This is a genomic window from Achromobacter sp. JUb104 (assembly GCF_024806975.1).
Taxonomy (GTDB): domain Bacteria; phylum Pseudomonadota; class Gammaproteobacteria; order Burkholderiales; family Burkholderiaceae_B; genus Achromobacter; species Achromobacter spanius.
On record NZ_JANUEY010000002.1, the window covers coordinates 225308 to 282038 of the forward strand.

Here is a 56731-nt window from a genome sequence, read left to right on the forward strand (position 1 = left end):
GCGCCAGATACATCCGGCGCATTTCGTTGGCCGCCGAAATGGTGAATTCCGCGATCTGTTCCGCCGTGGGTTCGTCATTGACGTGCGTGTCCACCAACACCACCGTGCGCTCGTTGAGCAGCAGGATGTTCATGGCGGCATACACGTTGTGGCCCGGGCGGCGGCCGATCACTTCATCCACGAAACGCAGATGATCGTGATACGCCCCCACCGACCCGCACACCATGCCGTCGGCATCACCCAGGTGCACCATCATCGCGCCGATCAAGGTCATGCGGCGGCGCATTTCCACGCGCGCCATTTCCTTGGTGATGCCGCGACGGCACATGCGTTCCCAGTACGTCGTCCAGTACTGATGGAAACGTTCATCGTATTCCGGGTTGGTGACTTCAACGTCTTCACCCAGACGCAAGCGCAGGCCCAGCTTTTCGATGCGGGTCAGCAGCACCGACGGGCGGCCCACCAGGATGGGGCGAGCCAGGCCTTCGTCAACCACCACCTGCACCGCGCGCAGCACGCGCTCGTCTTCGCCTTCCGCAAACACGATGCGGGCGGGGCCGCCTTCACGCACGATACGCTTGGCGGCCGAGAACAGCGGCTTCATGAACGCGCCCGAGTGGTACACGAATTGCTGCAACTGCGCTTCGTAGGCTTCCAGGTCGGCCAGCGGGCGCGTGGCCACGCCGCCGTCCATGGCGGCCTTGGCCACGGCCGGCGCAATACGCACGATCAGGCGCGGGTCAAACGGCTTGGGGATCAGGTACTCGGGGCCGAACGAGATGTCGAACGTGCCGTAGGCGGCGGCCACGACTTCGTTCTGCTCCTCCTGCGCCAGCTGGGCAATGGCATAGACCGCCGCCATTTCCATTTCGCGCGTGATGGTGGTGGCGCCCACGTCCAGCGCGCCACGGAAGATGTACGGGAAGCACAGAACGTTGTTGACCTGGTTCGGGTAGTCGGACCGGCCCGTGGCCATGACGACATCGTCACGTACCGAATGCGCCAGTTCCGGCAGGATTTCCGGCGTGGGGTTGGCCAGCGCCAGGATCAGCGGGCGCGGTCCCATCGTGGCAACCATTTCCGGCTTGAGCACGCCGCCCGCCGACAGGCCCAGGAACACGTCCGCGTCCTGGATCACTTCCGCCAGCTTGCGGGCTTCCGTCTTTTGCGCAAAACGCGCCTTGTCCGGGTCCATGAGCTCGACACGGCCTTCGTAGACCACGCCTTCGATGTCGGTCACCCAGATGTTTTCCAGCGGCAGGCCCAGGTCCACCATCAGGTCCAGGCACGCCAGGGCGGCTGCACCGGCGCCGGACGTCACTACCTTGACCGTCTTGATGTCCTTGCCCACGACCTTCAGGCCGTTGATGAACGCGGCCGACACGGTGATGGCGGTGCCATGCTGGTCGTCGTGGAAAACCGGGATCTTCATCCGTTCACGCAGCTTGCGTTCCACGGTGAAGCATTCCGGCGCCTTGATGTCTTCCAGGTTGATGCCGCCGAAGGTGGCTTCCAGACCCGCGATGATCTCGACCAGCTTGTCCGGGTCGGTCTCGTTGATTTCGATGTCGAACACATCCAGGCCGGCAAACTTCTTGAACAGCACCGCCTTGCCTTCCATGACCGGCTTGGAAGCCAGCGCGCCGATATTGCCCAGACCCAGCACCGCCGTGCCGTTGGTGATCACGCCTACCAAGTTGCCGCGCGCGGTGTAGCGAAACACATTGGCCGGGTCGGCCACGATTTCCTCACAGGCTGCCGCCACGCCCGGCGAATAGGCCAGCGCCAGGTCGCGCTGATTCGTCAGTTGCTTGGTCGGCGTGACCGAGATTTTGCCGGGACGGCCGGCCTCGTGATATTCAAGGGCGGCTTTACGAAGGTTGTCATCCATATGGGCGGCTACAGGCTGGTAAGTGAAACAGAGGGAGGAATTCTATTCCCATGACGGCCGTCGCGGTATCTCTGCGCGGCCTCTCCCCTTTGCGCAGGACAAGCGGCCGAATCTTACATTAAGCTGAATAGCTGTCAGGTTTCGTTAGGCAGGAATAAGGGAAAACGACCATGCGGGTCGAACAGCGTCTTGACCCGCGCGTCGAGCCGGAACGTGGCGAGCCCGGGCGTTTGTGGTTCGGATGGGGGAAAGGAAGGCGCTTCAGGCTCCCGGCCCGCATCCAGACCCGAATCCCGGCCCGAGCCCACAACCGGCACGAAACCCGGCTCCATGGCTGCCGGCGCATCGGTCAACGTCACGCTTTGCACCCACGCCAGGGTCCCGCCGTGGCCCAACAGCAGATGGGCCAGATTGACGGTGGCCGGCGCCACGGGTTTAAGCGCGTCCAACCGGTAACGCCCCAGCCAGTGATCGCCGTCCCGCGTGGCAAAGGCGTCGCCGCCCGAAGCCAACTGGAACAGCGAGGGCACCAGGCTTTGCACGGTGGCTGAGCGCAGCGGCTGGACATCGGCCTCGCCAAAAGGTCCCAGGGTTTCCTCGACGCCGTCGGCCAACATGACATCCACCGTCAGCACGCCCGAGGCGGCACAGCGGCCGGCGGGCCAGGGCGCCGGCGCGGCCAGCCATTCGGCCAGGGTCATGGCATCCGGAAAACCCACGAACTGCCGCAAGCCGGCCTGGACCAGCGCCGCCATGGGCACGCCGGGCTGTGCGCGCCAACGGGCGGGGTTGCCCGCCGGGTCACTGGCCGGGTCACCACCCAAGCGGGCCAGGCCGGCCAGGCGCGACGGATCAATCCGCAAACGCGGGCTAGCTGATGGCGCATAAGGCCCCGTCGCCCCCTCCAGCGCCATCACCACGCGGTACTCGGCGCACAGCGTGCGCGCATGCGCCACGTCGGCATCGCGCGTGGGCGTCAGGATGGCCTGCGCACCGCCCGGACCGTTCTCGCCCAAATCATTGACTTGCCCCTGGCACAGCAGCTTCAAGCGCTGCATAAATGCGGCCCACGGCGTTTGCGCGGGACGCCTACCTAGCAGGAAAGCGCGCCGGGATGGCTGCATGACTACAATTCCTTTTTGCTTCAAAGACGCTTTTCGAGAATCCAATGCCCCGCCTTGCTGCTCGCACTCATGACTTTCTGACCTTCCAGGTAGTGGAACTTTTCAAGCAGGCGCAAGCGCTACAGGCGGCGGGCAAGGACATTATCAGCCTGGGCATCGGCGAACCGGACTTTACCGCGCCGCCCCAGGTGGTGGAAGCGCTGGAGCGCGCCGCGCGCGCCGGCCTGAGCGGCTACGGCCCGCCCGCCGGCCTGATGCCGCTGCGCGAGGCCATTGCGCAGTTCTACCACGACAAGTTCGGCGCCAAGATCAATCCGGCGCGCGTGATTGTCACGGCGGGCGCATCGGGCGCGCTCACGCTGGCCTGCGCGGCGCTGGTCAACCACGGCGGCGAAGTGCTGATGCCTGACCCGTCCTACCCCGCCAACAGCAACTTCGTGCTGGCAGCAGGCGGCGTGCCGCGCTTGATTCCGAGTTCGGCCGAAAAACGGTTCCAGCTTTCGGCGGCGGACGTGGCCCAGCACTGGACGCCCGCCACCCAGGGCGTGCTGGTGGCCTCCCCCAGCAACCCCACCGGCACCTCCATCGCCCCTGCCGAACTGGCGGAACTGTTGGCGCAGGTTCGCGCGCGCGACGGTTTTGCCATCGTCGACGAAATCTACCTGGGTCTGTCTTATGAAGGCCAGCCGAAATCGGCGTTGACCCTGGACGATGACATCATCGTCATCAACAGCTTTTCGAAGTACTTCCATATGACGGGCTGGCGGCTGGGCTGGATGATCGTGCCCGAAGACATGGTGGCGCCCGTTGAAAAGATCGCCGCCAGCCTCGCGATCTGCGCGCCCACCCTGGCCCAGCACGCCGCGCTGGCCTGCTTCACCGAGCAGGCGATGAAAACCTTTGAGCATCGCCGCGAAGCGTTCAAGCAGCGCCGCGACTACCTCTTGCCGGAATTCGACCGCCTGGGCATCCATGTACCGGTCAAGCCGGACGGCGCGTTCTATATCTACGCCGACATCAGCAACCTGGGCATGGACAGCGCCGCGTTCTCGCAACGCCTGCTGCTGGAAGCGGGCGTTGCCGCCGTGCCGGGCCTGGACTTCGGACCCACCCATGGCAGCCACACCATGCGTTTTTCCTACGCCACCGGGCTGGACCGGCTGGAAGAAGCCGTGGCCCGCATCGGCAAACTGCTGCAACGCTGAACAAAAAAAAGCGCGCTTCGGAAAGAAGCGCGCTTGGTATTTCGAGCGGCCGGCGGCGTCAGTCGCGCGCCAGCGCAATGCCCGAGGCCAGGGCCAGGCGTCGGCGTTCCGCCTGCACTTTGGCGCCGTAGCCGTTGTCGTTCGGTCCGGTGGCGCCCACGTAGCAGGCCAAACCGGCGTCGACCGACCCGCGACGGCTGATGCAATCGCGCAAGATCGTGGCGCCCACGCCGATGTTGGCGGCGGGGTCCAGCGGGTTCTTGCCCACGGCGTCGAACTTCTCCTGGTGCACGCTGGTCATGACCTGCATCAGGCCCTGCGCGCCCACGTGGCTTTCAGCCAAGGGGTTGTAGCGGGACTCGATGGCGATGACGGCCAGCACCAGCAGCGGGTCAAGCTGCTTTTCGCGGCTGACCTTGTACACGGTGTTCAACAGCGGACCGGTGGCGTCATAGGCCACCTTGTATTTGCGCGATATATAGTTGCGCAAGGCCTCCGCCTGGGGGCCCGTTGCCGACAAGGCAGGCTTTTTCGGCGCCGGCGGTGCGACGCGGGCCGGCCCCAGCATGCCGGTGGCATTGCTGGCGGGAGCGGTTGGTACGGCCATGGCAATTGCCGACGCAGTGTCGGAACCCAATTCGGAGCCGGCATCGGAATCGGTGCCGGATTGCATGGATGAAGGCGCTAGGGCGGTCAACAAGGCTTTGTGCACTTGCAATGCCTGGTCGCGCAAACCGGGCAGGGCAAATCCCATGCTTACCGTCACAATCACTGCGATGCCCAGATAGACTGAGCAAATTCGCAAGCATTCGGCAAGATACTGGTGCACTCCTTGGGCCATATTCCTGAACAGGCTGGCCACTGACGCATCGGGCATGAAAACCTCCTGCGTGGAAAAAGAGGGAGTCAATGTTAACCTCTCTTTCGACCTCAAATGTAACCAAATCGCTGGGATCTGTAGTGAAATACCGCGACCTTAGAGACTTCCTCGCCCAACTCGAACGCATGGGCGATCTCAAACGCATTGCCGCGCCCGTGTCCACGCGCCTGGAAATGACCGAAATTTCCGACCGCGTGCTGCGCGCCGAAGGCCCCGCCCTGCTGTTTGAAAAGGCCCTGCACGACGGCCAACCGGCGCAGATGCCGGTGCTGACCAACCTGTTCGGCACCCCGTCCCGCGTGGCACGCGGCATGGGCGCCGACAGCGTCAGCGCCCTGCGCGATATCGGCGAACTGCTGGCGTCGCTGCGCGAACCCGAAGCACCCAAGGGGCTGCGCGATGCGCTGGCCAAGGTGTCGATGCTGAAGGCCGCGCTGTGGGACATGAGCCCCAAGAACGTGAAGAGCCCGGCTTGCCAGGAAGTGGTCTGGGAAGGCAAGGATGTGGACCTGACCCGCCTGCCGATCCAGACCTGCTGGCCCGGCGACGTGGCGCCCTTGCTGACCTGGGGCCTGGTGATCACTCGCGGCCCGAATGCCAAGCGACAAAACCTGGGCATCTACCGCCAGCAGCTGCTGGGGCCGAACAAACTGATCATGCGCTGGCTGTCGCATCGCGGCGGCGCGCTGGATTTTCGCGACCACGCCCTGGCCAACCCTGGCACGCCCTTCCCCATTGCCGTGGCGCTGGGCGCCGACCCGGCCACCACGTTGGGCGCCGTCACCCCCGTGCCCGACAGCCTGTCCGAATACCAGTTTGCCGGCCTGCTGCGCGGTTCGCGTACCGAAGTCGCGCAGGCACTCGGCAGCAACCTGTCGGTGCCGGCCTGGGCCGAGATCGTGCTGGAAGGGCATTTGCTGCCGTCCTCCGACCCGCGCGCCGTCAAGCCCGTGGTGCCCGAAGGCGTCAACCCGCCGCCCAACAGCGACTATGAAATGGCGCTGGAAGGCCCCTACGGCGACCACACCGGTTACTACAACGAGCAGGACTGGTTTCCCGTCTTCACGGTCGAACGGATCACGATGCGGCGCAACCCCATCTATCACTCGACCTACACCGGCAAACCGCCCGACGAGCCCGCCGTGCTGGGCGTTGCGCTGAACGAAGTCTTCGTGCCGCTCTTGCGCCGCCAATTGCCGGAGATCGTCGACTTCTATCTTCCCCCGGAAGGCTGCAGCTACCGGCTGGCCGTGGTGTCGATCCGCAAGCAATACGCGGGCCACGCCAAGCGCGTCATGTTCGGGCTGTGGAGCATTCTGCGCCAGTTCATGTACACCAAGTTCATCGTGGTGGTGGACGAAGACATCAACCCGCGCGACTGGAAAGAAGTGGTGTGGGCCATGACGACCCGCATGGACCCCGTGCGCGACACGCTGCTGGTGGAAAACACGCCTATCGACTACCTGGACTTCGCCTCGCCCGTGTCCGGGCTGGGCGGCAAGATGGGGCTAGACGCCACCAACAAATGGCCTGGCGAAACCCAGCGCGAATGGGGCACGCCCATCACGATGGACGCCGACGTCAAAAAGCGCGTGGACGATATCTGGGGCCAGTTGGGCTTGTAGCCGCTGCCGACCATATCCACACCCGTAAAAAAACCCCGCCGTTGTACCCAACGCGGGGTTTTTGCTTGGTGCAACGCAGAACCCTACTGATCGTCCTCGCGGGAACTGCGCCATAGCTTGAACAACTGCCAGCCGACAAGCGCACCACCCGCAATCTTCAGCAGCTTGGAACGTTTGCCGCCCCGCATCAGCAGCGTCGACACGGACGAACTGACCAGCGGATAGCGCCGTGCCAAGGTAATGGCCTGCATGGCCCAGCGCGATGCTCCGCCCGAGGCCAGCCGGGGCAAGAGCCCCCGGATGATCGAGGCGGGCTCCAGCTTGTGGCCGGTCGTCACGATGTCATGCACCAAGGATTCGCGTTCGATCGCGGCGCGGGCGCGCAGCAGCTCGATACGCACGGCGCGATCCACGACGGGAGACCTTTTCGACATGTTCAGTCCTCCTCGCGCCGACGCGCCGGGGGATCGTCGTCTTGCGCATCACGCACCCGTTCGAGCAGTTCCGCATCGCGGCTCAGCTCATCCAGGGTGGCCGCGAAAGGCGGCGCGCCATAAACCAGCCCATGGCGCACAACCAGCAGCAACGCAATGCCGACAATGCCGTAGAACGCCGCCAACAGGCCCAAGGCCATGTAGCGGTCTTCGGTGGGCCAGAACAGCACCGCCACCGTCACCGTGAACACCAGCACCGCAAGCGTCAAGAAGAGCAACGCCGCAAATGCCATGCCCAGCAGTTTGAGCAGGCGCGCCTTTTCATCGGCGGCTTCCAGTGCCAGAAGCTCCAAGCGCGTTCGCAACAGCCCGACCAGGCTGGACGCAACGCCGAAAACAGATTTTCGTAGACCCATGGCGTCTGGAACGTCAAAGGCGGGCAGTGCCCGCCTTTGACGCTCAAGCCCTTAGCGGCGGCTGATCAGCAAGCCGAGCAGCAGGCCGGTCACGCCTGCGATACCGATGGCTTGCCAGGGATTGTCGTGCACGTAGTCGTCGGTGGCACGTGCGGCTTTGCGGCCACGCTCCAACACGGCGTCTTGTGCTTCGTAGAGGGCTTCGCGCGTGCGCTTGAGCGAGGTCATGGCGCGTTCACGCAGTTCGTTGGCCTTGTCGCCGGTGGTGCCGGCTGCTTCGCGCAGCAGGTTTTCGGCGTCGTTAAGGCTGGTCTTGACACTGTCGATGAGTTTTTCTTTTGCGACTTCTTCGGATTTTCTCGTGGCCATTTTATTGAGCTCCTGTTGTGTGTCTATGACGAAAACATCATACCAGCCGCCTTGCCCGCGGCAAGGCGTGCTTGATACCGTGTGCTACTTGATCTGCGTAATTTCAACGGCCGATTTAACGCCGCCTTGATCGATGTCTTGCTTCATCACCAGATTCACCGCCGGGCAATACCAATCGGTGACTGTCGTGTTCATGCCGGGGATGGGAATGGTCAGGCCTTGGAACGTGGCCATGGTGGGGTCCGAGTTGCGCGTGTACTTGACGGGGTGGCACGACTGGTTGCCCAAGGCCGTGCTCAACGATGTCTTTTGGCCCACGCTTTTTTCGCCGATGCGAACCGTGGTGCTGGGCTGGCCACCCACCGGCGCTTCCTTGCCGATCTTCAAACGAAACGACGAACCCGGCAGCTTCTGGCCGGCGTTCAGATTGCCGTCGTAAGCGAACAGGCCCAGCATGCGCAGGTCGAACTGGCCTTCGGACGGCTTCGGCGCTTCGCCGGCGGTGGCATAGCGCACGAAGGTGGCTTGGCCGCCCTTCACCGTCATCAGGTAATCAAGCTTGGACTTGCCCGGTGGCAGGCCGGCGTAGCCGAAGGTGGCCACGCCTTGCACGCGCGCCCGGCAGTTGTCGCCATTGCTTTTTGTAACTTCGGTGAAGCTCAGGTCCGCGCCCAGGGCCAGGTTGCCCGAGCCGGTCAACTGCACCGCACCGCCGTCATGCATGAACTGGGCGTCGCACACGCCCGCCTGCACCGACGCGGCCGCGCCCAACGCGCCCACGCACAACATCAAGGATGCGATTTTTTGCATCGTCACTAGCCACTCCAGTATTCAGGACAGGCCGCCCACGGCTGGCGGCGGCTGGCTTGATACTACACCGGTTGCCGTGCCTGACATATGTCCACTCGTGTCGGGGCGCGGGCGATCAACGCGCGCACTTCCGGTACGCAAGAGCCGCAGCCGGTGCCGCACCCCAAGGTGGATTTCAGCCCATCCAGATCGCATCCGCGCGCGATGCCCGCAAGGATCGCGGCCTCGCTCACGCCGATGCATGCGCACACCGTGCGCGAACGCGCCGGCCCGCTGATGCGTCCTGCCAGCAAGGCGGACACGCTGGCGGGAGCCTGGCCGCCGGCGGCCCAGGACAGCAAGGCGTCTTGCGCCCGCAGGTCCCCCGCCAGCAGGAAGGCGCGCACAGCGCCCTGCGCCACCGCCACCCGGCGCAGCTTGCCTTGCGCCAGGTCATCGAACACCACGTCGGCCTGACTAAGCGCCAACGATTGCGCCAGTTCAGCTAGCACGCCGTTGTCCGGCGCCTGGGCCGCAGCCACGCGAATCCGCACGCCGCCCGCGCTGGACGGCAACACCACCGCGTAATCAAAGCGGCGCAGCCAGGGCGCCAGGCGCGCGCGCAAGGCCACCGAGTCGCCTTGCAGCCAGCCAGCCGCCTGCCACGGCAGCGCGGCGGGTTCAACGGCAACGGCGCTGAACTTCAATTCGGGCTGCCGCGAAAAGGGATCCGTGGCCGGACTGGCCAGCGCGTTCACGCCCAGGCCGGCCATGTAGGCGCTGCCCCAATGCATGGGCAGGAAGGCATGCCCGCGTTGCAGCCCCTCGTCCGCCTGCACGGGTAGCACCACACTGCCCCGCCGCGAACGCAGCCGCGCCAGGGCGCCCGGCGCCAGACCCAGCCGCTGCAAGGTTTCCGGATGCAGGGACAGCCACGGCTCTTCAACATGCTGTGTCAACACGCGCGCTAACGACGTACGCGCCATCGTGTGCCAGTGGTCGCGCAAGCGGCCGGTCGTCAGCGACATGGGGAAGTCGGGCGTCAACGCATCGGCGGGTGGCTGATAGCGCACATCGCAAAATCGCGCGCGGCCGTTGGCAGTGGGAAACCCGCCATCCGCGTACAGCCGCGCCGTGCCCTGCCCCGCCCGGTAGGGCCACTGCTGCGGTCCATCCCGATCCAGAATGCCGTAATCCAGCGCGCTGTAATCCAGGTCGCGCCCCGCCGTCATGCGGACGTGTTCCGCGAACACCTCGCTTTCGTCGCGGTACGCAAACCTGGCTGCCTTGTCCGGCGCGATGCGGGCCGCCAGGCGCAGCGCCACCGCTTGCGCCAGCCGCCAATCCGGCTGGGCATCACCGGGCGGCGCCACGGCGGCATGCACGCGGCTGATGCGGCGTTCGGAATTGGTGACCGTGCCCGATTTCTCGGGCCAGGTGGCGGCGGGCAGTACCAGGTCGGCGTAGGCCAGCGTCTCGGTGCCGGAGTAGGCCTCTTGCACGATCACGAACTCGGCTTGCTCCAGGGCCGCGCGCACGCGGGCCTGATCAGGCAGCGACTGCGCGGGGTTCGTCGCTGCAATCCACAGCACTTTCACCCGCCCCTCCAGCACGGCATCAAAAAGCTCCAGCGCGGTGGCGCCCGGCGTGTCGGGCAGGCGGTCCACGCCCCACAACGCCGCGACCTCGGCGCGGTCTTGGGCGACGGCCGGGTCGCGATGGCCCGGCAGCAAGGTCGCCATGCCGCCCGCTTCGCGCCCGCCCATGGCGTTGGGCTGGCCGGTCAGCGAGAACGGCCCCGCGCCCGGCTTGCCGATCTGCCCGGTGGCCAGATGCAGATGGATCAGCGCGGCGTTCTTGTCGGTGCCCTGAGTGGATTGGTTCAGGCCCATCGTGTAGAGCGACAGCGCCGCGCCGCCGCTTCCGAACCAGCGCGCGGCCTGGATGATGTCGGCGGCCGGCACGCGGCAAATTTCCTGCGCCACGGCCGGAGAATACGCATCCACGGTATTCATCAACGCGTCAAAGCCGTCGGTGTGGCGGTCGATGTAGGCCTGGTCGATCCGCCCTTCGCGCGCCATGACGTGCAACATGGCATGAAAGAGCGCCACGTCCGTGCCCGGCGCGATGGGCAGGTGCAAGTCGGCGAACGCGGCGGTATCCGTGCGGCGGGGGTCCACCACAATCACCTTCATGCCGGGCCGGCGCGCGCGGGCCGCTTCCAGGCGGCGAAACAGCACGGGGTGGGCGTACGCCATGTTGGAACCGGCGATCAGCACGGTGTCGGCCAGGTCCAGGTCGTCGTAACAGGCGGGCGGCGCATCCGCGCCCAGCGTGCGCTTGTAGCCCGACACCGCGCTGGACATGCACAGCCTGGAATTGGTGTCGATATTGTTGGTGCCGACCAGCGCGCGCGCCAGCTTGTTGAAGACGGCGTAGTCTTCGGTCAGCAACTGGCCCGACAAGTAAAACCCTACCGAGTCCGGCCCGTGCGCAAGAATTGTGTCGGCGAGTTTTTGCGCCGCGATGTCCAGCGCCTGATCCAGGGCAATATTCTGGTGCGCCGCGCCGCGTGACTCGCGCCATTGCGCCGACAGCACGCGCGCGCCGTCTCGCCGCACCGTGTCGGCCAGGGCCAGGCCCTTGCTGCACAGCTTGCCGTGGTTGGCGGGATGATCTTCATCGCCACGCACCCGCAGCACCGCGCCGTCGCGCACCTGCACGCGCACGCCGCATCCCGTGCCGCAATAGCAGCAGACCGAACGCAGCTCGCGCTCGCCCCTACCCGCGCCGTCCTCATTTGCCGACGGCGCAATCCTACGCAACGGCATGTCCATGGATTATTCGCCCGCCATCAGTTGGTCGCGCAGCGCGCCGATGCCCTGCCCGTCTCGGATCAGCCGCAGATACCAACTGCTGTCGGCCGTGTCGCCATACAGGCATGCGCCCACCAGCGTGTCATCGCGGATCACCAGCTTCTTGTAGACGCCGTCCAACGCGTCGGCCAGCACAATCGTTTCGGTCTGCGCGCCGCCCGTGAAGTCCCCGGCGGAAAACAGGTCGATGCCCGTCACCTTCAATTTCGTGGACGTGATGCTGCCTTCGTATCGGCCGATGCCATGCATGGCCAGATGATTGGCCGCCACCTTCGCTTGCTCGAACAAGGGCGCGACCAGGCCATACGCCGTGCCACGGTGGCTGACGCATTCACCCACCGCGTAGATGCGCGGGTCATAGGTCTGCAAGGTATCGGTCACCACGATGCCGCGATCCACCCGCAAGCCGCAGCTTTCCGCCAACGTCGTGTTCGGCCGCACGCCCACCGCCATCACCACCAGGTCCGCCGGTATCTCTGCGCCATCCGTAAACCGCAGCGCGCGCACGCGCCCATCGTCGCCCGCGACAATCTCGCGCGTCTGGCGTTGCAGCAGAAAAGTCAGGCCCCGCGCTTCCAGGCTGCGCCGCAACAGGGCCGCCGCTTCACGATCCAATTGGCGGTCCAGCAACGCCGCGCCCAAATGCACGACCGATACCTTCATGCCTCGGGCGGCCAGGCCATTGGCCGCTTCCAGCCCCAACAGGCCGCCGCCGATCACCACCGCGTTGCGGTAGCGCGACGACGCCTCGATCATCCGGTTCACGTCGTCGATATCCCGGAAGGCGACCACGCCGTCCAGGTCGTGGCCCGGCACCGGCAGGATGGTCGGGTTCGACCCCGTGGCCAGCAGCAGGCGGTCATACGCGGCTTCGGTGCCATCGTCGCAATGCACGCGGCGGCGCGCCCGGTCCACCCGCGTGACCTTGCGGTTGCACAGCAGCCGGATGCCGTGCCGCGCATACCAGGCTTCATCGTTCAGCACGATGTCCTGCAAGGTCTGTTCCCCGGTCAGCACCGGAGACAGCAGGATGCGGTTGTAGTTGGTGTAGGGCTCGGCGCCGATCACCGTGATGTCGTAGAGCTCGGGCGCCTGCGCCAGCAGTTCTTCCACCGTGCGGATACCGGCCATGCCGTTGCCCACCACCACCAGCTTGGGCTTGGCGCCCGTGTTGCGTGTCGTCGCGCCCATGTGCTCTCCTGTGCCGCCGTTCAGGCGGCGGCCCGGACGGCGTGGTCGGGGGATTCCAAGGCCTCGGCTTCGCGGTCCAGCTCGGCGTTGATGTCAGCGGCGGCTTGCGACCGTTCCGGGTTGCCATGGCGACGATGCAGAAAGTCCACCACCGACGCGCGGCAGGCCAGATACGTGGCGTCGTTGGCCAGCCGCACGCGGTCACGCGGGCGCGGCAAAGGCACGGACAGGATGTCGCCTATGGTTGCGGCCGGGCCATTGGTCAGCATGACGATGCGGTCGGACAGCAGCACGGCCTCGTCCACGTCGTGCGTGACCATGATGGTGGTGGTGCGCGTCTTGGCCACGATCTTCAGCAGCTCGTCTTGCAGATGCGCGCGCGTCAACGCATCCAGCGCGCCGAAGGGTTCGTCCATGAGCAGCACGCCCGGCTCGATGGCCAAGGCGCGCGCGATGCCCACGCGCTGCTTCATGCCGCCCGAAATTTCACGCGGCAGTTTGTTTTGCGCCGGCAGCAGCCCCACCAATTCAAGCGCCGCCCGCGTGCGCTGCTCCAGTTGCGGGCGCTTTTCCTTGGCGCCGAACACGCGCTCCACCGCCAGGTAAACGTTCTGGAAGCACGTAAGCCAAGGCAGTAAAGAATGGTTCTGGAACACCACCGCGCGGTCCGGGCCGGGCCCGGTGATCTCGCGCTCGGCGCACAGCAGCACGCCACGGCTAGGCCGGGTCAGGCCCGCGATCAAATTCAACAAGGTCGATTTGCCGCAACCGGAATGGCCGATCAAGGTAATGAATTCCCCCTGCTCAACCGTCAGGTCGATATCGCGCAGCGCCACGAAGTCGCCCTTGCGGGTGTGGAAGGTCTGGCCCACGTTTTCGATGCGAACGAATTTCTTCATGGCGCTATTCCTCGGTGTAGGTGAAGCGGCGGGCCAGGGCCACCAACAGGGTTTCCAACAGCAAGCCCACAATGCCGATCACAAAAATGGCGATGACGATGTGCTCGACCTTCAGGTTGTTCCATTCATCCCACAGCCAGAAGCCGATACCCGTGCCCCCGGTCAGCATTTCGGCTGCCACGATCACCAGCCAGGCGGTGCCGATGGACAGGCGCACGCCGGTCAACACATAGGGCAGCACGGCGGGCAGCAGCACTTTCGTGGTCAGCTTCCATTCGGACAGGTTCAGCACCCGCGCCACGTTCAGGTAGTCCTGCGGCACGCGCGATACGCCCACGGCGGTGTTGATGATCATCGGCCAGATCGAACAGATGAAAATCGCCCAGATGGCGGCGGGGTTCGCGGCCTTGAACAGCAGCAGCCCCAACGGCAACCACGCCAGCGGCGACACCGGCCGCAACAGGCTGACGATGGGTGAAAACATGGCGTTGATGGCGGCGTAGCGCCCGATGGCGAAGCCGGCAGGAATGCCGATCACCGCCGCCAGGCCAAAGCCGATGGCCACGCGCTCCAGCGAGGCCACCAGGTTCCAGCCGATTCCCTTGTCGTTGGGCCCGTTGTCATAGAACGGATCTGAAAACAGCGTCACGGCGGCATGCCAGGTCACCCCCGGCGTGGGGATTTCCGGGATCTGCATCGCGATCACCTGCCACATCAGCACAAACAACGCGAAGCCGGCCACCGGTCCCGCCACGGTTTTCAGCGCCGATTCCAGTTTCTCGCGGCCAGCGGCGACAAACGCTTCGCCCCGACCCACAGTCGTTACGGTAGAAGTCATAGCAAGCCCTCTTGTGGTTTTCCGGTCAGACCTTGACCTTGAATCCGTCGGCATAGGCCGCCGGGTTGCTGCCGTCCCACTTCACCCCGTCGATCAACGTCGAGGTGCGCGTTTCGCTGGTGGGCAAGGCCACGCCCGCGGCTTGCGCCGCCTGCTTGTAGAGATCGATGCGGTTGATCTGCTTGGCCACCGCGAGGTAGTCGGGGTGCTCTTTCAAGAGGCCCCACCGCTTGTGCTGCGTCAGGAACCACATGCCGTCGCTCAGGTACGGAAAGTTGGCCGACCCGTCGGCGTAGAAGCGCATGGCGTGCTCGTCCGTCCAGGTCTTGCCCAAGCCGTCCTGGTACTTCCCCAGCATGCGGTCCACGATGCCGCTGGCGTCCGTGTTCACATAGGATTTGGCGGCGATGGTTTCAGCCGTCTTCTGGCGGTTGGCAGGCGAGGCGTCGATCCACTTGCCGGCTTCAAGGATGGCGGCGGTAACGGCCCGCGCCGTGTTCGGATTGCGCGACACGAAATCCGCGCTGGTGCCCAGCACCTTCTCGGGATGGTCCTGCCAGATGCCTTGCGAGGTCACCGCGGTGAAACCGATCTTGTCCATGATGGTGCGCGCCCCCCAGGGCTCGCCCACGCAGAAGCCGTCCATATTGCCCACGCGCATGTTCGCCACCATCTGGGGCGGCGGCACGGTGATGACCTTGGCGTCTTTCATCGGGTTGATGCCATAGGCGGCCAGCCAGTAATACAGCCACATGGCGTGCGTGCCAGTCGGAAAGGTCTGCGCGAAGGTGTATTCGCGCTTGTCCGACGCCATCAGCTTGGCCAGCGATTCGCCGTCGCGCGCGCCCTTCTCCAGCACCTTGTTCGATAGCGAGATTGCCTGCCCGTTCTGATTCAGGCTCATCAAGACCGCCATGTCCTTCTTGGGGCCGCCGATGCCCAGGTGCACGCCGTACACCAGCCCATACAGCACGTGCGCCATATCGAGCTCGCCGTTCAGCAGCTTGTCGCGCACGGCGGCCCACGACGCTTCCTTGGACGGCGTGATGGTCACGCCATATTTCTTGTCGATGCCCAGCACCGACGCCATCACCACCGATGCGCAATCGGTCAGCGGAATAAAGCCGATCTTCACCTCGGTCTTTTCCGGCGCGTCCGTGCCGGCCGCCCAGGCGCCGGCGCGCACCAGCGGGTCGACCAAGGACAGCAGGCCGGCGCCCGCCACCGCGCGCGCCGTGCCGCTCAACCACTTGCGGCGGCTGGCATTCGCGCCCGCGTCGGCATGGGGGGCAAGGTCCGATGAGGGGCTACGTGTTACTGGCGTCATGCATGGCTCCTGGCAAAAAAAAACGTCCCGCGCGCCATGGAACCCAGTCCATTGGCGCAGCGGAACGTCGTTGTCCCTTGCCGCGTAGTGCGGCGCGTTGCGTCGGCGACCGCCGTTGGCCGCCCGATATCACTCAAGCAAACGCTGTGCCAGACGCGCAAGAAAATGCCGTGGCCGGGCGGTATGCCGCGCCAGCATTGGCGTTGCGATGAATCATGCGTAGGCGCGCGATGACCGTTGTATTTGCCACGGAACCAAGTTGGTGCGCAATGCGATGCGGCGGCGCACCATCCCTGTGCCGTCCACGCCCTACCCGTGTGCGCGGAAATCCGGCCGCGCGCGCAATCCGGGATGGCATGGAACTTGCATGCACCACGGCATCGGGGGAAACACATGCTGAAGGTCATGCTGCTGAATGATGGCGAGGGACGCGCGGCGTCGCTGCGGCAAACGCTTGCCGCGGCGGGCGTACACGTGGTCTCGGAAGTAGCCCCCGGCACCGACCTGGCCACCGCCATTGCCCAGGCGGCCCCCGATGTGGTGCTGATCGACAGCGACGCCCCCGGGCGCGACACCTTGGAAAACGTCTGTGTGGCCAGTGCGCACAGCGACCGGCCGGTGGTCATGTTCACCGACGACGGCAACCGCGACACCATCCGCACCGCGTTGCGCGCGGGCGTGGCGGCTTATGTGGTGGGCGACGTGCCGGCAACCCGCATCGAACCACTGTTGACGGTGGCGATTGAACGCTTCGCCATGGAAAAGTCGCGGCGCGAGGAACTGCGCGACGCGCAACTGCGGCTGGCCGAGCGCCAGTGGGTGGAAAAGGCCAAGGGCATCCTGATGAAGACGCGCTCGATTCCGGAAGAGGAAGCCCACCGGCTGTTGCGTGATCGCGCCATGCAAAGCCAGAAGCGGCTGGGCGAGGTGGCGCGCGAGGTGGTCGAGATGAGCCAATGGCTGGGCAGCGCCTGACCAAATAAATTCTGGATATAAGTTCTAGATATAAGGATTCAAGAAATCAAAAGTTGTGGGGATGTAAGCCCGTCCCTATCATCGGCTGATATTTTGCCGGGTACGCCCGAGGCGGGCACAAGATGAAGCTTTTCCCGATTTTTGCTGACCTGAAGGGTCGGCGAGTGCTGGTGGTGGGCGGTGGCGCGGTGGCCGAGCGCAAGACGCTCGCGCTATTGGAAGCCATGGCCGATGTGGTCGTGGGCGCGCCGGAACTGACCCCGGCATTGACCGAGCTGGCGGCCCAGGGCCGCGTCCGCCATCTGGCCGGCCGGTTCAACCCCGACTGGCTGAACGAGGTGTGGCTGGTGGTGGCCGCCACGGACGACCGCGACGCCAATGCCGAGGTGTCCGACGCCGCCAGCGCGCGCCGCATATTTGCCAATGTGGTGGACGACCCGGAACTGTCGTCGTTCCAGGTGCCTTCCATTGTTGACCGCTCGCCCGTCATCGTGGCGATCTCGTCGTCGGGCGTGGCGCCCGTGCTGGCGCGCCGCGTGCGCGAGCGCATCGAATCCCTGTTCGACCATACGCTGGGCCAACTGGCCGCGCTGGCCGCGACCTACCGCAAGCGCATCCGCGCCAGCCATCCCGACCTGGGTGCGCGCCGCCGCTTCTACGACTGGCTGCTGGACGGCCCGGTGGCGGGCCTGCTGCGCCAGCAGCAACCCGCGCAGGCCGAAGCCGCACTGACCCAGGCACTGGACGCGCCGCTGGCCCCGGCTGACGGCAGCGTTGTGCTGGTGGGCGCGGGGCCGGGCGACCCCGGCCTGCTGACCCTGAAGGCGCTGCGCGCCTTGAACGAAGCCGACGTCATCCTGTACGACCGCCTGGTGAGCGACGACGTGATGTCGCTGGCGCGCCGCGACGCCGAACGCATTGCCGTGGGCAAGCTGCCCGGTGAAAACCACCACGCTACCCAGGCCCGCATCCATGCCCTGTTGGTGGAACATGCACAAGCCGGCCGCAGGGTGGTGCGCTTGAAAGGTGGCGACGCCTTTATCTTTGGCCGGGGCGGCGAAGAACTGGAGTATCTGCGTGCGCACAAGGTGCGCTTCGAGGTGGTGCCAGGCATCACGGCCGCGCTGGCCTGTGCCGCCTATGCCGGCATTCCGCTGACGCACCGCGAGCATGCGCAGTCGGTGCGGCTGATCACGGCGCACTGCCGTGAAGACGAAGACAACCTGGATTGGCCGGCGCTGGCGCGTGAAAAGCAGACGCTGGCGTTCTATATGGGCGTGGGTCAGCTAGACCTGTTGACCCGCCGCCTGCTGGCACATGGCCGTGCGGCCGACACGCCGTTCGCGCTGATCGAAAACGGCAGCCGGCCGGAACAGCGCGTGCTGTCGGGCACGCTGGAAGCCCTGCCCCGCCTGGCGGCAAAGCACGCCATCCGCTCCCCCGCCCTGTTGATCGTGGGCGAAGTGGCCGGGCTGGCGCCGCGCTTGCAATGGTTCGGCCAGCATATCGAGGGTGATGCCGGCGCGTAGCCGCTTGCCTTAAACCGCCTTCTGCGTCGTGCCGAAAATGCGGTCGCCCGCATCGCCCAGGCCCGGCATGATGTAGCCGTGCTCGTTCAGGCCATCATCGATGGACGCCGTGTAGATATGCACGTCGGGGTGCTTGGCCAGCACGGTGTCGATGCCGACGGGCGCGGCCACCAGCACCAGCGCGCGGATTTCCTTGCAGCCGGCACGCTTGAGCAGATCAATCGCGGCCACCATCGAGCCGCCGGTTGCCAGCATGGGGTCGACGATCAGCGCCAGGCGCTGGTCCAGTTCACCGACCAGGCGTTCCAGGTACGTATGGGCTTCCAGCGTTTCTTCGTTGCGGGCCACGCCCACCACGCTGACCTTGGCTCCGGGAATCAAGCTGAGCACGCCATCCAGCATGCCGATGCCGGCGCGCAAGATGGGCACTACCGTGACTTTCTTGCCGGCGATTTTCTCAACCTGGACTTCGCCACACCAGCCCTGGACGGTGGCGGGCGCCAGCGGCAGGTCCTTGGACGCTTCGTACGTGAGCAACGCGCCCACTTCCTGCGACAACTCCCGGAAGCTCTTGGTGCTGAGGTCGGCGCGACGCATGATCCCGAGCTTATGGCGGATCAGCGGATGGCGGATTTCGTGCACGGGCATGTGCGTAATTCTCCAGAATATTGAAATACAGGGGTTGTCGCCTCAGGCCATTTTCGAGCCATAGCTGAGGATCGTAATCGGTTTGGAAAGAAAAGCCCTATTGTTCTGCTAGCCAGGCGATAAGGGCGTCGTCGAACGCGCGGACGGCACCCGCCTGCTCGTGGTTCACGATGCTGACCACCACGTAGCGCTTGCCGCTGGCGCCCAGCACGTAACCGGCGATCGCGCGCACGTCGCGCAGCGATCCGGTCTTCAGGTGGGCCATGCCCAGCGTGCCATCGCCCTTCAGGCGGCGGCGGACCGTGCCGTCCACCCCGGCGATAGCAAACGATGAAATGTATTCCGGCATGACCGGCGAATTCCACGCCACGGTCAGCATCGACGCCAGGCTGTCGGCCGAGACCCGGGCCTCGCGCGACAGGCCCGCGCCGTTGTCGATGACCAGTTCAGGCATGTCCAGCCCCTGCTTGACCAGCGCGCCCTTGGCCACGGCCTCGCTGCTGGTCACGGTGGCCGGCCGGCGGCCGCGCTCGGCGCCCAAGGTCAGCAGCAGCGTGCGCGCCATGACGTTGTTGCTGCGCTTGTTGATCTGGCGGATCACTTCGGCCAGCGTGGGCGAATCGTGCGAAGCCAGCACCACCGCGTCGGCCGGCACCATGCCGGACTTGACCTGGCCCTTGAAGGTGCCGCCCAGTTCTTTCCACAGCAGGCGGAAGATTTCGGTGGCGTATTCGGGCTGCGACAAGGCCAGGCGATACAGGCTGAATTCCCCGCACGAACCCGCCACCTTGCCGCCCAAGCGGATCGTGACGCCCTGCTGGGTGATCAGCGGTTCCGTCGTCACAACCGGGGGGCCAGGGCAACGGATGTCGCTCCATTCCACGCTGCCCTCAAGCTTCAAGCCCGGCAGGGGCGGGTCGATCAGCGGCACCCATTTGTGCGCGGCCGGGTCTGGCGTGAACAACAGACGCTGCGCGCCAAAGCCCACCATCAGCGCATCGGGGCTGGCGTTGTAGGCACGGTCGGGCGCGCCGTCGAAGGCGCCGGGGTCGATGGCGACCTGGCCGAAGATGCTGCGGTCGATGATCAAGTCATTGATCTGCTTGACCCCGCGCAGGCGCAATTCGCGCAACAGGGCCCACAGGTCTTGCATCAAAAATTGGGGGTCACCGCCCGCCCGCAGATACAGGGGGCCGGCCAGCACGCCACGCGCGTCGGGCCGGGCGCCCGGCGCGGTCATGAACTCAGTGCGCCAGACGTAATTAGGGCCAAGTTCGGACAGCGCGGCCCAGGTCGTGACCAGCTTCATCACCGACGCGGGGTTGCGGGGTTCCTTGGCGTTCAGGGCCACCATGCGCGGCCCGCCCAGTTCCTGCACCACTAGCGACAGCGAACTGTCGGGCAATTTGGTGGCCTTCCACGCCTTGATGACGTCGGGCGGCAAGCCCTGGACCTGCGCAAAGGCGGCGCCCGCCGACAAGGCCAGCAGCCCGCCGGCCAGCCATTGCCAGAGCCCGCCCACCCGCTTCTTCGCTTGTCCCGTCATGCGCTGTCCACCTTGTTGCCCGTCCTGCAAAACCGAGAGCATACAAAACCTGCGACGGTTACGGGCGCCCCTGTGTTCCGGCCCTGATAACCTTCGCCTTTACAATAGCCGGTTGCCCCGAGCCCGCCCGGCTGGCCCAGCCCTCGTTTTCCGGGCCGCCCTCACTGACAGACAGATATCCGCGTGACCCAGTCCCTGACCGTTTCCGATTTCAATTACGAGCTGCCGCCCGAGCTTATCGCGCAAACGCCCGCCGCCCAGCGCACGGGCAGCCGCCTGCTGCACCTGGACGCCGCCGGCCAATTGCACGACCGCCAGTTCGCCGACCTGATCGGCCTGCTGCGCCCCAACGACCTGCTGGTGTTCAACGACACCCGCGTCATCAAGGCGCGCCTGGCAGGCCACAAGATTACCGGCGGCAAGGTCGAGGTACTGGTGGAACGCATCACCGAATCCGACCGCGTCCTGGCCCACGTGCGCGCCAGCAAATCGCCCGGACCGGGCATGGTGCTGCGCCTGGCCGAGGCCTTCGAGGCCACGGTGCTGGGCCGCGAAGGCGAACTCTTCGACATCCGCTTCCCCGGCCCCGTGCTGGACTTGCTGGACGCCCATGGCGCCACCCCGCTGCCGCCCTACATCACGCACGCGGCCGACGCGGGCGACGACGATCGCTATCAAACCGTCTATGCCCGCGAACCCGGCGCGGTCGCCGCCCCCACGGCCGGCCTGCACTTTGACCAGCCCACGCTGGACCGCCTGGCCGACCTGGGTATCGAGCGCGCTTTTGTCACGCTGCACGTCGGCGCGGGCACGTTCCAGCCGGTGCGGGTCGACAACCTGGCCGACCACATCATGCACGCCGAATGGTTCACGGTGCCCCAGGCCACGGTGGACGCCATTGCCGCTACCCGCGCCAAGGGCGGCCGCGTCATTGCCGTGGGCACCACCAGCGTGCGCGCGCTGGAATCCGCCGCCGCGCAGACCGAAGGCCGCACGGCGCCCGGCCTGCCCCTGGCCGCCGCCCAGGGCGACACCCGCCTGTTCATCACGCCTGGCTACCAGTACCGCGTCGTGGACGCCCTGGTCACCAACTTCCACCTTCCCCAGTCGACCCTGCTGATGCTGGTGTCGGCGCTGGCCGGCGTTGAGCCGATCCGCCGCGCCTACGCCCACGCGGTAGCCCAGCGCTACCGCTTCTTCAGCTATGGCGACGCCATGTTTATCGAGTCTTCCGCCCCATGACCGGTCTGAATTTTGAACTGCTCGCCACTGACGGCGGCGCCCGCCGCGGCCGCATCACGCTGAACCACGGCGTGGTCGAGACGCCCATCTTCATGCCCGTGGGCACCTATGGCAGCGTCAAGGCCATGATGCCGCACGAGCTGAAAGAGATCGGCTCGCAGATCGTGCTGGGCAACACGTTCCACCTGTGGCTGCGCCCGGGCACGGACATCATGGAAAAGCACGGTGGCCTGCATGGCTTCATGCAGTGGGACAAGCCCATCCTGACCGACTCGGGCGGCTTCCAGGTGTTCAGCCTGCAGGGCATGCGCAAGATCACAGAGGAAGGCGTGAAGTTTGCGTCGCCCATCGACGGCGCGCGCCTGTTCCTGACGCCCGAAGAATCCATGCGCATCCAGCGTTCGCTGAATTCCGATATCGTCATGGTGTTCGACGAGTGCACGCCGTATGAAATCGACGGCCGCCCCGCCACCGTTGAAGAAGCCGCGCGCTCGATGCGCATGTCCTTGCGCTGGGCGCGCCGCTCGCGCGACGAATTCGACCGCCTGGGCAACCCGAACGCGCTGTTCGGCATCGTCCAGGGCGGCATGTATGAATCGCTGCGCGACGAATCCCTGGCGGGCCTGCAGGACATCGGCTTCCATGGTTACGCCATCGGCGGGCTGTCGGTAGGCGAGCCCAAGGAAGACATGATGCGCATCCTGGCGCACGTCACCCCCAAGCTGCCGGCCCAGGCGCCGCGCTACCTGATGGGCGTGGGCACGCCGGAAGACCTGGTCGAGGGCGTGAGCCGTGGCGTGGACATGTTCGACTGCGTCATGCCGACCCGCAACGCGCGCAACGGCTGGCTGTTCACCCGCTTTGGCGACGTCAAGATCCGCAACGCCAAGTACCGCGACGACACCCGCCCGCTGGACCCCAGTTGCACCTGCCACACCTGCGGCAACTTCTCGCGCGCCTACCTGCACCACCTGCAACGGGCCAACGAGATCACCGGCGCGCGCCTGAACACGCTGCACAATCTGCATTTCTATCTGACTATCATGAAGGAAATGCGCGAAGCCATCGCCGAAGGCCGTTTCGACGCCTGGCGCGCGCAGTTCGCCGCGGACCGCGCCCGCGGCATTGAATAGCGGGCCTTTTTTTGCCCGGGGGACTTTTCTATTGGGGTTTTGCCCCCATAGATTGGGATCCCCCCCTAGTGAAAGGCCGGCAATAAGATGGATACAATAGCCGGCTTGCCCTATCCATGGCTCGCGCGGGGATGGGCGCATAACAAGACAGCTAGTGGGTATGGCGATGTTTCGTAGTTACATAGAGAACTCGGGCATGGCCGTCCGTAGCAACAAACAACCCAAACAGACTTAAACGCAGGAGAATTCAATGTCCGTTATCGATACCGCAAGCCTCGTCGTGGCCCAAGCCGCCGCCCCTGAAGGTAATGCGCTGATGGGCATGTTGCCCATCGTCCTGATGTTCGTGATCCTCTACTTCCTGATGATCCGCCCGCAGATGAAGCGTCAGAAGGAACACCGCAACCTGATCGCCGCCCTGGCCAAGGGTGACGAAGTAGTCACCGCCGGCGGCATGCTGGGCAAGGTCACCAAGGTCAATGACAGCTACGTGACTGTTGAAGTGTCCGAACTGGCCGACAAGCCCGTCGAAGTGATCATGCAGAAGTCGTCGGTTTCGACCGTGCTTCCTAAAGGAACCATCAAGGCCCTTTAAGCGTCTAATAGGAGCCCCATCGGGCTCTTCTTACGTTTGATGGGACCCACCGCCGCCCGCAGCGTTTATCGCCCGGGCGGCCCTTTTATCACCCTGACATGAAGTAGCCGGCAATGAACCGCTATCCCCTCTGGAAGTACATTACGGTCCTGATCGCGGTCATCATTGGCCTGCTGTACACGCTTCCCAATTTCTACGGCGAGTCCCCCGCGGTCCAGGTTTCCAGCGCCAAGGCCACCATCAAGGTGGATCCGGCCATGCTGAACCGGGTCGAACAAATCCTGACTGACGCCAAGATCCCGAACGAAGGCGTCTTCTACGAACAAAACGGCACGCTCGGCACCGTGCGCGCCCGCTTCACGTCAACCGACCTGCAACTGCAGGCCCGTGACCTGATCGAAAAATCCCTGAACACCGTCGCCGACGACCCGCAATACACCGTGGCGCTGAACCTGTTGCCTGCGTCGCCTCCCTGGATGCGCGCCATGGGCTGGTTTGCCCCCAAGCCCATGTACCTGGGCCTGGACTTGCGCGGCGGCGTGCACTTCCTGCTGCAAGTCGACATGCAGGGCGCGCTGACTGCCCGCTACGACTCGCTGGCCGCCGACGTGCGTTCCGTGCTGCGTGACCAGAAGGTCAACGTGGCCGGCGTTGAACGCTCGGGCATGGGCGTTGCCGCCACGTTCGCCAATAACGACGACCGCGACCGCGCCATCGCAACCCTGCGTACCCGCCTGCCCGACCTGGAATTCGCGGAACGCGAAGAAGGCGGCAAGCCCCTGCTGATCGGCGCGCTGAATCCGGCCGCCGTCCAGCGCGTGCAAGACTCCGCGCTGAAGCAGAACATCAACACCCTGCACAACCGCATCAACGAACTGGGCGTGGCCGAACCGGTCATCCAGCAACAGGGTGCGGACCGCATCGTGGTGCAACTGCCCGGCGTGCAAGACGTGGCCAAGGCCAAGGAACTGCTGGGCCGCACCGCCACGCTGGAAATCCGCATGGTCGACGACTCCCCCACCGCGCAAGGCGCGCTGCTGGGCGGCACCGTGCCTTTCGGCCTGGAACGCTACAACGACCGCGACGGCCGCCCGATCCTGGTTCGCCGCCAAGTGGTGCTGACGGGTGAAAACCTGCAAGACGCCCAACCCGGCCGCGACTCGCAAACCCAGCAAGCCGCCGTCCACCTGACGCTGGATTCCAAGGGCGCGCGTATTTTCCGCGACGTCACCCGCGACAACATCGGCAAGCGCATGGCCATCCTGCTGTTTGAAAACGGCAAGGGCGAAGTGGTCACGGCGCCGGTCATCCGCAGCGAAATCGCGGGCGGCCAGGTGCAGATCTCGGGCAGCATGAGCTCCGAAGAAGCCGCCGACACCGCGCTGCTGCTGCGCGCGGGCGCGCTGGCCGCGCCGATGTCCATCATTGAAGAACGCACCATCGGCCCGAGCCTGGGCGCCGACAACATCTCGAAGGGTTTCCATTCGACGCTGTACGGCTTCCTGGCCATTGCCGCCTTCATCATCGTGTACTACCGCCTGTTCGGCGTGTTCTCCACGGTGGGCCTGACGTTGAACGTGCTGCTGCTGCTGGCGCTCTTGTCCATGCTGCAAGCCACGCTGACCTTGCCCGGTATCGCCGCTATCGCGCTGACCCTGGGCATGGCCATTGACTCGAACGTGCTGATCAACGAGCGGATACGCGAAGAACTGCGCGCCGGGGCTTCCCCGCAGCAGGCCATCCACCAAGGTTTCGAACGCGCCTGGGGCACGATTCTTGACTCGAACCTCACGACGCTCATCGTCGGCCTGGCGCTGCTGGCCTTCGGCTCGGGCCCGATCCGGGGCTTCGCGGTGGTGCACTGCCTGGGCATCCTGACGTCCATGTTCTCGTCGGTGGTGGGCGTGCGCGCCCTGGCCAACCTGTACTACGGCCGCAAGAAGAAGCTCACCACGATCTCCATCGGCGAAGTCTGGAAACCGAAGGCAAACTGACAATAAGGCGGGTGGCGCATAGCCATCCGCCGTAGAAAAGAACCGAAGGCGAAAAATGGAATTCTTCCGTATTCACCGCACCATCCCGTTCATGCGCCACGCATTGGTGCTGAACATCATCAGTCTCGTCACGTTCGTCCTGGCGGTCTTCTTCATCGTCACGCGCGGCTTTCACCTGTCGATCGAATTCACCGGCGGCACGGTCATGGAAGTCAACTACGCCCAGACGGCGCAGCTTGAAAACGTGCGCGGCGTGGTGTCCAAGCTGGGCTACACCGACTTCCAGGTGCAGAACTTCGGCACCTCGCACGACGTCATGATCCGCCTGCCGCTGCAGGAAGGCCAAACGTCCGCCACCCAAAGCGAAAGCGTGCTGGCCGCCTTGAAGGCAGCAGACTCCGGCGTGGAACTGCGCCGCGTGGAATTCGTCGGGCCGCAGATCGGCCAGGAGCTTCTGCACAACGGCTTGATGGCCTTGCTGGTGGTGGTCATCGGCATCATGGTGTACCTGGGCTTTCGCTTCGAATGGAAGTTCGCCGTCGCCGGCGTGATCGCCAACCTGCACGACGTGGTGATCATCCTGGGCTTCTTCGCGTTCTTCCAGTGGGAATTCTCGCTGGCGGTGCTGGCGGGCGTGCTGGCGGTGCTGGGCTACTCCGTGAACGAATCGGTCGTCATCATGGACCGGATCCGCGAGAACTTCCGCAAGTACCGCAAGGCCGACGTCACCGAAGTCATCAACAGCGCCATCACCCAGACCATCTCGCGAACCATCATTACCCACGGTTCCACGCAGATGATGGTGCTGGCCATGCTGTTCTTCGGCGGCCCCACCCTGCACTACTTCGCCATGGCGCTCACCATCGGCATCTGGTTCGGCATCTATTCGTCGGTGTTCGTCGCCGCCGCGCTGGCCATGTGGATGGGCGTCAAGCGCGAAGACCTGATCAAGCCGGTCAAGAAGGAAGGCGAGGAAGGCGAAGTCGCCTGATCCTCCAAGGCTCCAGACAAAAACCCGTCGCTCGCGCGACGGGTTTTTTGCTTTCTGCATCCAAGGTTTCCGACCGAAGCGCTTCGGTCCCTACGAATAGCCGTCTTGGTCCGATGCGTCTACCTTTGCCGTTCTCGCCGCAAGGCGTATTGACATATATATCCGAACAGGTATATTCATGCAAACGGACATCCCCAAGACCCTGTATTGGGAAGGCTCTTCCAAAAAGGACTTCAAGGCATTTCCTCGCCCTGTCCAAAAGAGCATGGGAATGCGTCTGTTCGTTGTGCAGTCGGGCGGGTGGCCCGATTCGGCCAAAGCCTGGAAAGGGCTGGGTTCCGGCATTTATGAACTTATCGACGACGAACAGGGCGACACGTATCGCGCGGTGTACGCACTACAGATCGGCAACGCCGTCCATGTGCTGCATGCATTCCAGAAGAAGTCCAAATCAGGGATGAGCACGCCTCGACCTGACATCGAGGTAATACGCAAACGGCTGAAACAGGTACTGGCCCGCCACGGCCCAATAAGGAACGCTCCATGACTCAAGCCTCAAACCCTGGCACCAAGAACGTCCTCTACGACCTCGGTTTTGAAGACGCCGCCGACCTTACCGCCAAAGTGCAATTGGCCATGAAGCTCAACGACTTGATCGATAAGCGCGGACTGAATCAGACCGACGTCGCCACACTGACCGGCATGACGCAGCCCAAGGTCTCTCAAATTCGCCGCTACAAATTGCTGAACATCTCGCTGGAACGGCTCATGCAAGCCCTGGTTGCCCTGGATCAGCATGTTGAAATCCGGGTGCGCAAAGCGCGCCAATCCGACACGGCCGGCATTACCGTCACGGCCTGATCCGCACTGTACCGTCTGCTCTCGTCATGCTGTACGGGTACGAATCCTTCCGCATTCGCTACCATAGACCACCATGAAACTCACCATCGATCATCTCGTCATCGCCGCGGCGGACCTTGCCAGCGGTACCGAATATGTCGCGGGCCTGCTGGGCATTGCGCCCCAGGGCGGCGGCGCGCATCCGCGCATGGGCACCCACAACCGCGTGCTGGGCATGGCGGACGGTGTGTATCTGGAGGTCATCGCGATTGATCCCGATGCGCCCGCGCCCGAGCGCCCCCGCTGGTTCGGACTGGACCAGGGCGACATGCGCGCGCGGCTGGAACAGGGGCCTTTCCTGGCGCACTGGGCCGCGCGGGTGGAAGCGCCGTTGGACCTGACCCGCATGCAGGCTGAACACCCCGAACGCATCGCCCCCGTCATCCCCATGACGCGCGGTGATCTCCGTTGGCGCCTGACGGTGCCGGACGACGGCAGCCTGCCCGCCTGGCGCGAAGCGGGCCACATGGCGGGCGACGGCCTGCTGCCGACGCTGATCCAATGGGACGTGGACGCCTACCCCGGCGTCAGCCTGCCGCGCCAACCCTTGAAGCTGGTGCGCCTGACCGGTTGCCATCCGCAGGCGGGCCTGCTGCGCCAAGGGCTGACCTGGATGGGGGCCGACACCCTGATCGACCTGGAACAAACCGACGGGCAACCGCGCCTGACCGCGCTGATCGACACGCCGCAAGGGCAGAAGACCCTGGCGTAACGCGCCCCCGCCCCTTACAAACCGGAGACCCGCATGACCGCAACCCGCATCACCGCCACCCGCAAACGTTTCGACGACGAGCCCTATCTGGACCAGTGCGACGCCACCATCATTGCCGTCACCCCTGAAGGCGTCGAGCTGGACGAAACCATCTGCTATGCGCGCAGCGGTGGCCAGGCCGGCGACAGCGGCACGCTGACCCTGTCCGATGGGCGGGTGCTGCCCTTGGCGGACACGGTCTACGCAGACGACCGCCAGCGCATCCTGCACGTGCTGGCCCTGCCAGAGGGCGAGGCGGCCCCGCAAGTGGGCGACCGCGTCACCGTGGCCATCGACTGGCCGCGCCGCCATCGCCTGATGCGCCTGCACACCTGCCTGCACTTGCTGGGTGCCTTGGTGCCCGCGCCGGTGACCGGATGCAGCATCTCGCCCGACTCCGCGCGCATCGATTTCGACCTGCCCGAATCCACCCTGGAAAAAGGCGAACTGACCGAGCGCCTGAACGCACTGATCAACCGCGGTCTTGACGTTGCCGTGAACGGCATCACGCCCGAAGAACTGGCCGCGCAGCCCGACCTGGTGCGTACCATCGGCGCGGCGCCGCCGGCCGGCACGGCCAAGATCCGCATCATCGACATCCCGGGCGTGGACCGCCAGCCCTGTGGCGGCACGCATGTGCGCAACACCAGCGAAATCGGTGCGGTGGCCATCGCCAAGATTGAAAAGAAAAGCCGCACGAACCGCCGCGTGGTCGTCAATTTCGCCTGACACCGCGCAATGAAAAAAAGGCCGCGATGATCACCATCGCGGCCTTTTTTTTTGTCCCACACGCAGGCTTACGCCTTCTTCCACCAGCGCCACGGCGCGCGCAGTGGCCATTGGTACTGGCTGCCCAGTACGCGCGGCGCCAGCATGTGTCCCACCACGAAGGCGATGCCGGCCGCGGTCATCACGTCCGACAGGTAGTGGTCCAGGTTGACCAGGCGGCTCATTGCCACCAGCACGGCCAACAGATAAAAGACCGCGCGCCAGCGCGGCGCCAGGATAGCCAGCACGACGGCCACGGCGAAGGCCGCATAGGTGTGGCTGGACGGGAAGGAATTGAACTGCTGCGCGCGCGAAAAGGATTCGCCCAGGCCGTAGATGCCCTTCTCGAAAAACAACTCGGGACGCGCCCGCGCCACCGAGCGTTTCAGCAAAAGCACAATCAGGCCGCCCACCGCCAAGGTGGACAGCATCAGCAGGCTGCCGCGCGCCATGCTGGCGTAGCTCATGCGCAGCGGGTTGCTCCAGCCGCGTGCCAGGCCAATCAGGCCCACAACGTAAAACGCCAGCGCCACGCCGATGTACGGGCCGCTTTCGCCCAATTCCCCGATCCATTCAAAGGACAGGTTCACGCCGTCGGACACGGACCGCTGGATCCAGATGGCCAGCGGCAGATCGATCCAGCGCGCGCAGGCGCCGGCCACCAGCGCCAACACCCCGGCAAGCAGCAACCACGTCACTAAGGAAACAGGGTGGCGGATCGGGTTCTGCGGGGACAGGCCGGGCGCGGCAGGGGCCACGGAAACGGCGGCCTGGGGCGTCAGGGGATCGGGATTCATCGGTAACGCTCAAGGAGAATAAGAAATATTACTGTCGGCTGAAACACAACCGGCTCGCTATCGTAACGGCACCCGCACGCCCAGCAAAGAAACAATTTCCACGCAAGGGTTAAAATTCCGCCTTTCCACCTCATTGAAGCCCCCGGGATCTACACCCGTCACGGCGACCAACATGCAAGCTACCTCCCTCAAGCGCGGCAACGCGCCCGGCGACGGCACCCCCGCCGCGCCCGTTCTTGACACCCCCGCCGCTGACGCCGGCACCGGTTCCCCCCGCAAGCTGTACATCCGCACCTTCGGCTGCCAGATGAACGAGTACGACTCGGACAAGATGGCCGACGTGCTGCGCGGAGACCAGGGCCTGGAACTGACCGACAACCCGGAAGAGGCCGACGTCATCCTGTTCAACACCTGTTCGGTGCGTGAAAAGGCGCAGGAAAAAGTGTTTTCGGACCTGGGCCGGGTGCAGCACCTGAAGAAGACCAATCCGAACCTGGTGATCGGCGTGGGCGGCTGCGTGGCCAGCCAGGAAGGCGCCGCCATCGTCAAGCGCGCCCCGTACGTGGACGTGGTGTTCGGGCCGCAGACCCTGCACCGCCTGCCCGACCTGATCGCGCGCCGCCGTGCCGAAGGCCGCTCGCAGGTGGACATCAGCTTTCCGGAAATCGAAAAGTTCGACAATATGCCGCCCCCGCGCGTTGATGGCGCCACGGCGTTCGTGTCCATCATGGAAGGCTGTAGCAAGTACTGCAGCTTCTGCGTCGTGCCTTACACGCGCGGCGAGGAAGTCTCGCGCCCGTTCGAGGACGTGCTGATCGAAGTGGCCGACCTGGCCGACCAGGGCGTGAAGGAAGTGACGCTGCTGGGCCAGAACGTGAACGCCTATCGCGGCAAGATGGAAGGCTCGGACGAGATCGCCGACTTCGCCATGCTGCTGGAATACGTGCACGAAATTCCCGGCATCGAGCGCATCCGCTACACGACCTCGCACCCCAAGGAAATGACCCAGCGCATGGTGGACGCCTACGCCCGCCTGCCCAAGCTGGTGTCGTTTTTGCACCTGCCCGTGCAAGCCGGCAGCGACCGCGTGCTGGCCGGCATGAAGCGCGGCTACACCACGCTGGAATTCAAGTCGGTGGTGCGGCGCCTGCGCGCGGCGCGCCCTGACCTGACCCTGTCGTCGGACTTCATCGTGGGCTTTCCCGGCGAAACCGAAGAAGACTTCGAAAAGACCATGAAGCTGATCGAGGACGTCGGTTTCGACACCTCGTTCTCGTTCGTCTACTCGCGCCGCCCGGGCACGCCCGCCGCCGACCTGACGGACGACACGCCGCAAGACGTGAAACTGCGCCGCCTGCAGCGCCTGCAAGCGTTGATCAACGAGCAGGCGGCCACCATCGCCCGCAACATGGTCGGCACCCGCCAGCGCCTGCTGGTCGAAGGCCCCTCGCGCCGCGACCCCAACGAGCTGATGGGCCGCACCGAGAACAACCGCATCGTGAATTTCGCCGCGCCCGCGCGGCTCATCGGACAAATGGTCGACGTCATCATCACCGAAGCGCACACGAATTCGTTGCGCGCCCGGGTGGCCGATGTGGACCGCGTTCCCCAAGAGGCCGAATGACCACTCCCCGTTCCCGCGCCCGTCGCAGCATGCCCGCCGTCGTCAATCTGGACGGCGACAACACCCACCTGGCCAACCTGTGCGGCCCGCTGGACGAAAATTTGCGTCAGCTTGCCGATGGCATGGAAGTGAAGCTTTCGCGCCGCGGCAGCCGCGTCACCATCGAAGGCGAACGGGCTGAACTGGCCGGCCGCGTGCTGCGGCGCTTTCACGAACAGGCCGTGCACCGCGCACTGTCGGTGGACGACATCCAGCTGGGCCTGGTCGAAATCGGCGTTGGCCGCCAGGAAGACAAGCAGGAAGCCCAGGCCCCCGAAGCCGACCCGCTGCCCGCCCTGGACGACGAAAGCGACAGCATCGCGCTGCGCACCAAGCGCAGCGACCTGCGCCCTCGCACGCCGCGCCAGCGCGACTACCTGAACAACATCCTGAAGCACGACATCACGTTCGGCGTTGGCCCGGCCGGCACCGGCAAGACCTGGCTGGCGGTGGCTTGCGCCATCGACGCCATGGAACGCGACACCGTGCAGCGCCTGGTGCTGACCCGCCCCGCCGTCGAAGCCGGCGAACGCCTGGGCTTCCTGCCCGGCGACCTGGCCCAGAAGGTGGACCCGTATCTGCGCCCGCTATACGACGCGCTGTACGACCTGATGGGCTTCGAGAAGGTGCAGCGCCTGTTTGAAAAGCAGACCATCGAAATCGCGCCGCTGGCCTACATGCGCGGCCGCACGCTGAACCACGCCTTCGTCATCCTGGATGAAGCGCAGAACACCACGCCGGAACAAATGAAAATGTTCCTGACGCGGATCGGCTTCGGCAGCAAGGCCGTCATTACCGGCGACCCGTCGCAGGTGGACCTTCCGCGCGGTCAGGACAGCGGTCTGGCCCACGCAGTCAAGGTGCTTGAAGACGTGCAAGGCATCGCCACCACCCGCTTTACCAGCCGCGACGTCGTGCGCCACCCCCTGGTGGCCCGCATCGTCGACGCTTACGACCGCGCCTCTGAAAATGAAGCCTGATCTGTCCCTGTCCGTGCAATACGGGGTGGAAGAGCCGCGCCTGCCCCGCTGGCGCCTGCGCCGGTGGGCCGAGCGCGCGCTGGCGGCCGCCGCCGAAGATGGCCTGGTGGATTTCTCGGCCGCCGAACTCAGCCTGCGCCTGGTCGGCGCGGCCGAGGGCCGCCGCCTGAACCGCGACTTCCGCGAACGCGACTACGCCACCAACGTGCTCACGTTCGAGTACGGCGTGGACCCCGTGGGCGTGGCGCGTGGCGATATCGTGATGTGCGTGCCCGTGCTGGTGCGCGAGGCCCGTGAGCAGCGCAAGCCGCTGCTTGAACACGCCGCCCACCTGACCATCCATGGCGTGCTGCATTCGCTGGGCTACGACCACATCAAGGCGCGCGACGCCAAGCGCATGGAAGCGCTGGAGACGGCCACGCTGGCGCAGATGGGCATCAACGACCCGTACGTCGTGGTCGACTAAAGTCGATAGCCGCGAGATCAACGCGTCAGTCATGCAGGTTCAACGTGGACCCGGAGGTCCGGGTCTACCCCTACGAATCTTATGAAAATGGCGGCCAGCAAGGCGCAGATGCCGTTGTTTGGCCCCATTTTCGGGGCCGTCGTAACAAAAGGCGGTTCAGTTTCGGTTATGCTGGCCCCTCCATAACTTGTCCTCCCGGACGATGTCTGACCCTTACCCTGCTCCTGAAGCGACCACTGCTCGCTCATCCAAACCCGCCACCAAATCCCTTCTAGACCGCCTGCTTTCCCTTGTGCGCCGAGAGCCCGAGGACCGCGAAGGCATCAAGGCCATTCTGGAAGCCGCCCACGATCGCCACCTGCTGGACGCCGAGTCCTACAAGATGATCAAGGGTGCGCTGGCCGTGTCCGAAGGCACCGTTGGCGACATCATGGTTCCCCGCTCGCGCATGGATCTGCTGGACGTCACGCAGCCCATCCCCTATCTGGTGGCCTCGGTGATCGAAACCGCGCATTCGCGGTTCCCGGTCTATGAGGGCGACCGCGACAACATCATCGGCATCCTGCTGGCCAAGGACCTTTTGCGCTGCATGCTGGAACCCGGCATCGAGCTGCGCACGCTGGTCCGCCCCGCCGTGTTCATTCCCGAATCCAAGCGCCTGAACGTGCTGCTGCACGAATTCCGCGCCAGCCGTAACCACCAGGCCATCGTCATCGATGAGCACGGCGGTATTTCGGGCCTGGTCACGATGGAAGACGTGCTGGAACAGATCGTCGGTGAAATCGAAGACGAATTCGACGAAACCGAGGAAGACGAGATCTTCCCCGAAGGCGAAAACCAGTGGCGCGTCATGGCGGCCACCGACATCTCGCACTTCAACGAGGTGTTCGGCTGCGCCTTGCCCGATGACGAATACGACAGCGTCGGCGGTTGGATGGGCGGCCAGTTGGGCCGCATTCCGCGCCGGGGCGACGTCGCCGAATTCGACGGCCTGCGCATGGAAGTGGCCCGAGGCGACGCCCGCCGCGCCATCTGGCTGCGCGTCAAGCGCAACGATCCCACCCAAACCGCCCGCCCCGCCGACGACGAATGAGCCGTATCCCGCGCAGCACCCTCCTGCGTGGCGCCGCCGGCTTGACGCTGGCCGGCGCCGTGCACGCCCTGACCTTCGCGCCCGGCCCCTTGCCCGGCTGGGCATTGGCGATCACGCAGATTCTGATGCTGGCCATCGCGGCGCGCGTCACGCTGACCGCGCCGTCGGCCAGGCAGGCCTGGATGCGTGGCTGGCTGTTCGGCTTCGCCACCTATGCGGTGGGCCTGTACTGGCTGTTCATCAGCATGCATCGCTACGGCGATCTGGCCGCGCCGCTGGCCGTGGCCGGCGTGCTGGCCTTGTCCGCCTTCCTGGCCTTGTTTCCCGCCACGGCCAGCGCGCTGACGCGCCGCTATGCCCCCCTGACCGCCGACGCCACGCCCCTGGGAATCCTTGCGTCCACCCTGACCTGGGCCGCGATGTGGGGCGGCTTCGAATGGTTGCGCGCCGTATTGCTGACGGGTTTCCCGTGGCTGAACATCGGCTACGCGCAGGTGGACAGCCCCATCGCCGGCTGGGCGCCGATTCTGGGCGTGCATGGCATGGCGTTCATCGCGGCCTTCGTCGCGGCCGCGCTCGCCACCCTGTGGCAGCCATCGCGCAAGAAGGCCATGGATTCGCGCCAGGCCATGGCGGCCGGCATCGCGGTGGCGCTGGCCGCCGTCGGCTGGCCGCTGTCTCGCATGGATTGGTCCGCCCCCACGGGCGACCCGCTCAACGTGCGGCTGATCCAGGGCAACATCGAGCAGTCGCAGAAATTTGATCCGGCCTTGCTGGAGCAAAGCCTGGTGCGCCATCTGGAAATGACGGCATTGCCCCCCGCCCAGGGCGTGCCCGCGCCGCAACTGGTGATCCTGCCCGAAACGGTGCTGCCCATTTTCCAGGACCAACTGGATCCGCGCGCGTGGGACGCCTGGCGCGGCGTGGCCGCGCGCGGCAACATGACGATCGCCATGGGCGTGCCCTTGCACGACCAGGTAGATGGCCGCGACCGCTACACCAACAGTGTGATGGGCTTTGACGGCAACACGCCGGTCGAACAACTGGTGCGTGGCAACACCGCCATGCGCTACGACAAGCGCCATCTGGTGCCTTGGGGCGAATACGTGCCGCCGGGATTCCACTGGTTCGTCGACCTGTTGAACATGCCGCTGGGCGATTTCGATCGCGGCGCGGCGCGCCAGACGCCGTTTGCAGTGGGCGGCCAGCACATCGCCTTCAACATCTGCTACGAAGATCTGTTCGGCCCCGATCTGCTGCCCGCGTTGCAGACCGGCGCCAACGGCGAACCGGGTGCGACCATCCTGGTCAACGTCAGCAACCTGGGCTGGTTCGGCAATTCGTGGGCCTTGCGCCAGCATTTGCAGATCGGCCGCCTGCGCACCATGGAAACCGCGCGCCCCATGCTGACGGCCACCAATACCGGCATCACCGCCGCTATCGATGCCAAGGGCCATGTGGCGGCCCAGCTCGCGCCCTTGCAGCCGGGCGTGCTGCCGGTGTCGGTCCAGGGCATGACGGGGCTGACCCCTTACGCGCGTTTCGGCGACAAGTTGGCGTTGGCGCTGATGGGCCTGGTGCTGATCGCCGCCATCGGCAGCCACCGCAAGGCGCGCCGGGGCTGATCGGCCCCGGAGGCCAGACCTGGGCTTAGGTCCAGATCCAGGTCCAGTCCCAGACCCAAATCCAGGCTCCAGACCTAAGCGAACAGGTTGACCGGCAAGCGGCCGCTGTCATCGGGCGGGCGCACAGGTCCGGCGCCCGCGCCGGTCAGTTCAATCGCTTCAGCGACGGCGTCCATGTCGTCGCTATCCAACTCCAGTTCCGCCGCGCCCAGCAAACCGTTGACCTGCGCGGCGCTGCGCGCGCCCACGATCGCCCCGGTGACGCCGGGCCAAGCCAGCGTCCACGCGGCGGCAACCGCGGCCACGGTGGTGCCATGCCGTTCGGCAATGGGTTTCAAGGCATCGGCCAGCGCCAGGTTCCGGTCCAGGTTGGGCGGCGAAAACTCCGCATTGCGGACGCGCCAGTCGTCCGGCGGCAACGCACGCGCGCGCTCGGCGGAAAACGCACCGCTCAACAATCCGGATTGCAGGGGGCTGTAGACGATCACGCCGATGTCGTGCTCGGCGCACCACGGGATCAGGTCAGCGGCGGCAGCGCGCTGAATTGCCGAGAACGGCGGCTGAAGCGAATCTACGTGGCCCAGCGACTCGGCATCCTGCACCTGCGCCAGGTTGTGGTTCGACAAGCCGATCGCGCCCACCTTGCCTTCCTGTTTCAGGTCCAGCAGTTCCTGCCAATAGGTCTCGATCGGCGTGCCGTCGCCGGCCGGCCAGTGCATTTGGTAAAGGTCGATACGTTCCACGCCCAAGCGGCGCAGCGAGCCCTCGATCTCGCGCCGGATGCTGGCGGGCGCGCCGGTGCGGCGGGGCATCGCCTGGGGATTGTCGGCCGACCAGGTCAGCCCGCATTTGGTGAACACGTAGGGCCTTTCACCCGGCGCCATCTGCGCCAGCGCGCGGCGCACAATCTCTTCGGAATGGCCCAGCCCGTAGACCGCGGCGGTGTCGATCCAGTTGATGCCCCGGTCCACCGCCAGCCGGATCGCCGCGATGGAGTCGGCGTCGTCTTGCGGCCCCCACCCCACCGCCCAGCCGTTGCCGCCGATTGCCCACGCGCCCAGACCTATCCGCGTAATGGCCATGCCGCTGCGGCCAAGCGGCCGAGTGGGAAACGAAGTCTTCGTGCTCATGCGTGAATTCTCGATGTTGTCGCGCCGGTTTTTCTACGCGAAAGCCACAGGATGAAGAAATTTTTTGCCTCTCACGATAGCATCTGCACAAGCCCTTGATTTTCCTGGATTCTGCACAAATCGATGCCCCTTGTTTTGCGATGAATCGGTCACAAAATAAGCAAAAAATGCCATCCAACCCTCATTTTTTTTGTGGTTTTAAGGTTTTTGCCCCCGATCGACTTGCACACCTGTTTTTGTTCGTGCATAATCTCGTTTCTTCGCCAACGGCACTAAACAAAACCGGCAACGAACGACGAAAAACGCACCATAAAACGTGTGTTTATCTCGTAAAACGTAGCTGGCATTGCTTAGAGAAACGGGGGTATAGCTCAGCTGGGAGAGCGCTTGCATGGCATGCAAGAGGTCAGCGGTTCGATCCCGCTTACCTCCACCAGTCAACAGCGAAGAATGCAGTACCAGTAATGCAGTACAGCAAGTCCAAGTCCCCTTCGTCTAGAGGCCTAGGACATCACCCTTTCACGGTGAGTACAGGGGTTCGAATCCCCTAGGGGACGCCAGTTTACTGGCAGCAGTACAGAAGTAGATAAGTGCAGTTGAAGTGACAAAGTAGTTGAGTAAGCCGCTGCGGAGCGGTAGTTCAGTTGGTTAGAATACCGGCCTGTCACGCCGGGGGTCGCGGGTTCGAGCCCCGTCCGCTCCGCCAAAAGCTCTCTCGCTCTGAGTCTTTCAAGAGCTCCGTCTTCGGGGCTTTTTGCTTTTATAGAGTGTGAGACCTTGTTGTTTGCCGTTCGGAACATCAAGGCGCCCTGTGGGGGTATAGCTCAGCTGGGAGAGCGCTTGCATGGCATGCAAGAGGTCAGCGGTTCGATCCCGCTTACCTCCACCACAATGCAGTACCGTAGTAAAGTTGTTTGCAGTTCTGTTAGTTCAGGTCCCCTTCGTCTAGAGGCCTAGGACATCACCCTTTCACGGTGAGTACAGGGGTTCGAATCCCCTAGGGGACGCCAGTTTTTCTGGCATGTAGTTCCAAGCTGCCTTGACACCGCAGTGTAGTGATGAAGTTCAGTAAACCGCTGCGGAGCGGTAGTTCAGTTGGTTAGAATACCGGCCTGTCACGCCGGGGGTCGCGGGTTCGAGCCCCGTCCGCTCCGCCAAGCACTTTGTGCTTGCCAGCATTGCAGCACACCACAGCAGTACGCCATTGAAGCTCCGGATTCCGGAGCTTTTTGCTTTTCTGCGCGCGTATACCCTTGCGCTTCTTGCGTATCGCCTTTCGCTTCTTCGGCGCCATATCTCGCCGCTCAAGCAAGACCCCATCCCCCAGCGCTATCCCCCCGGCTTTACCCCCCCGCTAAGACTCGTCCGTTTTGCTCTCTGGACAGCATCGCCGCGCGCCTGCATCCTGTGGGCTAACGCCACGCGAACCGAAGAGGCCTACGTGACCGCAAACGCCGCCGCGCCCCACGCGCATCGCCAGCACCTGCAAGCCATCATTGCGGGTTTGAATGAAGGCATCATCCTGCTTGAACCCGATGGCTCGATCGCCTGGGCCAATACCAGCGCACTTGAATTACACGGCGTGGACACTCTTGAGGCGCTGGGCGGCACCCCCGCCGGCTATCGCAAACGCTATACGCTGACCTACCGCAACCACCATCGCGTGCCCGCGCGCCAGTACCCGCTGGACCTGCTGGCGGCCGGCGAAACGTTTGACGACCTGCTGCTGGACCTGGGGCGCAAGGACGATGACGAATTCCTGCGCAACCTGCGTGCGCGCGGGCTCAAGCTGGAAGGCGACAAGGACGCCGACTACCGCGTGCTGATCCTGCACGACCAAACCGATCAGATCAACGCCGAAGAACGCTTCGAACGCGCGTTTGGCGCAAACCCCGCGCCCGCCTTGATCTGCCGGCTATCCGACCTGCGCTACGTGAAAGTGAACCAGGGCTTCCTGGAAATGACGGGCTACACGCGCGAGACCGTGCTGGGCAAGTCGGCCTACGAACTCGACGTACTGGACGGCGGCGAAAACAAAGAAGAAGCGGTGGCCAATCTGAACGAAGGCAAGACCATTCCGCAGCGCGAAGGCGTGGTGAAGCTGGCGAACGGTGAGACGAAGTTCGTGATGGTCGCCGGCCAGCCCATCGACATGCACGACGAGCCCTGCATGCTGTTCACCTTTATTGACCTGGAAGCGCGCAAGCGAACAGAGACGGCGCTGCGCGAAAGCGAAGAGCGCTTCTCGAAGGCATTCAAGCTGGCCCCCGTGCCCATGGCCGTCTGCGAAGGCGATTCGCTGCGCGTGCTGGACTTCAACGATGCCTTTGCGGCGGTCACGGGCGCCTCGTTGGAAGCCAGCACGGGCGAGGCCCTGACCGACATCGGCCTGCAACCCTATGAAGGCATGGCCGCAAGCCTGAAGCGCGGCGAAAGCGCGCGCAACCGCGAGGCCACGCTGGCCACCCCGGACGGTGGCAGGCTGGACTGCCTGGTGTCGGCCGAGCCGGTGATGATTGGCGGACAGCGCCGGTTGCTGATCGTCATGCAGGACATCACCGAGCGCAAGCGCTCTGAAATTGAATTGCTGGCCGCGATTGAAGCCGTGATGCAGGACACGTCCTGGTTCAGCCGCGGCATCATCGAAAAGCTCGCGCAACTGCGCCAGCCCGCGCCCGCCTCCCGCGACGTTGCGGAACTGGCGCAACTCACCACTCGTGAACGCGAAGTGCTGGGCCTGCTTTGCCAAGGCCACGATGACGACGCCATCGCCAAGGCCCTGAAGCTGTCGCGCAATACCGTGCGCAACCATGTGGCCACGATCTACAGCAAGATCGGCGTGCATCGGCGCAGCGCGGCCATCGTGTGGGCGCGTGATCGTGGTATTACGGGACACGAGTCTGCCCGGGTACGCGACAAGTCCGCAAAGGACTGATTCGGACATGGCTGGACCCCTCGATTTTTACAATTAGAATCAAAATATTCAGGGGTCCGGCATCACCGAAGATGCCGCCGAGTTAGATCAGGCCACGCGCTTAAATCCCGCATCCGCGGCAATTACCCCTGCAAGTCGCCTTCATTTTCGGGTTGCGGGCACACGTTGCGTAAACCCTGCGCAGGTTCTTACGATCCGCCGATCCCGCCCTTGCCTGCTGTGGCATGCGGCGCGATTTCCGGAAGACCGACAGGAGCCCGCCTTGCATATCGCCACCATTCCCGTCCCGACGACGTCCAAGCACTTGCCCGCCCCGGCCTGGCGCACCGCCGACATCCTGGCGCTTTACGCGCTGCCGTTCATGGACCTGGTACACCGCGCGCAACAGGTGCACCGCGCCCACTTCGACCCGAACGCCGTACAGCTGTCCAGCCTCTTGTCGATCAAGACGGGCGGTTGTCCCGAAGACTGCGCCTACTGCCCGCAGTCCTCGCATTACGACACCGGCCTGGATGCGGACAAGCTGATGCCGCTGGACGAGGTGGTCGCCGCCGCCCGGGCAGCCCAGGCGGGCGGAGCGCAGCGCTTCTGCATGGGCGCGGCCTGGCGCAGCCCCAAGCCGCATCACCTGGAAGCCGTGGCGCAGATGGTCAGCGCGGTCAAGGCGCTGGGCCTGGAGACCTGCGTCACGCTGGGCATGTTGAAAGACGGCCAGGCCGAGCAACTGAAGGACGCCGGGCTGGACTACTACAACCACAACCTGGACACATCGCCGGAGTTCTACGGCAAGATCATTTCCACCCGCACGTATCAAGACCGGCTGGATACGCTGGACCGCGTGCGCGACGCCGGCATCAACGTGTGCTGTGGCGGCATTGTCGGCATGGGCGAATCGCGGCAAGAGCGCGCAGGGCTGATCGCCCAACTGGCCAACATGGATCCCTCCCCCGAGTCGGTGCCGATCAACAACCTGGTGCACGTCGAAGGCACGCCGTTGGCCGACGTCGAGGCGCTGGACCCCTTTGAATTCGTACGCACCATTGCCGTGGCGCGCATCACCATGCCGCGCGCGGCGGTGCGCCTGTCCGCGGGCCGCGAAGCCATGGACGACGCGTTGCAGGCCCTGTGCTTCATGGCCGGTGCCAACTCGATGTTCTACGGCGACGCGCTGCTGACCACCGCCAATCCGCAAATGCAGGCCGACCAGCGCCTGCTGCAACGTCTGGGCATGCATGTGGAAGCAGGCGATCAACCCGCGCCCGCCGGGGCGCAGCAGCAGCAGCAGCAGCAGACCCCGACATGCCGTTGACGCCGGGCATCCTGTACCTGCTGGCCAGCGTGACGTGCAGCGTCACCGTGGCCGTGCTGCTCAAGCTGGCGCGCCGCTATGACGTGGACGTGCGCCAGGCCATCGTCATGAACTACGCGGTGGCCGCCCTGCTCTGCTGGGCCGTCTTGAAGCCCGACCCCGCTGCGCTGCTGGTGCCGCACACGCCGTGGGCCGTGCTGGCGGCGCTGGGCGTGCTGCTGCCCAGCGTCTTCCTGACGATGGCGGCGGCGGTGCGCCACGCCGGCATCGTGCGCAGCGACGCGGCGCAGCGCCTGTCGCTCTTCATTCCCTTGCTGGCGGCCTTCCTGCTGTTTGGCGAGCCGGTCAGCGGCCGCAAGCTGGCGGCCATCCTGCTGGCGTTCGGCGCATTGGCCTGCCTGCTGCGCCGTCCGTCGACCGACACCGGCACAGGCACCGGCACAGGCACAGGCACCGGTACCGACACAGCGCCGGGCCGAGGCATCTGGCTATGGCCGCTGGTGGTCTGGGCGGGCTATGGGGTGATCGATATCCTGTTCAAGCAGGTGGCGCGGGCCGGCACCGCGTTTGCCGCCGGGCTGTTGCTGGCGTTCGTGCTGGCGGGAGGGCTGATGCTGGTGTATCTGCTGGCGCGCCGGGTGCGTTGGCAACGCCGCCACCTGCTGGCGGGCGTGGCGCTGGGTGTTTTCAACTTCGGCAATATCCTGACCTACATCCGCGCGCACCAATCGCTGCCCGAGCACCCGGCACTGGTATTCGCGTCGATGAACATGGGCGTCATCACCCTGGGCACGCTGGTCGGGGCCTTGGTGTTCCGCGAGCCGCTGACACGGGTCAACGGCTTGGGCATCGCCCTGGCGCTGGCCGCCATCGTGCTGATGGCGCCTTGGTAACCCGCGCCGGGCCGGTCTCAGGTGCCGGTACGGCGCTCGCGCTCGGCAGCATCGTCCGCGTCGCTGGTTGAGCTGGTTGAAGAGGCGGCTGCGTCGGTCGCGGTGCCATCGGCTGCCGCAGCGTCGGCTGCCGGCGCTGCTGCTGCATCGGCCGGCCATTCTTGAGTGAGCGGCGCAGCGACGGGTGCCGGCTCCGAAGGCTGCGACTGCTCGGCCTGCTCCGATGGTCCCGATGGTCCCGATGATTCCGATGGCTCCGCCGGTTCCGTTGGCTCCGACGCAACCGAGACCGTTGCCGCCGCCGGATCAGGCTGCACCATTTCCATCGCGATATCGATTTCCGGATCCACGCGCGGGTCCAGCACCGCCGCGGCGGGCGAGCTTTGCAAGGTGTCGGGCATGGGCACGAAATGCGTCGGCGCCTCGTCGACCTGATGCGCGCCGGTAACGCGCGTTGGGCGCACCTGCCACACCAGGATCAGCGCGCAAGCCGAGATGAACACGTAATACATGCTGGGGCCGGCAAGCGACATCAGCAGGCCCGCGACCATGGGGCCAATACAGGCGCCCACGCCGTAGGTCATCAGCAGCACGGCCGACAGACTGACGCGGCGCTCGGACTCCACGTGATCGTTGGCGAATGCCGCGCCCAGCGGATACAGCGTGAATTGCAGGATGCCGAAGACGCAGGACAAGGCCACCAACGCCCAATACGGCAAGGTCAGCCAGCCCCACATCACCGTGGGCAGCAGCACCAGCAGCAAGGCGTTGAAACGGATCAGGCCCGCGCGGTTGATGCGGTCGGACAGCCAGCCCATCGGCCATTGCGACAGCAGGCCGGCCGTGACGGCGGCAGCCACGAAGATGGCGGCTTGCGAGGTCGTCAGGCCGTACTTGGCGCCATAGACGGCGGCCAGGCCATAAAAGGCGCCGGACAGGTTGCCCGCCACGAACAGCACCGTCATCGACAGCGGCACGCGGCGCATGAAAAAGCGGATGTCCAACGGCGCGGGCAGTGGCGTGGGCGGGTGCGAACGCGCGGTAACGGCAATGGGCACCAGACACAGCACCAGGCACATGGCCACCAGCGTCAACGGCCGCAGGTCCAGCGTGGCATAGGCGGTCAGCGCCAATTGCCCCAGCACCGTGCCCAGGCCGGACACCACCATGTAGACCGAGAACACCCGGCCGCGCTGATGGTTTTCAGTTTGTTCGTTGAGCCAGCTTTCGATGACCATGAATTCGGTCACCATCACCACGCCGGAAATCAGCCGGAACACCAGCCACAGCGGCATGGAATCGACCAGCGTCTGGGCCAGGATCATGCTGGTGGCAATGGCCGCGCACGCGACGAACGCGCGGATGTGGCCCACGCGGATGATCAGCTTGTGCCCCAGTCGGGCGCCGCACACCAGGCCAAGGTAGTAGCCGGCGATCAAGGCGCCGATCCACACTTCGCTGACGGACTGCGCGGTCAGGCGCAGGCCCATGTAGGTGTTGAACAGACCTGTGCCGATCAGCATCAGCAAGGTCGCGAAATACAGGGACGAGAATGAGGAGAGAGTGGCGAGCATGGCGTTGGCAACCGCTGCTGGCATTAGCGCGGCAGGCTGCAAAGGCAGCCTGCCGGGTTGAGCGGTAAAACAGGAACTACGTTAGGTCAGATTTGCGACAGCAGCGTGGCGGCATCGCTGACTTCGAACTTGCCAGGGCCTTCCACGTTCAGTTGCTTGACCACGCCGTCGACGATCAGGGCCGAATAGCGTTGCGAACGCACGCCCATGCCGCGCGCGATCAGGTCCAGTTCCAGACCCAGTTCCTTGGTCCACAGCGCCGAGCCGTCGGCCAGCATGCGAACCTTGCCTTCGGTCTTTTGCTCGCGGCCCCAGGCGCCCATGACGAAAGCGTCGTTGACGGCCACGCACCAGATTTCATCCACGCCCTTGGCCTTCAAGGCGGCGGCTTGTTCCACATAGCCCGGCAGATGCTTGGCCGAGCAGGTGGGGGTGAAGGCGCCCGGCAAGGCGAACAGCGCGATGGTCTTGCCGCGGGTCAGGTCGGAAACCTGGAACGCGTTGGGGCCCAGCGAGCAGCCGGCGGTTTCGGTTTCGATGAATTCGGTCAAGGTGCCTTCAGGCACGCGGTCGCCGACGTTGATCGTCATGGGGAATCTCCAGGGAAAAGTGGGGTAATGCATTGAGGCGGGATCGCCTCACACCCGACATCATAGTGCGTGCGCGCCCTGCCCGCTGCGCCAGACCGGCGGGAAAAAATCACGCACAGTCTGAAACGACTCCATACCCCGGCTACATCGCCTGGAAACGGCTGCTTGCCATAATGCAGGCGTGACCCACGCCCGCCCGGGCTGAACGCCGCCCGCGGGCATCTATCGGAGACTCACCGATGCACAAGATCTTGACTGGCCTGGCTTGGGTCCTGGCCACCGCCGCCGCGCCGGCCTGGGCCGCGCCCGATGCAAGCGAACAGACCCAATACGATTCCTTCGTCATTGCCGCCGGGGCCTCCAACGGCGCCGCGCGCGCCTGCGGTGCGTCAGAACCCGACCTGGCCCAACACCGGGCGACGGCGCAGAAAAACCTGACGCAATTCGCCAAGGAATATGGCTTCTCGATGGCGTCCTACGAGGCCTCGTTTCAGAAAGGCCTGGCCGAGGGCAAGACGATGATGGACGACATGAAGCGCTCGGGCGTGGACGGGTGCCAGGGCGTGCTGGGCAGCTTCCAGCACGAGCGCGCCATCAGCTATGAGCGCATGAAAAAGGCCTTGGCGGAAGTCAGCGACGGCCTGCCGGGGGAAAAAGCCAAGTAGGTGCCCGGCAGTTTCCCCGCGGTGTTTCCGGAGTTTCTCCGCGATTTCCCAACAGGCCTGCGGGGCCGCCGCCCGACCTGGCCGCCTAATGTCCGCTCAAGTCTCGGTCTACGCCGTCAACCCGTTCTGCTTGAACCAATCCAGCATCCGGGTCCAGGCCTGCTCGGCCTCGGGCTTGCGGTACGACGGACGGTAATCCGCGTGGAACGCGTGCGGGGCCTCGGGGTAGACATCGATCCGTGACGCCTTCGCCGCCGCCGAGCCTTTGGCGAGTTCGACCCGCATGCGGTCAACATCCGTCAGCGGAATGCCCGCGTCCTTGCCGCCATACGCGCCTAGCACCGGCGCCTTTAGGTCGTTCACCAGGCTCAAGGCCGACTTGGGTTTCAGGTCGGTGGGTTCGCCGGCCAGTTGGCCGTAGAACGCCGCGCCTGCCTTCAGCTTGGGGTTGTGGGCGGCGTACAACCAGACCTGACGGCCACCCCAGCAAAAGCCCACGATGCCCAGCTTGTCGGGGTTGCCGCCATTGGCCGCCGCCCACGTCGCGGTGGCGTCCAGGTCGTTCTGCACCTGAAGGTCGGGCACTTTGCTCACGACCTCGGCCAGCAGCTTCGGGATTTCGGTGTATTTGGATGGGTCGCCCTGGCGCGCGTAGAGTTCCGGCGCGATGGCCAGGTAGCCCAGGTGCGCCAGGCGGCGGCACACGTCCTGGATGTATTCATGCACGCCGAAAATCTCGGACACGACCAGCACGGTGGGCAGGTTCTTCTTGCCTTCCGGCGCCGCGCGATAGGCCGGCATCTTGCCGTCTTTGGTGGGGATGTCGACCTTGCCGGCCGTCAGCCCCTTCGTGTCGGTGGCGATGGCGGTCTGTGCCACGGCCGGCCCCGCGGCCAGCGAAAAGCCCGCCGCGACCGTCGTGGCGATGAAGCCCCGGCGGTCCAGCCGCAAGGGCGGCAACAGGCTGTCGAAGTGCGCGTCCTGATCTTTCATCGAAAATCTCCTGGCAAAAAAGCTGGTCCAAGACGCGGCACGCGGCGCGCGTCGTCGGCCAAGCGGGTTCACTTCAGGGAGAAGTCCACGCGCGAGGGTTGCCCCTCGTCCTTGATGACGTCCGCGTCCAACTGCGGCGCAACGATGAAGACACGATCCGCGAGTCCTTCCTGGGCTTGCAACTTCTCATAAACCGCCTGTGCGCGGGCATCGGCCAATTGGCGCAATTGCTCGTCGCCCACCGGCGCCACGCCGCGCAGCATGGATTCCATCTGCTCGGCCGGCACGGACTTGGCCATGCCGACGAAATTGCGCGGCTTGTCCTTGATGTCCGTGTCGTCGTAGACGTCTTCCAGGTATTTGGCGCGCTCGGCGGCCGACACCTGCACCCCGGCCGGGTTCGGCTTTTTGCCACGCGGGGCCGTGTCCGCGGCCTTGGCGGCGCGGATCTGCGCATCCACCCACGCTTGGCGCAGGCCTTCCATGTCGGTCTTGGGATCGGCGCGGCCGCTGATGTCCATCTTCAGCGCCGGACGCTCGGTCAGGGCCTTGGTCAGCGTGTCGATGCGCTGGATGGAATCTTCCGTCAGCACCGCGCTGCCCGGCGCGAATTCCACATACGACAGTTCTTCACCGCCCCCGAAGGCCGAGGCCAACAGGCTGAACGGCGAGGTCACCGCCTTGACCACCAGGTTCAGCAACACGCGCACCACGATGCCGCCCACCGAGAATTCCGGATCGTCCAGCGAGCCGGACACGGGCAGGTTGATGTCGATATTGCCGCGCGAGTCCTTCAGCAGCGCCACCGCCAACAGCACCGGCAGCTTGGTCGCGTCGGGGCTGTTGGTTTTGTCGCCGAAGGTCAGTTGGTTCAGCACCACGTGGTTGGACGCCTGCAAGGCGCGGTTCTTGATCTTGTATTCCAGGTCCACCGACAGCTTGCCGCGCTTGATCGGGTAGCCCACGTACTTGGCCGAATAGGTGTTGAAGCGCGGCAGGTCCACGCCCTTGGCCGACGCCTTCAGGTCCAGCGTCAAATACTTGGCGAATGGCTGCACGATGCCGCTGATGGACAGCGGCGCCGTGGTGTACACCCGCCCCGTCACCTTCACGTTGGCGGGCTGCGGGTTGGTGGACGACACCGCCGAGATCGCGCCTTCGATGGCCGACAGTTCCGCCACATAGTTCGGCTTGACGAAGCGGTCGGTGAACGTCATGCGGCCGCGCGACAGCGTGACGCTGTTGACAGAGATGTCCGGCATGGCGGCGCCGGCATCGCTCTTGGCGTCTTTATTCGAGGAAACCGGCGCCGCGGGCGCTTGCCGGCCCGGCGTTTGCGTATCTTGCGTGATGGAACCGCCGGCCTGGCCGGGCGCGGCCACCAGGTCCATCACGTTCAAGCGGCCCTGCGCGTTCAGCAGGATGCGGCCATAGAAGTCTTCCAGCGCGATGTCACCGAGCTTGGCGGCCACTTTGTCGCCCGCCACGGACACATCCATGCTGGCAAACGCCAGGCGCTTCCAGTTCAGGAAGTCGTCCTTGTTGACGCGGTCTTGCAGGTCGACGCCAGTTATGTCGACGCCGCCCTTCCAGTTGACGCGCATGGGCGCGTTGCCGGTGGCGGCGGCAAAGGCCACGTCGCCCTTGGCCGCCAGCGTGATGGCGCGCACGGTGGCGTTCAGGCTGCCGGCCGCATAGGGCGCGAACGGCGCCACGTTCAGGTCAGAGAGGTCCACGGAGGACGACAGCGTCAGCGGCTGCGGCGTGAACGAGCCCTTCAGGTTCAGCGCGCCGTCGCCCTGGATGCCCGCGGCCGCCAAGGTGAAATTGCTTTTCCCGGGGCCCATGGCCAGTCGGTCCGCCGTCAGGCGCAACGATTGCAGGGCGATGTCCAGCGCGGGCTTCTGTGCCTCGTCGCGCGCCTTGAACTGGGTCAGGTCGGCCTGGACTCCCGTGGCGTAGGCGTCGATGGCGCCGGCCTTTTCGCTGACATGGATCTGGGCGGATGCACCTAGACGGCCATCCAGCAGCAAGATCGGCGCCGCGTTGCGCACAGCCGGGGCCAAGGGCGCCAGGGCAACGTTGCCCATCCGCACGGCCAGTTCCAGCGACAGCGGTTTCAGCTCCAGCGGCCCCTTGGCGCGGATCCAGCCGCCGTCGGTGCTGTTATCCACGTTCAGCCACAAGTTGACCGGCTGGTCCTTGACCTCGGGGATGGTCACGCCTTCAACGGTGGCGCCCACGCCGGTCACCACGTAGTCCAGCTTGCTGATCGCGTCGGTCAGGGTGAGTTCGCCTTCGTGCAGATTGAAGGCGTCCAGCGTGACTTTCCAGTCCGACGAGGCGGGGGTGGGGGCAGGCGTCGGGGCGGCGGTTACCGAAGCATCAGCCGGGGTACCACCTGGGGCAGCACCGGGGGCAACACCCGGGGCGGACGGCGGCGTGCTTGGCGCAGCATCAGGAACGGGTGCCCCGGCGGCATCAGGAAGAGGTTCCACGGCGGCGTCGGGTTTGGGCTTGTCCTTCAGCCCCATGTCACGCCGCAGCTTGTCGGCCACGGGTGTCTCGGTGGGCGCCACGCCCGCCAGCGCCTTCAGCTTGACGACGACGTCCTGCCAGTTCAGATGTTCATTGGCGTAGCGCCGCACATGGACCTGCGGCGCCCACAGGCCGATCTCGCCCACATAGGCCTGGCGCGCAATCGGTTCCAGTTCCAGCCGGGTGACGGTCAGCGCGCTCCAGGCGGCCAGGGGGTCGCCGTTGGTGTCGCGCAGGTCAAACCGGCGCAGCCCCAGATCGCCCACCACGCGAATCTTGGGCGCGGCGTCCTTGGGCTGCTCAAACACCACTTGCAGGTTGGAATCCAGCAGCGCGCTTTCCAGCTTGAAGGGCAGCGGCATCGGCCAGACGTCCGCCCACTTTTCAAGTTGCAAGCCATTGAAGGCCACGCGCAAGGTTGACGAAGGCACCTTGTCGAACGGGCGCGCCACGCCGGTCAGGTCGAATGGGCTGCCGTTGATGCGCAGGTGCAGCCGAGGCTGCACGTCGATGTCGGTGGCGTAGCCAAAGTTGGAAATGAACGGCACGCCCAGGCCCAGTTCATACACTACCTGCTTGCGTCCGGTGACCTTGTCATCCAGCGTGATGGACCCGCCTTCGATGACCATGTTGTTCAGCGAAAAACGCGGCAGGCCGGCGTCGGGTTCGGGCGGTTCTTCAGGCTTGGCCGCCGCCATGTCCGCGACGCGTTGCTGGATGTCAGAAAAATTGAAGCGCGTGACGTCTTCACGCACGATGGCAATGCTGGGCTCGCGCAGCGTCAAGCGGTCGACGACGGGCGCGAACCAGAACAGCGAGCTCCAGGCGGCGCTGGCATCCAGTTCGGCCAAGGTCAGCAGCGGGGTCTGCGACCCGGGTTGCGCCACGGCAAGGTCGCGGGCGCGCACCGTCAGAGTGAAGGGGTTGAAGCTGATCTTGCCCACGGAAACATCGCGGCCGATCATCTTGGCGACGTCGGTGGTCAGCACGTTGTGCAAGACCTTCGGCACTTGCCAGGCGGCAATGCCGCAGAGGATCAGCGCGACCGCCACAATGCCCAGTAGGATTTTGCCGGCGCGCCGGGTGAACCGAAACTTGGGGCGCCGCAAGGGCATCGCGAGTTCTCCTGATACGAGTTGATGGCGATTATCGCGCCCTGATTAGGGCTCGTCTATCATAGGCGGAACCACGTCCCCGCCCGGCTCGCTGGCGCGGCAGTTTTCAAACATTAACAATTCTCGATCCCGATTCCCAATGTCATCTTCCCCCCCTTCCCTGAGCCACCTGGACGAAGCCGGCCAGGTGCGCATGGTTGACGTCATCGCCAAGTCGGACACCGAGCGCGTGGCGATCGCCGTGGCCAGCGTGCGCATGAACGCCGTGGCCTACGGCCTGCTGACGCAGCCGGGCCAGGGCAAGGGTGAAGTGCTCAACACCGCGCGCGTGGCCGCCGTGCTGGCCGCCAAGCGCTGCGCGGAACTGATCCCGCTTTGCCACAGCCTGCCGCTGGCGTTCGTGGGCGTGGACTTCGCGCTGGACGACGCCGCGCATCGCATCGACATCCAGGCCACCTGCCGCACCAGCTACAAGACGGGCGTGGAAATGGAAGCCATGATGGCGTGCAGCGTGGCCGCGCTGACCATCTACGACATGTGCAAGGCCGCCGACAAAGGCATCGTGGTCGAACAAGTACGCCTTAAGTACAAGGCCGGAGGAAAAAGCGGTGAATGGCGCAACGATTAATCTGCTGTACTTCGCCCGCGTGGCCGAACTGGTCGGCAAGCGCGGCGAAGACTGGCCGCTGGATGGCGAATCCACCGGCGCCGAACTGCTGGCCGCGCTGGGCGAACGGTATCCCCAACTGGCTCCCGCGGCGCGCTTGAAGCTGGCCATCAACCAAACCCACTCCAAACCGACTGCGCCGATCCGCCCGGGCGACGAAGTCGCCGTGTTCGAACCCGTCACCGGAGGTTGAACGCCATGATCAGCGTCCAGGAAGCCGATTTCGACGCCGCCGCCCTGACGGCCGCGCTGCGTGAAAGCGCCGGGTCCGGCGTGGGTGGCATCGTCACCTTCGTGGGCTATGTGCGCGACTACGCGCCCGATGCACCCACCGACACGCTCTATCTTGAACACTATCCCGGCATGTGCGAGCGCGAGCTTGAAGCCATTGCCGACACCGCCCGCCAGCGCTGGAAGCTGGACGGCACGGTCATCGTGCACCGCGTAGGCGCGCTTTCTCGCAACGCGCAGATCGTGTTCGTGGCGGCCGCCAGCGCCCACCGGGGCGACGCCTTCCGCGGCTGCGAATACATCATCGACGCGCTGAAAACCCGCGCCCCCTTCTGGAAGCGCGAAACGCTGGCAGGCGGCCGCAGCTTCTGGGTAGAACAACGCCAGGCCGACCAGGACCGCACCGACGCCTGGGATGAAGACACCGCCCCTACCAAGGAACGCCCATGAGCGAAGAAATTCCCGTCTCGCTGGCCTGCGCCGTGCTGACGGTCAGCGACACCCGCAGCGCGGGCGACGACACCTCCGGCAACCTGCTGGCCCACAGCCTGGCGCATGCGGGTCATGAGTGCGTACGCCGCGACATCGTCCGCGACGACATCTACCAAATCCGCCGCATCATCAGCGACTGGATCGCCGACCCCGAGGTGCAGATCATCCTGACCACCGGCGGCACGGGCTTTTCGCATCGCGACCACACGCCCGAGGCGATCCTGCCCCTGCTCGACCGCGAGATCCCCGGCTTTGGCGAACTGTTCCGCCAGATTTCCTACACCGAGATCGGCAGCTCCACGATCCAGTCGCGCGCGTTCGCGGGCTCGGCCAACCAGACGCTGATCTTCTGCCTGCCCGGCTCGAACAACGCTTGCGAAACCGCGTGGGCGCAGATCCTGCGCGAGCAGCTCGACAGCAGGCACCGCCCGTGCAACTTCGCCTCACACTTCAAGCCCCAAAAAGAAGACCACTGACCCATGCTGGATTTTGATCACGCCCAGACCCTGCTGGCCAACGCGGCCGGGCCGCTGCAACGCCGCGAAGAAATTGAACTGAACGAGGTTGCCGGCCGCGTGCTGGCAACCGATCTGCAAGCCACGGTGGACATCCCGCCGGCCGACAACAGCGCCATGGACGGCTACGCGCTGCGCGTGGCCGACTGGCGCGCCGGCGCCCGCCTGCCCATCCAGCAGCGCTGCTACGCGGGCGACGTGCCCGAACCGCTCAAGCCCGGCCACGCCATCCGTCTGTTTACCGGCAGCCTGATTCCCGATGGCGCGGACACCGTCGTCATGCAGGAAGACGCCGTCGAAGCCGACAACCAGGTAGAGATCACACGCGCGCCCGCCCCCGGCCAGCACATCCGCCGCCGGGGTGAAGACACGATGGCCGGCGCGCCATTGCTGGCGGCCGGCGCCATGCTGCAAGCCGCGCACGTAGCGTTGCTGGCCTCGCAAGGGCTGGCCACCGTGCCGGTGATGGGCCGGTTGCGCGTGGGCATCCTGACCACGGGCGACGAGCTCGTGCCGCCTGGCACGCCGCGCGCGCCCGAACAGATCTACAACTCCAACGGCCCCATGCTGGCGGCGCTGGCGCGCGGCCTGGGCGCCGTCCCCGTGCACGTGCTGCACGCGCGCGACACCGAAGAAGAACTGTTGGCCGCGTTCAAGACTTTGCTGGCTGATTGCGATCTGGTGCTGAGCGTGGGCGGGGTGTCGGTGGGCGAACGCGATCTGGTCAAGCCCGCCCTGGCCACCTTGGGCGGTGAACTATCGCTATGGAAAGTCCGCATGAAGCCCGGCAAGCCGGTGGCGTTGGCCCAGATTGGAGGCAAGCCCGTGGTCAGCCTGCCGGGCAATCCGGTGTCGGCCTACGCGGTCTTCGCCATGCTGGTATCGCCACTGATGCGGCGCATGCAGGGCCGCGAAGACATCTTCCCGCCCGTCAATCTGCTGCCGCTGCGCACCGACCATCCGCGCCAGGACGGGCGCGAGGAATTTCTGCGCGTGCAGCGCCGCGTGGCGAAAGACGGCACCGCCGAGCTCGTGCCGTATGGCCATCAAGGGTCGGGGGTGATCAGTTCTCTGCCCTGGGCCACGGGGCTGGCGCGCTTGCCGGCCGACGTGCTGGTGAATGACGGCGACCGCGTGCCCTACTACGACATGCGGCACTGGCTGGCGTAGCGTTCAGCCTCGGCCAGTTCTTCGGGCGTGTTCACGTTCATGAAGGCGTCTGGCGCGTCGTCAAAACACGCTGCCACGCCGCCCACGCGAGCCTGCCACAAGCCCACCTTGCGGTCGCCCGCCAGCAGATAGGCGCGCAGGTCTGGCAAGAGCGATGGGCGCAACGCCATGCAAGCGGCATGGCGTTGGCCGCCCGCCGTGGCATAGGCCAGCCGGGCCTGGGCGGAAACCGCTGTGGCAATCAGCCGCGCTGCAAGGTCAAGGGGCAGAAAAGGCGTGTCGCAGGGCACGGCAACTACCCAGTCGTCGTCAGCGTGTGACGCTGCGGCAAGCCCCGCCGCGATCCCCACCAGCGGGCCTTGAAAGTCGCCCAGCGCGGGCTCGCCGTCCGCCACCACCGCGCCGTATTGCGCATAACGTTCGGCATGCCGGTTGGCGCTGATGATCAGCCGCCCTACCTGCGGCGCCAATCGTTGCGCCACGTGCGCCACCATGGGTTCGCCGTTCAGCAAGACCAGGCCCTTGTCCTGATGGGCCATGCGCTCGCCCTGCCCGCCCGCCAGGATCAACCCGGCGATGCGTGCCCGGGGTAACGGCAGGGGCGCGTCAGCCACCGATGTAGCTCATCTCGACCTTGCGGCCGGAAGTTGGCGTGGCGTCCGCCATGTTGCGGCCGCGCAGTTCGGAATAATTGTCGTGGCGGCCGGCCCAGATGCCCGCCAGGATAGCGGCCAGTTCGGCGTCGCTTGCGCCGTCGCGCAAGGGGGTGCGCAGGTCAAAGCCGTCGTGCGCGAACAGGCACAGATAGAGCTTGCCCTCGGGCGACAGGCGCGCGCGCGTACAGCCACCGCAGAAGGCCTGCGTGACGCTGGATATGACGCCGATTTCGCCGCCGCCGTCCGCATAGCGCCAGCGTTCGGCCACGCGGCCCATGTCGTCCGTCTGCACGGGTTCCAGCGGGTACACCGCGCCGATGCGGTCCAGCACTTCCTGGCTAGGCACCACTTCCGTCAGGTTCCAGCCGTTGGTGTTGCCCACGTCCATGTATTCGATAAAGCGCAGGATGTGGCCGCTGTAGCGAAAGCGTTCGGCCATGGGCAGGATCTGCCCGTCGTTCAGGCCGCGTCGCACCACCATGTTGACCTTTACCGGCGCCAGGCCGGCCTCGGCCGCGGCGTCGATGCCGCGCAGCACGTCGTCGGGCGTGAAGCCGCTGTCGCTCATGTCCTGGAACATGGAGGCGTCCAGCGCGTCCAGGCTGACGGTTACGCGCGTCAGCCCAGCCGCTTTCAGATCGGCCGCCTTGCGCGCCAGCACGCTGCCATTGGTCGTCAGGGTAAGGTCCAGCGGAAGGCCCGCCGGCGTGCGCAGCGCAGCCAGTTGGCCCACCAGGTTTTCCAGGTGCTTGCGCAGCAGCGGTTCGCCGCCCGTCAGCCGGATTTTTTCCACGCCCAACTGCGTGAAGATGCCGGCCAGGCGGCTGATTTCCTCAAAGGACAGCAGCGCCGAATGCGGCATGAAGGTATAGCTGGCGTCGAACACTTCGCGCGGCATGCAGTAGGTGCAGCGGAAGTTGCAGCGGTCGGTGACGGAGATACGCAGATCGCGCAGCGGACGCGCGCGCTGGTCCAGCGCGGGCTGGCCGTCCGGCGGCAGCTCGCCAGGCGCGGGCCAGGCGGAACGGTTGGCGCCGGGGGTGGATCCAGGGTCAGCGCCGGGGTTGAACCCGGGCTTGGCCCCGGGCTTGGCCCCGGGTTTGGCCCGTTCATCGGCAAGGAATATCACTTTGCTCATGGGGCGATCATATATCGGCGGCCAGGGTCCGGGCGGCCCCGCCTACGCGAAAGCCTCTTCCAGGGTTTGCAAACGGCCGGTGTCCTGGGCGTCGTAGCCCACCAGTTGCCCCACATAGCCCACGTAATCGGCACTGCGCATGATGGACAGCAGGTCCTGCATGGCGGGCGTCTCCAGCGACGACTTGCGGATGGCGAAGAAGTAGCGTTCGCGCACCAGCGGAATGAAGTCCAGCCCGAACCGGCAGGCGGCCGTCTCCACCCCCACGCCCGTGTCCGCCATGCCGCTGGCAATGTGCGCGGCAATGGCCATGTGCGTGAATTCATTGGTTTCGTAGCCCTGGACCTCACCGATGGACACCCCGGCGCGTTGCAGCATCAGCCCCACCAGGTAGCGGGTGCTGGACCCGATCTGGCGGTTTACGAAGCGCACGTCCTGACGCGCCAGGTCGGCCATGCCACGGATCTGCTTAGGGTTGCCGGCCGTGACAAACAGGCCGGTATTACGCACGGCCAGATGGATCAGCAGGTAGTCGTCGGCGTGCAGCCACTGCGCATAGCGCTCCATGATGGGCGATTCAAAATCGCCCAGCGGCACCTGAAAGCCAGCCAGGTCGCACTCATGGCGCTCCAACGATGCCAACGCCTCGATCGCGGTGCGATAACGCAGTTCCAGCCCGGGTTTTCGGTCGCCCATGTGCTGCATCAGCGATTCCACCGCGAACCCGTGGCTGGCGTGCAGCCGCAAGTGCGGGCCGCTTTCGGGCAGCAGCCGTTCCAGCTCTTCCTGCAATTCCGACGCCATGCTGTCCAGCGTGGGCATCAAGCGCGCCTCGATGCGGCGGTTGGCCCACAGCAGGCGCTGTGCGAACGGCGACAGTTGCGTGCCCTGGCGCCGATTCGTGATCAGCAATTGCGTGCCGAAGGTGGTTTCGAACCGGCGCAGCACGCCCCAGGCATGCCGGTACGACAACCCGCAGGCGCGGCAAGCGCCCGAGATATTGCCGGTGGCGTCTATGGCGGCAAGCAGCGCAAGCATGTCTTGCAAAGGCACGGGCGCCGTGTCGTCACCCCCGCCCAAGGTCCACTGCGGCCGCAGGCCGATACGAAACTTATATGTCATTTCTTTCTTATTGAAGACAGCCAAGTACGTGGTTAGAGTACACAAATAACGCGGCAGCCGGGCTTTTATTATGTTTTTAAAAACATATTAAACGCCATCAGGACCTGACCCGAACCACAGACCCCTGAACGGGGCCCGCAACATTGGAGGAGACCACCGTGCATCAGCGCGAGGCAAAATCCGACCTGGCATCCAGCGGCGGCGCCCGTGGCGGCCAACTGGCGCTGGACGCCGCCCAGGCGTCCGCCACCCCCGCCATCGCAACCACCGCGCGCATCCTGGCGCGGCTGAAAGACCTGCCCGGCCCCCTGCTGCCGGTACTGCACGAGGTGCAGCACGAATTGGGCTGTATTCCGGCCGAGGCGGTGCAAACCATCGCCGAGGCCCTGAACCTGTCCCGCGCTGAAGTGCACGGCGTCATCACCTTCTACCCGCACTTTCGCAGCCAGCCGGCCGCGCGCCACACGCTGGAAGTCTGCCGCGCCGAATCCTGTCAGGCCATGGGTAGCGAGCCGCTGGCGGCACATGCCCGCGCCCGCCTGGGCTGCGACTTTCATGCCAGCACGGCCGACGGCAATTTCACGCTGGAACCCGTCTATTGCCTGGGGCTGTGCGCCCAGTCGCCCGCCGTCATGATCGACGGCCAGCCGCATGCCCGCGTTACACCAGACAAGCTGGACCGCTTGTTGGCGCGCACCGTGGACCGCACGCCGGAGACCACGCCATGAGCGCCCCCGTCGTCATCTACGTGCCGCGCGACGCCGCGGCACTGGCCATGGACGCCGATGCCGTGGCCCATGAAATTGAACGCATCGCCGATGAACGCGGCGTGGCCGTGCAAGTGGTGCGCAACGGCTCGCGCGGGCTCTTGTGGCTGGAACCGCTGGTGGAAGTGGCCACGCACGACGGTCGCGTGGCCTACGGCCCGGTGGCGCCGGAAGACGTGGCCGGTTTGTTCGACGCCGGGTGGCTGAGCCCTGGCAACGGCGACGGCAACGCCGCAGCCAAAACCGCATCGTCCCACCCCCTGTGCCTGGGCCTGACCGAAGACATCCCCTACCTGAAACACCAGGAACGCCTGACCTTCGCCCGCGTCGGCGTGATCGACCCGCTGTCCTTGCAGGACTATGCCGCGCACGGCGGCCTGGCGGGCTTGAAGCGCGCGCTGGCGATGGAGCCGGCCGCCATCATTGACGAAATGGTCACCTCGGGCCTGCGCGGGCGTGGCGGCGCGGCGTTCCCCACCGGCATCAAATGGAAGACGGTAGCGGGCACGCCCAGCGACCAGAAATACATCGTGTGCAACGCCGACGAAGGCGACTCGGGCACCTTCGCCGACCGCCTGTTGATGGAAGGCGACCCCTACGTGCTGATCGAAGGCATGACCATCGCCGGGCTGGCCGTGGGCGCAAGCTACGGCTACATCTACGTACGCTCG

The 56731-nt window shown here is 65.3% G+C and carries 51 protein-coding genes, 6 tRNA genes and 1 pseudogene (2 of these 58 cut by a window edge); 35 read left to right on the top strand and 23 right to left on the bottom strand.

The genetic code is table 11. The features are described from left to right. Both M2361_RS12970 and M2361_RS12975 read right to left on the bottom strand, forming a co-directional pair. A protein-coding gene (locus tag M2361_RS12970; protein ID WP_259249531.1) for an NADP-dependent malic enzyme crosses the window boundary here: on the bottom strand, nucleotides 1-1891 show its 5' portion. Its footprint begins 398 nt before the window's first position; 1891 of the gene's 2289 nt are visible here — the first part of the coding sequence; its start codon is at nucleotides 1889-1891; its stop codon lies off the left edge, out of view. A gap of 134 nt (nucleotides 1892-2025) precedes the next feature. Further along, nucleotides 2026-3015 (bottom strand): FAD-binding protein, encoded by a 990-nt coding sequence (locus M2361_RS12975; protein WP_259249532.1) that lies wholly within the window; start codon nucleotides 3013-3015, stop codon nucleotides 2026-2028. A 44-nt stretch (nucleotides 3016-3059) separates the two neighbouring features. Between M2361_RS12975 and M2361_RS12980 the strand changes: the two genes are divergently transcribed. Then, nucleotides 3060-4220 (top strand): pyridoxal phosphate-dependent aminotransferase, encoded by a 1161-nt coding sequence (locus M2361_RS12980; RefSeq protein WP_259249534.1) that lies wholly within the window; start codon nucleotides 3060-3062, stop codon nucleotides 4218-4220. 58 nt (nucleotides 4221-4278) lie between these two features. Here M2361_RS12980 and M2361_RS12985 read toward each other — a convergent pair whose 3' ends face one another. Then, nucleotides 4279-5097 (bottom strand): lytic transglycosylase domain-containing protein, encoded by an 819-nt coding sequence (locus M2361_RS12985; protein ID WP_259249535.1) that lies wholly within the window; start codon nucleotides 5095-5097, stop codon nucleotides 4279-4281. 83 nt (nucleotides 5098-5180) lie between these two features. Here M2361_RS12985 and ubiD point away from each other — a divergent pair, with 83 nt between their 5' ends. Next, nucleotides 5181-6725: a 4-hydroxy-3-polyprenylbenzoate decarboxylase gene (gene ubiD / locus M2361_RS12990; protein ID WP_259249537.1), complete on the top strand. Its 1545-nt coding sequence runs from the start codon at nucleotides 5181-5183 to the stop codon at nucleotides 6723-6725. Nucleotides 6726-6808: 83 nt separating this feature from the next. On the opposite strand, the gene M2361_RS12995 is transcribed toward ubiD, so the two are convergent. From M2361_RS12995 to M2361_RS13035, 9 genes and pseudogenes are all read right to left on the bottom strand, one after another. Further along, nucleotides 6809-7159: a hypothetical protein gene (locus M2361_RS12995; RefSeq protein ID WP_100854828.1), complete on the bottom strand. Its 351-nt coding sequence runs from the start codon at nucleotides 7157-7159 to the stop codon at nucleotides 6809-6811. Nucleotides 7160-7161: 2 nt separating this feature from the next. Further along, nucleotides 7162-7575, bottom strand: coding sequence for a phage holin family protein (locus M2361_RS13000; protein ID WP_259249541.1), 414 nt, complete (start codon nucleotides 7573-7575; stop codon nucleotides 7162-7164). Nucleotides 7576-7626: 51 nt separating this feature from the next. Then, nucleotides 7627-7944: a YqjD family protein gene (locus M2361_RS13005; protein WP_259249542.1), complete on the bottom strand. Its 318-nt coding sequence runs from the start codon at nucleotides 7942-7944 to the stop codon at nucleotides 7627-7629. A gap of 84 nt (nucleotides 7945-8028) precedes the next feature. After that, a complete protein-coding gene (locus tag M2361_RS13010) occupies nucleotides 8029-8754 on the bottom strand; it encodes a hypothetical protein (protein ID WP_172616197.1) in 726 nt (241 codons plus the stop codon). Nucleotides 8755-8816: 62 nt separating this feature from the next. Next, complete coding sequence (locus tag M2361_RS13015) at nucleotides 8817-11570, bottom strand: molybdopterin-dependent oxidoreductase (RefSeq protein ID WP_404976361.1); 2754 nt, start codon at nucleotides 11568-11570, stop codon at nucleotides 8817-8819. A gap of 6 nt (nucleotides 11571-11576) precedes the next feature. Next, nucleotides 11577-12800, bottom strand: a pseudogene (locus M2361_RS13020) (NAD(P)/FAD-dependent oxidoreductase); the annotation flags it as partial. A 20-nt stretch (nucleotides 12801-12820) separates the two neighbouring features. Further along, nucleotides 12821-13699: an ABC transporter ATP-binding protein gene (locus tag M2361_RS13025; protein WP_259249545.1), complete on the bottom strand. Its 879-nt coding sequence runs from the start codon at nucleotides 13697-13699 to the stop codon at nucleotides 12821-12823. Between the two features lie 4 nt (nucleotides 13700-13703). Beyond that, nucleotides 13704-14537, bottom strand: coding sequence for a nitrate ABC transporter permease (gene ntrB / locus M2361_RS13030; RefSeq protein WP_259249547.1), 834 nt, complete (start codon nucleotides 14535-14537; stop codon nucleotides 13704-13706). A 25-nt stretch (nucleotides 14538-14562) separates the two neighbouring features. Next, on the bottom strand, nucleotides 14563-15864 hold the full coding sequence (locus M2361_RS13035; protein WP_259249550.1) for a CmpA/NrtA family ABC transporter substrate-binding protein: 1302 nt from the start codon (nucleotides 15862-15864) through the stop codon (nucleotides 14563-14565). 393 nt (nucleotides 15865-16257) lie between these two features. Here M2361_RS13035 and M2361_RS13040 point away from each other — a divergent pair, with 393 nt between their 5' ends. Next, a complete protein-coding gene (locus tag M2361_RS13040) occupies nucleotides 16258-16839 on the top strand; it encodes an ANTAR domain-containing response regulator (protein WP_100854820.1) in 582 nt (193 codons plus the stop codon). Between the two features lie 122 nt (nucleotides 16840-16961). Next, complete coding sequence (gene cysG, locus M2361_RS13045) at nucleotides 16962-18368, top strand: siroheme synthase CysG (RefSeq protein ID WP_259249552.1); 1407 nt, start codon at nucleotides 16962-16964, stop codon at nucleotides 18366-18368. A 9-nt stretch (nucleotides 18369-18377) separates the two neighbouring features. Here the strand turns inward: cysG and upp are convergent, their stop codons facing one another. Further along, a complete protein-coding gene (upp, locus tag M2361_RS13050) occupies nucleotides 18378-19016 on the bottom strand; it encodes a uracil phosphoribosyltransferase (protein ID WP_100854818.1) in 639 nt (212 codons plus the stop codon). 97 nt (nucleotides 19017-19113) lie between these two features. Continuing rightward, the gene (gene dacB / locus M2361_RS13055; RefSeq protein ID WP_259249557.1) at nucleotides 19114-20562 is read right to left on the bottom strand and encodes a D-alanyl-D-alanine carboxypeptidase/D-alanyl-D-alanine-endopeptidase; all 1449 of its coding nucleotides are present in this window, start codon (nucleotides 20560-20562) and stop codon (nucleotides 19114-19116) included. A 183-nt stretch (nucleotides 20563-20745) separates the two neighbouring features. Between dacB and queA the strand changes: the two genes are divergently transcribed. The 9 genes from queA to M2361_RS13100 all read left to right on the top strand — a co-directional run bounded on the left by queA (nucleotide 20746) and on the right by M2361_RS13100 (nucleotide 28897). Then, on the top strand, nucleotides 20746-21804 hold the full coding sequence (queA, locus tag M2361_RS13060; protein WP_259249559.1) for a tRNA preQ1(34) S-adenosylmethionine ribosyltransferase-isomerase QueA: 1059 nt from the start codon (nucleotides 20746-20748) through the stop codon (nucleotides 21802-21804). Further along, nucleotides 21801-22937: a tRNA guanosine(34) transglycosylase Tgt gene (gene tgt / locus M2361_RS13065; protein WP_230695261.1), complete on the top strand. Its 1137-nt coding sequence runs from the start codon at nucleotides 21801-21803 to the stop codon at nucleotides 22935-22937. Before queA ends, tgt begins: the two co-directional genes overlap by 4 nt. Nucleotides 22938-23187: 250 nt before the next feature. Further along, nucleotides 23188-23532: a preprotein translocase subunit YajC gene (gene yajC / locus M2361_RS13070; protein WP_006221220.1), complete on the top strand. Its 345-nt coding sequence runs from the start codon at nucleotides 23188-23190 to the stop codon at nucleotides 23530-23532. 113 nt (nucleotides 23533-23645) lie between these two features. Beyond that, nucleotides 23646-25526, top strand: a complete 1881-nt coding sequence (gene secD / locus M2361_RS13075; protein WP_259249567.1) for a protein translocase subunit SecD — start codon at nucleotides 23646-23648, stop codon at nucleotides 25524-25526. Nucleotides 25527-25581: 55 nt separating this feature from the next. Further along, nucleotides 25582-26517, top strand: a complete 936-nt coding sequence (secF, locus tag M2361_RS13080; RefSeq protein WP_100854813.1) for a protein translocase subunit SecF — start codon at nucleotides 25582-25584, stop codon at nucleotides 26515-26517. Nucleotides 26518-26695: 178 nt separating this feature from the next. Continuing rightward, nucleotides 26696-27064: a type II toxin-antitoxin system RelE/ParE family toxin gene (locus M2361_RS13085; protein ID WP_259249569.1), complete on the top strand. Its 369-nt coding sequence runs from the start codon at nucleotides 26696-26698 to the stop codon at nucleotides 27062-27064. Further along, entirely contained in the window at nucleotides 27061-27378 is a 318-nt protein-coding gene (locus M2361_RS13090; RefSeq protein ID WP_259249572.1) for a helix-turn-helix domain-containing protein, read from the top strand. Before M2361_RS13085 ends, M2361_RS13090 begins: the two co-directional genes overlap by 4 nt. A gap of 73 nt (nucleotides 27379-27451) precedes the next feature. Beyond that, on the top strand, nucleotides 27452-28129 hold the full coding sequence (locus tag M2361_RS13095; RefSeq protein WP_259249573.1) for a VOC family protein: 678 nt from the start codon (nucleotides 27452-27454) through the stop codon (nucleotides 28127-28129). 33 nt (nucleotides 28130-28162) lie between these two features. Then, a complete protein-coding gene (locus M2361_RS13100) occupies nucleotides 28163-28897 on the top strand; it encodes an alanyl-tRNA editing protein (RefSeq protein WP_259249576.1) in 735 nt (244 codons plus the stop codon). Between the two features lie 68 nt (nucleotides 28898-28965). On the opposite strand, the gene M2361_RS13105 is transcribed toward M2361_RS13100, so the two are convergent. After that, nucleotides 28966-29733: a phosphatase PAP2 family protein gene (locus tag M2361_RS13105; RefSeq protein ID WP_259249578.1), complete on the bottom strand. Its 768-nt coding sequence runs from the start codon at nucleotides 29731-29733 to the stop codon at nucleotides 28966-28968. 172 nt (nucleotides 29734-29905) lie between these two features. Between M2361_RS13105 and miaB the strand changes: the two genes are divergently transcribed. The 5 genes from miaB (at nucleotide 29906) to lnt (ending at nucleotide 35560) form a co-directional block, all read left to right on the top strand. Then, nucleotides 29906-31357 carry a tRNA (N6-isopentenyl adenosine(37)-C2)-methylthiotransferase MiaB gene (miaB, locus tag M2361_RS13110; protein ID WP_259249580.1) on the top strand — a complete coding sequence of 484 codons (1452 nt, stop codon included), beginning with the start codon at nucleotides 29906-29908 and terminating at the stop codon, nucleotides 31355-31357. Next, nucleotides 31354-32376: a PhoH family protein gene (locus M2361_RS13115; protein ID WP_100854808.1), complete on the top strand. Its 1023-nt coding sequence runs from the start codon at nucleotides 31354-31356 to the stop codon at nucleotides 32374-32376. Before miaB ends, M2361_RS13115 begins: the two co-directional genes overlap by 4 nt. Further along, nucleotides 32366-32842 carry an rRNA maturation RNase YbeY gene (gene ybeY / locus M2361_RS13120; protein WP_259249585.1) on the top strand — a complete coding sequence of 159 codons (477 nt, stop codon included), beginning with the start codon at nucleotides 32366-32368 and terminating at the stop codon, nucleotides 32840-32842. The genes M2361_RS13115 and ybeY overlap by 11 nt, the downstream gene beginning before the upstream one ends. Before the next feature lie 202 nt (nucleotides 32843-33044). Further along, nucleotides 33045-33935, top strand: coding sequence for an HlyC/CorC family transporter (locus M2361_RS13125; RefSeq protein ID WP_259249587.1), 891 nt, complete (start codon nucleotides 33045-33047; stop codon nucleotides 33933-33935). Further along, nucleotides 33932-35560, top strand: a complete 1629-nt coding sequence (gene lnt / locus M2361_RS13130) for an apolipoprotein N-acyltransferase (RefSeq protein WP_259249588.1) — start codon at nucleotides 33932-33934, stop codon at nucleotides 35558-35560. The genes M2361_RS13125 and lnt overlap by 4 nt, the downstream gene beginning before the upstream one ends. Nucleotides 35561-35634: 74 nt before the next feature. Here the strand turns inward: lnt and M2361_RS13135 are convergent, their stop codons facing one another. Further along, nucleotides 35635-36690: an aldo/keto reductase gene (locus tag M2361_RS13135; RefSeq protein ID WP_259249590.1), complete on the bottom strand. Its 1056-nt coding sequence runs from the start codon at nucleotides 36688-36690 to the stop codon at nucleotides 35635-35637. A gap of 360 nt (nucleotides 36691-37050) precedes the next feature. On the opposite strand from M2361_RS13135, the gene M2361_RS13140 reads away from it, so the two are divergent. From M2361_RS13140 to M2361_RS13180, 9 genes are all read left to right on the top strand, one after another. Continuing rightward, a tRNA-Ala gene (locus tag M2361_RS13140) sits at nucleotides 37051-37126 on the top strand. A 48-nt stretch (nucleotides 37127-37174) separates the two neighbouring features. Then, a tRNA-Glu gene (locus M2361_RS13145) sits at nucleotides 37175-37250 on the top strand. Nucleotides 37251-37319: 69 nt separating this feature from the next. Continuing rightward, nucleotides 37320-37396: transfer RNA gene (locus tag M2361_RS13150), tRNA-Asp, on the top strand. 107 nt (nucleotides 37397-37503) lie between these two features. After that, nucleotides 37504-37579: transfer RNA gene (locus tag M2361_RS13155), tRNA-Ala, on the top strand. Nucleotides 37580-37624: 45 nt separating this feature from the next. Next, nucleotides 37625-37700: transfer RNA gene (locus tag M2361_RS13160), tRNA-Glu, on the top strand. Nucleotides 37701-37770: 70 nt separating this feature from the next. Continuing rightward, nucleotides 37771-37847: transfer RNA gene (locus M2361_RS13165), tRNA-Asp, on the top strand. A 284-nt stretch (nucleotides 37848-38131) separates the two neighbouring features. Then, nucleotides 38132-39625: a helix-turn-helix transcriptional regulator gene (locus tag M2361_RS13170; protein WP_259249592.1), complete on the top strand. Its 1494-nt coding sequence runs from the start codon at nucleotides 38132-38134 to the stop codon at nucleotides 39623-39625. A 262-nt stretch (nucleotides 39626-39887) separates the two neighbouring features. Beyond that, nucleotides 39888-40934, top strand: coding sequence for a biotin synthase BioB (gene bioB / locus M2361_RS13175; protein WP_404976362.1), 1047 nt, complete (start codon nucleotides 39888-39890; stop codon nucleotides 40932-40934). Beyond that, entirely contained in the window at nucleotides 40931-41827 is an 897-nt protein-coding gene (locus M2361_RS13180) for a DMT family transporter (RefSeq protein ID WP_259251476.1), read from the top strand. Before bioB ends, M2361_RS13180 begins: the two co-directional genes overlap by 4 nt. A gap of 17 nt (nucleotides 41828-41844) precedes the next feature. On the opposite strand, the gene M2361_RS13185 is transcribed toward M2361_RS13180, so the two are convergent. Both M2361_RS13185 and M2361_RS13190 read right to left on the bottom strand, forming a co-directional pair. Next, entirely contained in the window at nucleotides 41845-43401 is a 1557-nt protein-coding gene (locus M2361_RS13185; protein ID WP_259249594.1) for an MFS transporter, read from the bottom strand. Nucleotides 43402-43487: 86 nt separating this feature from the next. Then, complete coding sequence (locus M2361_RS13190) at nucleotides 43488-43991, bottom strand: peroxiredoxin (protein ID WP_100854800.1); 504 nt, start codon at nucleotides 43989-43991, stop codon at nucleotides 43488-43490. Between the two features lie 239 nt (nucleotides 43992-44230). Here M2361_RS13190 and M2361_RS13195 point away from each other — a divergent pair, with 239 nt between their 5' ends. Further along, nucleotides 44231-44656 (top strand): hypothetical protein, encoded by a 426-nt coding sequence (locus tag M2361_RS13195; protein ID WP_259249597.1) that lies wholly within the window; start codon nucleotides 44231-44233, stop codon nucleotides 44654-44656. 108 nt (nucleotides 44657-44764) lie between these two features. On the opposite strand, the gene M2361_RS13200 is transcribed toward M2361_RS13195, so the two are convergent. Together M2361_RS13200 and M2361_RS13205 are read right to left on the bottom strand one after the other, a co-directional pair. Next, nucleotides 44765-45649 carry a dienelactone hydrolase family protein gene (locus M2361_RS13200; protein WP_259249600.1) on the bottom strand — a complete coding sequence of 295 codons (885 nt, stop codon included), beginning with the start codon at nucleotides 45647-45649 and terminating at the stop codon, nucleotides 44765-44767. 68 nt (nucleotides 45650-45717) lie between these two features. Beyond that, entirely contained in the window at nucleotides 45718-49302 is a 3585-nt protein-coding gene (locus M2361_RS13205) for a DUF748 domain-containing protein (RefSeq protein WP_259249602.1), read from the bottom strand. 139 nt (nucleotides 49303-49441) lie between these two features. Between M2361_RS13205 and moaC the strand changes: the two genes are divergently transcribed. Genes moaC through glp form a run of 5 tightly spaced genes read left to right on the top strand, consistent with a single transcriptional unit; the run spans nucleotide 49442 to nucleotide 52377 of the window. Then, nucleotides 49442-49930, top strand: coding sequence for a cyclic pyranopterin monophosphate synthase MoaC (gene moaC / locus M2361_RS13210; RefSeq protein WP_100854796.1), 489 nt, complete (start codon nucleotides 49442-49444; stop codon nucleotides 49928-49930). Then, complete coding sequence (locus M2361_RS13215) at nucleotides 49911-50162, top strand: MoaD/ThiS family protein (RefSeq protein ID WP_100854795.1); 252 nt, start codon at nucleotides 49911-49913, stop codon at nucleotides 50160-50162. Before moaC ends, M2361_RS13215 begins: the two co-directional genes overlap by 20 nt. A gap of 5 nt (nucleotides 50163-50167) precedes the next feature. Then, a complete protein-coding gene (locus tag M2361_RS13220; RefSeq protein WP_259249606.1) occupies nucleotides 50168-50650 on the top strand; it encodes a molybdenum cofactor biosynthesis protein MoaE in 483 nt (160 codons plus the stop codon). Next, nucleotides 50647-51168 carry a molybdenum cofactor biosynthesis protein B gene (gene moaB, locus M2361_RS13225; protein WP_100854793.1) on the top strand — a complete coding sequence of 174 codons (522 nt, stop codon included), beginning with the start codon at nucleotides 50647-50649 and terminating at the stop codon, nucleotides 51166-51168. The genes M2361_RS13220 and moaB overlap by 4 nt, the downstream gene beginning before the upstream one ends. Nucleotides 51169-51171: 3 nt before the next feature. After that, nucleotides 51172-52377 (top strand): gephyrin-like molybdotransferase Glp, encoded by a 1206-nt coding sequence (gene glp, locus M2361_RS13230; RefSeq protein WP_259249608.1) that lies wholly within the window; start codon nucleotides 51172-51174, stop codon nucleotides 52375-52377. Here glp and mobA read toward each other — a convergent pair. The 3 genes from mobA to M2361_RS13245 are packed head-to-tail and all read right to left on the bottom strand — an operon-like array spanning nucleotide 52350 to nucleotide 55293. Continuing rightward, nucleotides 52350-52991 (bottom strand): molybdenum cofactor guanylyltransferase MobA, encoded by a 642-nt coding sequence (mobA, locus tag M2361_RS13235; protein WP_259249610.1) that lies wholly within the window; start codon nucleotides 52989-52991, stop codon nucleotides 52350-52352. The genes glp and mobA overlap by 28 nt on opposite strands. Then, on the bottom strand, nucleotides 52984-54171 hold the full coding sequence (gene moaA / locus M2361_RS13240; protein ID WP_259249613.1) for a GTP 3',8-cyclase MoaA: 1188 nt from the start codon (nucleotides 54169-54171) through the stop codon (nucleotides 52984-52986). The genes mobA and moaA overlap by 8 nt, the downstream gene beginning before the upstream one ends. Nucleotides 54172-54213: 42 nt before the next feature. Beyond that, nucleotides 54214-55293 (bottom strand): substrate-binding domain-containing protein, encoded by a 1080-nt coding sequence (locus M2361_RS13245; protein WP_230695270.1) that lies wholly within the window; start codon nucleotides 55291-55293, stop codon nucleotides 54214-54216. Between the two features lie 158 nt (nucleotides 55294-55451). On the opposite strand from M2361_RS13245, the gene M2361_RS13250 reads away from it, so the two are divergent. Both M2361_RS13250 and M2361_RS13255 read left to right on the top strand, forming a co-directional pair. Next, nucleotides 55452-56021 carry a formate dehydrogenase subunit gamma gene (locus M2361_RS13250; protein WP_259249615.1) on the top strand — a complete coding sequence of 190 codons (570 nt, stop codon included), beginning with the start codon at nucleotides 55452-55454 and terminating at the stop codon, nucleotides 56019-56021. Then, nucleotides 56018-56731, top strand: the start of a protein-coding gene (locus M2361_RS13255; RefSeq protein ID WP_259249618.1) for an NADH-quinone oxidoreductase subunit NuoF. The gene runs 903 nt beyond the window's last position; only the first 714 of its 1617 coding nucleotides appear in the window; the start codon lies at nucleotides 56018-56020; its stop codon lies beyond the right edge, outside the window. The genes M2361_RS13250 and M2361_RS13255 overlap by 4 nt, the downstream gene beginning before the upstream one ends.

Coding starts and splice junctions, on each gene's coding strand:
- miaB (WP_259249580.1), top strand. CDS start 29,906: ATGCAAGCTACCTCCCTCAAGCGCGGCAACGCGCCCGGCGACGGCACC.
- M2361_RS13220 (WP_259249606.1), top strand. CDS start 50,168: ATGATCAGCGTCCAGGAAGCCGATTTCGACGCCGCCGCCCTGACGGCC.
- moaC (WP_100854796.1), top strand. CDS start 49,442: ATGTCATCTTCCCCCCCTTCCCTGAGCCACCTGGACGAAGCCGGCCAG.
- ntrB (WP_259249547.1), bottom strand. CDS start 14,537: ATGACTTCTACCGTAACGACTGTGGGTCGGGGCGAAGCGTTTGTCGCC.
- M2361_RS13125 (WP_259249587.1), top strand. CDS start 33,045: ATGTCTGACCCTTACCCTGCTCCTGAAGCGACCACTGCTCGCTCATCC.
- M2361_RS13190 (WP_100854800.1), bottom strand. CDS start 43,991: ATGACGATCAACGTCGGCGACCGCGTGCCTGAAGGCACCTTGACCGAA.
- M2361_RS12980 (WP_259249534.1), top strand. CDS start 3,060: ATGCCCCGCCTTGCTGCTCGCACTCATGACTTTCTGACCTTCCAGGTA.
- glp (WP_259249608.1), top strand. CDS start 51,172: ATGCTGGATTTTGATCACGCCCAGACCCTGCTGGCCAACGCGGCCGGG.
- M2361_RS13035 (WP_259249550.1), bottom strand. CDS start 15,864: ATGACGCCAGTAACACGTAGCCCCTCATCGGACCTTGCCCCCCATGCC.
- upp (WP_100854818.1), bottom strand. CDS start 19,016: ATGCCCGTGCACGAAATCCGCCATCCGCTGATCCGCCATAAGCTCGGG.
- M2361_RS12985 (WP_259249535.1), bottom strand. CDS start 5,097: ATGCCCGATGCGTCAGTGGCCAGCCTGTTCAGGAATATGGCCCAAGGA.
- M2361_RS13095 (WP_259249573.1), top strand. CDS start 27,452: ATGAAACTCACCATCGATCATCTCGTCATCGCCGCGGCGGACCTTGCC.
- M2361_RS13105 (WP_259249578.1), bottom strand. CDS start 29,733: ATGAATCCCGATCCCCTGACGCCCCAGGCCGCCGTTTCCGTGGCCCCT.
- M2361_RS13135 (WP_259249590.1), bottom strand. CDS start 36,690: ATGAGCACGAAGACTTCGTTTCCCACTCGGCCGCTTGGCCGCAGCGGC.
- M2361_RS13195 (WP_259249597.1), top strand. CDS start 44,231: ATGCACAAGATCTTGACTGGCCTGGCTTGGGTCCTGGCCACCGCCGCC.
- M2361_RS13205 (WP_259249602.1), bottom strand. CDS start 49,302: ATGCCCTTGCGGCGCCCCAAGTTTCGGTTCACCCGGCGCGCCGGCAAA.
- M2361_RS13010 (WP_172616197.1), bottom strand. CDS start 8,754: ATGCAAAAAATCGCATCCTTGATGTTGTGCGTGGGCGCGTTGGGCGCG.
- M2361_RS13005 (WP_259249542.1), bottom strand. CDS start 7,944: ATGGCCACGAGAAAATCCGAAGAAGTCGCAAAAGAAAAACTCATCGAC.
- cysG (WP_259249552.1), top strand. CDS start 16,962: ATGAAGCTTTTCCCGATTTTTGCTGACCTGAAGGGTCGGCGAGTGCTG.
- lnt (WP_259249588.1), top strand. CDS start 33,932: ATGAGCCGTATCCCGCGCAGCACCCTCCTGCGTGGCGCCGCCGGCTTG.
- M2361_RS13100 (WP_259249576.1), top strand. CDS start 28,163: ATGACCGCAACCCGCATCACCGCCACCCGCAAACGTTTCGACGACGAG.
- M2361_RS12995 (WP_100854828.1), bottom strand. CDS start 7,159: ATGTCGAAAAGGTCTCCCGTCGTGGATCGCGCCGTGCGTATCGAGCTG.
- M2361_RS13115 (WP_100854808.1), top strand. CDS start 31,354: ATGACCACTCCCCGTTCCCGCGCCCGTCGCAGCATGCCCGCCGTCGTC.
- M2361_RS13185 (WP_259249594.1), bottom strand. CDS start 43,401: ATGCTCGCCACTCTCTCCTCATTCTCGTCCCTGTATTTCGCGACCTTG.
- secF (WP_100854813.1), top strand. CDS start 25,582: ATGGAATTCTTCCGTATTCACCGCACCATCCCGTTCATGCGCCACGCA.
- M2361_RS13200 (WP_259249600.1), bottom strand. CDS start 45,649: ATGAAAGATCAGGACGCGCACTTCGACAGCCTGTTGCCGCCCTTGCGG.
- moaA (WP_259249613.1), bottom strand. CDS start 54,171: ATGAGCAAAGTGATATTCCTTGCCGATGAACGGGCCAAACCCGGGGCC.
- secD (WP_259249567.1), top strand. CDS start 23,646: ATGAACCGCTATCCCCTCTGGAAGTACATTACGGTCCTGATCGCGGTC.
- M2361_RS12975 (WP_259249532.1), bottom strand. CDS start 3,015: ATGCAGCCATCCCGGCGCGCTTTCCTGCTAGGTAGGCGTCCCGCGCAA.
- moaB (WP_100854793.1), top strand. CDS start 50,647: ATGAGCGAAGAAATTCCCGTCTCGCTGGCCTGCGCCGTGCTGACGGTC.
- yajC (WP_006221220.1), top strand. CDS start 23,188: ATGTCCGTTATCGATACCGCAAGCCTCGTCGTGGCCCAAGCCGCCGCC.
- M2361_RS13245 (WP_230695270.1), bottom strand. CDS start 55,293: ATGACATATAAGTTTCGTATCGGCCTGCGGCCGCAGTGGACCTTGGGC.
- tgt (WP_230695261.1), top strand. CDS start 21,801: ATGACCGGTCTGAATTTTGAACTGCTCGCCACTGACGGCGGCGCCCGC.
- M2361_RS13085 (WP_259249569.1), top strand. CDS start 26,696: ATGCAAACGGACATCCCCAAGACCCTGTATTGGGAAGGCTCTTCCAAA.
- M2361_RS13000 (WP_259249541.1), bottom strand. CDS start 7,575: ATGGGTCTACGAAAATCTGTTTTCGGCGTTGCGTCCAGCCTGGTCGGG.
- M2361_RS13040 (WP_100854820.1), top strand. CDS start 16,258: ATGCTGAAGGTCATGCTGCTGAATGATGGCGAGGGACGCGCGGCGTCG.
- ybeY (WP_259249585.1), top strand. CDS start 32,366: ATGAAGCCTGATCTGTCCCTGTCCGTGCAATACGGGGTGGAAGAGCCG.
- dacB (WP_259249557.1), bottom strand. CDS start 20,562: ATGACGGGACAAGCGAAGAAGCGGGTGGGCGGGCTCTGGCAATGGCTG.
- M2361_RS13025 (WP_259249545.1), bottom strand. CDS start 13,699: ATGAAGAAATTCGTTCGCATCGAAAACGTGGGCCAGACCTTCCACACC.
- M2361_RS13015 (WP_404976361.1), bottom strand. CDS start 11,570: ATGGACATGCCGTTGCGTAGGATTGCGCCGTCGGCAAATGAGGACGGC.
- M2361_RS13090 (WP_259249572.1), top strand. CDS start 27,061: ATGACTCAAGCCTCAAACCCTGGCACCAAGAACGTCCTCTACGACCTC.